The following is a 57671-nucleotide window of genomic DNA, read 5'->3' on the forward strand; positions in this document are numbered from 1 at the left end:
GAACCCGCGCCTGGGGACCTTCACCCCCGACTACCGCTTCGCCTACGTGTCCAACGCGGGCTCGAACACGGTGTCCGTGCTCGACGCCCGCCGCCGCGCCGTGGTGGCGACCATCCCGGTCGGCACGTTCCCCTACGGCGTGTCGTTCGACCGGCACGGCCGGTTCGCCTACGTCGCCAACCGCGACTCCGACGACGTGTCGGTCATCGACACCGAGGACCGGAAGGTGGTGAAGACCATCCCGGTGGGCGACGCGCCCCGGCTGTCCGCCACGTCACCGGACGGCCGCGAGATCTGGCTCAGCTCCACCGGCTCCAACGCCGTCACCGTGATCGGCACCCGGAGCCAGTCGGTGATCGCCACCATCCCGGTCGGCACCGCGCCGCGCGGCATCTCGTTCGCCGCCGGCGGCAGGCGGGCCTACGTCGCGAACTCCGACTCGGACACCGTCTCGGTGGTCGACACGGAGACCAGGAAGGTCACGGCGACCATCCCGGTCGGCGATGAGCCGCGCGGCATCCTGGTCACCCCGGACAACCGCACGGTCTACGTCACCAACACCATCGGCGGCACCGTCTCGGTCATCGACGCCCGCCGCAACGCGGTCACCGCGACCATCACCGTGGGGAAGAACCCGCGAGGGCTCGCGCTGCACGCCGGCGACCGGATCCTCTACGTGACGAACTCAGGCTCCGGCACGCTCAACACCGTCGACACCCGCACGAACAAGATCGTCGGCGAGGTGAAGCTGGGCGAGGACCCGCGCTACACCGCGTCGGGACCGGGCAAGCGCTACATCATGGTCGCCAACACCGGGTCGGCCAGCGTCTCGTTCGTCACCCTGGACTGCTGAACGGACAGAGGTGGGGCGCCCGCCGCGCCCCACCTCCACCAGACCGGTCCCACCCGCCGTCAGCCTCGCCGCCCGGGGTGGCCTCTCACCCGCCGGTCTTGGCCTCTTCCTCGACCTCGACCAGGTCCAGGCTGGACCGCAGCGTGATCGGGCGCAGCAGCAGGGCCGCGACCACGCCCACCACCCCGATGCCCGCCGAGATCAGGAAGATGTGCCCGGTCGAGTCGCCGTAGGCCGCGCGCACGATGTGCTGCACCCCTTCCGGCAGGGCGTCGACGTTCAGGCTGCCGCTGCCGCCGCCCGTGCTCGGGTAGCCGGCCGCCGCGAGCCCGCTGGAGATGCGGTCGCCCACGTCGCGGGCCAGCACCGCGCCCAGCACCGACACGCCGATGGTGCCGCCCAGCGAGCGGAAGAACGCGATGGTCGAGCTGGCCGCCCCGATGTCCCGCAGCGGCACGGTGTTCTGCACCGCCAGCACCAGGTTCTGCATGCTCATGCCCACGCCCGCGCCCACCAGCAGCATCGCGCCGCCGACCAGCACCAGCGGCGTCTCGTGGTCGATCGTCGCCAGCGCCGCGAAGCCCACCACCAGCGTGATCGCGCCCGCCACGATGTAGGGCTTGCCCTTCCCGGTGCGGGTGATCAGCCGGCCGCTGACGATCGACGTGCCCAGCACGCCGGCCATCATCGGGATGGTCAGCAACCCGGCCTCGGTCGGCGTGTAGCCGCGCCCGATCTGGAAGTACTGCCCCAGGAACACCGCGCCGCCGAACATCGCCATGCCGACCGCGAGGCTCGCGAGGATCGCCAGCGCCGTCGTCCGCCGCCGCACGATCTCCAGCGGCACCACCGGTTCCGCCGCCCGCGACTCCACGAACACGGCCGCCGCCAGCAGCGCCAGCGAGCCGCCGACCATCGCGCCGGTCTGCCACGACACCCAGGCGAACGAGTCGTCCACGAACGAGATCCAGATCAGCAGCACCGACACGCCGGCGGCGATCAGCCCGGCCCCGAGGTAGTCGATCCGCACACCGGGCCGCCGCACGCTCCGCACCTTCAGCGTCGCCTGCAACACGAACAGCGCGACCAGCGCCACCGGCACGCCGATGAAGAAGCACCACCGCCAGCCCAGCCACGAGGTGTCCACGATCAGCCCGCCGAGCAGCGGCCCGCCGACCGTCGCCACCGCCATCACCGCGCCCAGGTACCCGTTGTACCGGCCGCGCTCGCGCGGCGGGATCATCGCCGCGATCACCACCTGCACCAGTGCCTGGAGGCCGCCGACGCCGATGCCCTGGAACGCCCGCGCGGCGATGAGCTGGCCGGCGCTCTGCGCGAAGCCGCTGACCACCGAGCCGGCCGCGAAGATCACGATGGCGACCTGGACCATGGTCTTCTTGTCGAACAGGTCGGCCAGCTTGCCCCAGAGGGGCGTGGTCGCGGTGGCGGTGAGCAGGGTCGCCGTGACGACCCAGGTGTACTGCGTCTGCGAGCCCTCCAGCGCGCCGATGATCTGCGGCAGCGCCGTGGACACCACGGTGCTGCTGAGCATGGCCACGAACAGCACGAGCAGCAGTCCGCTGAGCGCTTCCAGGATCTGCCGGTGGCTCATCGGCGCGGGGCCGGCCGAGCCGGTGGCAGGTGGTGCGGCACTCATCGAGCGGCCTCCAGAGTGGAGCCCAGGGCTCCTTCGACATCGGTGTTCAGGCGGCCGAGCGCCGAGGTCAGCGCCTCGACCTCGGCCGGCGTCCAGTGCGCGAGCGCCCGGTCCATCAGGTCGTCGTACCAGCGCTGGGCCTCGGCGAGCGCGACGTGCCCGGCGTCGGTGACGGCCAGCACGCTGGCCCGCCCGTCGCGCGGGTCGGCCCGCCGCTCCACCAGGCCGTGCGCGACCAGCGCGGCCACCGCCCGGCTGACCGTGGACGGGTCGAGCCCGGTGCGCCGCGCCAGTTCCTTGGCGTGGCACCCGGACGCCTGGTCGATCAGCGTCAGCGTGCCGACCAGGCCGGTCGGCACCGACGGGTAGCCGGTGCGCTGGTGGCGGACCAGCCGCACGACCTTCAACAGCTCGCGCAGTCGCTCCACCAGTTCGCCGTGGTGTGGGCTGGTGTCCACGTCGACCCTCCCGAAAATGCTTGCTTACTACAAGCATCTATCAAACTTGCCCGTTGTGCAAGTTTTCCCGCTGGGCAATTCCAGTAACGTGGCTCTCGATGGACCCCGGACCGCGCGAGCGCAAGAAGTCGGCCACCCGCCTGGCCCTGCACGAGGCGGCGCTGCGGCTGGCGCTGGCGCACGGGCCCGACCGGGTCACCGTCGAGGCGATCGCGGACGCCGCCGGCGTGTCCCGCCGGACGTTCTCCAACTACTTCGCGGGCAAGGAAGAAGCGATCTTCTACGGCGACCTGCTGCGCCTGCGCCGCCTGCTCGACCTGGTCCGCGACCGCCCGGCGGACGAGCCGCCGCGCACCGCGCTCGCCGGGGCCGCCGCCGCGCTGCCGGCCGAGAGCGACCGCCTGGACCCGGCGTGGGTGGCGCAGCGGCGACTGCTGCGCGGGCACCCGAGCCTGGTCGCCCACCAGGTCGCCGCGTACGCCGCGGTCGAGCGCGACCTGGCCGCCGAGGTCGCCGTGCGCGGGGCGGGCGAACTGCGGTCCCGGGTGCTCGCCGCGACGTTCCTCGCCGCCCTCCGCGCCGCCACCCAACACTGGCTGGAGCACCCCGACCGGACGCTCGCCGAGTGGGTCACGGAAGCCCTCTCGTAAAAAAACCTGCACGTTGTGCAGCTTTTGGTACCGTGGGTTACCAACACTCTCAGCAGCGACTCGGTCACCCCGAGTCGGGAACAGGACGCACGGATGACCAGCCCCACCGCTTCCCGACCGGCCGCGCCCAGCCAGGACCGGCTCGGCTTACGGCTGCCGGCCGAGTACACCGAGCGCACGCCCGGCTGCCCGTTCGACCCGGCGGCGCACCAGACCGGACTGGCCCGACAGGGTCCGGTGCACCAGGTCACCATGGGCGACGGCGACCTCGCGTGGCTGATCACCGGCCACGACGAGGCCCGCGCCGTGCTCGCCGACGCCCGGTTCAGCTCCGACCGGTTCCGCAGCGAACGCGTGCTGAGCAAGCTCCCGCCGAGCCTGCGTGAGCGGGTGACCGACAAGGCCGCCCGCGCGGGCAGCTTCATCGCCATGGACCCGCCGGACCACACCCGGTACCGCAAGCTGCTCACCGGCCAGTTCACCGTGCGGCGGATGCGTCAGCTCGCGCCCCGCATCCAGGAGATCGTCGCCGAGCACCTGGACGCGATGACCGCCGCGGGCCGGACCGCGGACCTCGTGCAGGCGTTCGCGCTGCCGGTGCCGTCCCTGGTGATCTGCGAACTGCTCGGCGTCGCGTACGAGGACCGCGCCGAGTTCCAGCAGCGCTCGTCCACCCTGCTGCGGCTCAACGCCCCGACGGACGAGGTGGTGAAGGCCGCCGACGAGCTGCGGGCGTTCCTGCGCGGCCTGGTCCGGGACAAGCGGGCCCACCCGACCGACGACCTGCTGTCCGGCCTGATCGAGACGGCACCCGAGCTGACCGACGACGAGCTGGTCGGCATCTCCAGCCTGCTGCTCGTCGCGGGCCACGAGACGACCGCCAACATGCTCGCGCTGGGGACGTTCGCGCTGCTGGAGCACCCGGAGGAGCTGGCCAGGCTGCGCGCCGACCCGTCCCTCGTGGAGGGCGCGGTGGAGGAGCTGCTGCGGTACCTGTCGATCGTGCACCTGGGTCCGGTGCGGATGACGCTGGAGGACGTGGAGATCGCGGGCGTGGCGATCCCCGCGGAGTCGACGGTGCTCATCTCGGTGCCGGCCGCCAACCGCGACCCCGGCCACTACGGCGACCCCGACACCCTGGACGTGACCCGGCCGCGCGTCTCGCACCTGGCGTTCGGGCACGGCGTCCACCAGTGCCTGGGCCAGCAGCTCGCGCGGGTGGAGATGGCGGTGGGCTTCACCGAGCTGCTGCGCCGGCTGCCCGGCCTGCGGCTCGACCTGCCCGCCTCCGACGTGCCGCTGCGCAGCGACATGCTGGTGTACGGCGTGCACAGCCTGCCGGTGGCCTGGGACGCCTAGCGGGCGAACCCGGCGTCCAGCCGGTCGATCATGATCCCGATCAGGTCGGCCAGCGGACGCCGGTCCCCGGTGTCGAGCCACCACGTCACGACCGCTCGCAAGGTGGCCATCGCGGTCGCGGCGAACATGTGCGGGTAGACGTCCGTGTCGGGGTCGACGCCGACCCTCCGGGCGACCGCGACCGCCAGTGCCCGTTCCTGGGCGTGGAAGGCGGCCAACAGGTGCGGCAGCAACGATGGCGTCTGGCGCAGCACGCGGAGTTGCCCGAGCTTCGCGCGGTCGATGCGTTCGGGGACGATCTCCACCAACGCCCGGCGGAGGGCTTCGAGCACCGGCTCGTCGTCGGGGCGTCCGGCGAACTCTTGGACGAACGCCTCGGCCGTCGCCACGTCACCGGCGACCACGGCCTCTTCCTTGGACGAGAAGTAGTTGAAGAACGTCCGCAGCGACACGCCGGCGTCGTGCGCGACCTCTTCGACCGTGACGCCGTCGACGCCGCGCTCGACACAAAGTCGTAGCGCGGCGTCGGCCAGGGCCTTGCGAGTTGCCAGCTTCTTGCGTTCCCGCAGCCCGGCAGGTCGTTCCATGGCGGGATTGTCGCAGTGTTGGATTGCCTCGACTCCGTCGAGGCGGGCTCGGTCGCTCGAAAGTCGCGACCTCACGGGGGCGGGGTCAGTGACCGGCGGACATCTCGGCTGCCAGGCGCTCGTCACCGCTGAGCGTCTTGAGCGGCTTCTCCTTGATGAACAGCACGGCCACCAGGGCGAGCACCGCGATCGGCGCGCCGATCAGGAACAGCTCCGCGGTGGCGGTCGCGTAGATGTCCTGGATGATCCGCCGGGCCTCCGGGGGCAGCAGGGACAGGTCCGGCACGGTGCCCGCGTCGCCGCCGGGCGTCGGACCGAACTTCTCGGCCGCCAGACCGGTCACTCGGTTGGCCAGCACGGCGCCCAGCACGCTCACGCCGATCGCGCCGCCGAGCGAGCGGAAGAACGTCAGCGTCGACGTGGTCGCGCCCAGGTCCTTCGCCGGCACGTCGTTCTGCGCCACCAGCACCAGGTTCTGCATCAGCATGCCGACGCCGACGCCCAGCACGGCCATGTGCACCGACACCACGAACACGCTGGTGCCCGCGTCGATGGTGGCCAGCAGCACCATGCCGCCGACCATCACCGCGCCGCCCGCGACCAGGAACACCTTCCACCGGCCCCACTTGGTGATGAGCTGCCCCGCCACGGTGGACGACACGAGCAGGCCGAAGATCAGCGGCAGGCTCATCAGGCCGGCCTGCGTGGGCGTCTTGCCCAGGCCGATCTGGAAGTACTGGGACAGGAACACCGTGCCGCCGAACATCGCGACGCCGACCAGCGCGCTGGCCAGCGTGGTCAGCGAGACCGTGCGGTTGGTGAAGATCGACAGCGGCACGATCGGGTCCTCGGCCCGCGACTCGACCCAGACCGCCAGCGCCAGCAGCACGAGGCCGCCGACCACCATCAGCGCGGACCAGCCGGACAGCCACTCGAACTGGTTGCCGGCCAGCGTCGTCCACACCAGCAGCGTCGACACACCGGACACGATCAGCGCCGCGCCCAGGTAGTCGATCTTCACTTCCTTGCGCACCACCGGCAGCCGCAGGGTGCGCTGGAGCAGCAGGATCGCCGCCAGGGTGAACGGCACGCCGATGAAGAAGCACCAGCGCCAGCCCAGCCAGGACGTGTCCACGATGACGCCGCCGATCAGCGGCCCGGCGACGGTGCCGACACCGAACACGGCGCCGAACAGGCCGGCGTACTTGCCCATGTCGCGCGGCGGGATCATGGCCGCCATCACGATGGTGGCCAGCGCCGTCATGCCGCCCGCGCCCAGGCCCTGCACGACCCGGCTGGCGATGAGCACTTCCACGTTCGGGGAGAACCCGGCGATCAGCGAGCCGACCACGAACATGCCCAGGGATAGCTGGATGAGCAGCTTGCGGCTGTACAGGTCGGCGAGCTTGCCCCACAGCGGCACGGTCGCGGTCATCGCCAGCAGCTCGGTGGTGACCACCCAGGTGTAGACCGACTGGGAGCCCTCCAGGTCGGCGATGATGCGCGGCAGCGCGTTGGACACGATCGTGGAGGCCAGAATGGCCATGAACATGCCGAGCATCAGCCCGGACATGGCTTGCACGACGTCCCGGCGCGCGGTGCTCTCCGCGGTCGGCTCGGTCGTTTCGACGGACATCGTCCCCCCTCTGGTGGTGATTCGGTTTACGTCCTGGGTGGCTGCGCCAGACCTGCGGACAGCAGGTCCATGGCGTCGCCGAGCAGGGTTTCCAGCGGTCGCGGGTCATCCGGGTCGGACGACCGGGTGAACGCCACCCGGCACGCCGCGCCGGCGGCGGCGCCCAGCAGCATCGGGTAGAGGTCCGAGGCGGTGAGGCCGACGCGTTCGGCGATGCCCGCCACGAGGTGCCGTTCGGTTTCCTCGCCGCCGGCGAAGACGCGGGCGAGCAGCACGGGATGCTGCTGCACGACCCGCATCCGGAGCAACCACAATTCACGGTCCTCGGCCAGCACCTCGGCGATCTCGGCGATCATCGCGGCCTTCACCGCCTCCGCCGCGCACAGTCCGGCGGGCTGGTCCAGGACCCGTTGCCGGATTCGTGGCCCCGCCTCGGGATCGGGCGCGGCGACGGCTTCCTCCTTGCCCGTGAAGTAGTTGAAGAACGTGCGCGGGGAGACCCCGGCGGCGGTGCTGATGTCCTCCACGGTGACGTGGTCCAGACCGCGCTCGGCGGCCAGCACGAGAGCGGCCCGGCAGAGCGCGGCCCGCGTCTGCTGCTTCTTGCGGTCACGAAGACCGGGCGCGCCGTTCACTCGAACAGAGTACGAATAAAGCTGCACAGACTGCAAATTTACAACCTATGCAGTTTTGTGATCCCCCTCTCGCCCGGCACCGCAATTGGGGTGCGTCCCGTCCGGGGCCGCCGCTACCGTCGCGCGGGTGACCGAGGTGGACTGGCTGGGGCTCAACCGCGCGAACTGGGACGACCGCACCGCCGTCCACGCGGCCAGCGACTACTACGACCTGCCCGGCTTCCGCGCGGGCGGGTCGACGCTGCGCGCGTTCGAACTCGCCGAGGTCGGCGACGTGACCGGCAAGCGCTTGCTGCACCTGCAATGCCACATGGGTCAGGACACCCTGTCCTGGGCCAGGCTCGGCGCGGACGTCACCGGCCTGGACTTCTCCCCCGCCGCCGTCGAGACCGCCCGCGCCTTGGCGGCGGAGACCGGACAGCCCGGCAGGTTCGTGGTCTCGGACGTGTACGACGCGCGGGCGGCGTTGGGCGACGAGCGCTTCGACGTCGTGTACACCGGCTTCGGCGCGCTGGTCTGGCTGCCGGACGTGCGACGCTGGGCCGAGGTCGTGTCGTCGCTGCTGGTGGACGGCGGATTCCTGTACCTGGCCGAGTTCCACCCGATCGCGAACGCGCTCGGCGACGACGGCCGGACGCTGGCGCACGACTACTTCCGGGCCGACGGCGAGACGTACGACGACCCGCTCACCTACACGGACGGACCGCCGCTCACCAAGACCCGGTCCGTGCAGTGGCAGCACCCGCTCGGCGAGGTCGTGACGGCGTTGGTGCGGGCCGGCTTGCGCGTCGACTTCCTGCACGAACGGGACTTCTCGCTGTTCCAGGCCTACCCGGCCCTGCGCCGGGAGGCGAACGGCGAATACCGCTTCCCCGCCGGCCACCCCCGACTGCCGCTGCTGTACACGATCCGGGCGACGAAGGCCTGAGGCCGCACGGGGTCCGCGGCGCTGGAGGCTGCCGTGGGCTAATCTAACAGCACTGTTGTATCTCGGGAGTGGGGGACGCTGGGATGTATCCGGAGATCGAGCCGTACGACCGCGGGATGCTCGACGTCGGCGACGGGCACCACGTGTACTGGGAGGTGTGCGGCAACCCCGACGGGAAGCCGGCGGTGGTGCTGCACGGCGGCCCCGGCTCCGGGTCCACCGCCAGGGCCCGCCGCTACTTCGACCCGTCGGCGTACCGGGTGGTGCTGTTCGACCAGCGCGGTTGCGGGCGCAGCACACCGCACGCCGGAGCGCCGGTGGTCGACCTGTCCACGAACACCACCGACCACCTGATCGCCGACATCGAGCTGCTGCGCACCACGCTGGGCATCGAGCGGTGGCTGGTGTTCGGCGCGTCGTGGGGCTCGGTGCTGGGGCTGACCTACGCCGTGCGGCACCCGGAGCGGGTGTCCGAGATGGTGCACGCGGGCGTGGGGGTCGGGCTCCGCGAGGAGATCGACCTCCTGTCGCGCGGACTGGGGCCGATGTTCCCGGAGGCGTTCGCCCGGTTCACCTCCGTGGTGGCGAACCCGGACGGCCACCTGCCGACCGAGTACCTGAAGCTGCTGCTCGACCCGGACCCGGCGGTGCACCGGAAGGCGGCCGACGAGTGGTGCGCGTGGGAGGACGCGATGCTCCCGCTGACGCCCGGCGACCCGCGCTTCGACCCGCCGGAGTACCGGCTGGCGTTCGCCCGGATGGTCTGCCACTACTGGTCGCACAACTGCTGGCTGCCGGACGACTACGTGCCGGCCAACGCGTCCCGGCTGGCGGGCATCCCGGGCGTGGTGGTGCAGGGCGAACTGGACCTCGCGAACCTGGTCGGCTCGCCCTGGCGGCTGGTGCACGCCTGGCCGGACGCGGAACTCGTGATGATCCGCGACACGGCACACGGCGGCAGTGCGAGCATGACGGCAGCCAGGATCGCCGCGACCGACCGGTTCCGGTGACACCTGGCGGGGACTCGGCAGGAGGCTCCGCCGCATGTTCGAGAGGTTCACCGAACGCGCGCAGCACGTGACGGTGCTCGCGAAGAAGGAGGCGGAACTCCTCCGCCACCACCACATCGGCACCGAGCACCTGCTCATCGGCCTGCTCCTGGAGGGCTCCGGCAGCGCCGCCCGCGTCCTGATGTCCCTCGGCCTGTCGCCGCAGAACTGCGTGCGGCACACCGCGGCCATCCGCGGACGCGGGCGCGAGCTGTCCGCCGGCCGCTTACCCTTCACGCCGCGGGCGAAGCGGGCGTTGGAGATGGCGGTGCGGCAGGCGGAGGCGCTGGGCCACGGCCGGATCTCCACCGAGCACGTCCTGCTCGGCGTGCTGGACGAGGGCGACGGCGGGGCGGTCGCCGTGCTGGCCCGTGCCGGGGTGTCGCTGGACGACGTGCGCGAACGCCTGCTGGCCGTGATGTCCGGCTTCGAACTCCCCGCACCCCGGCCGTCGGCCCGGATCTACGTGAGCTACCAGCGTCCCGGCGACCGACACCTCGCCGGGCGCATCGCGGACTGGCTGCACTACCAGCTCGCGGTCCACGAGGTGGTGATGGACGCCGAGGACACCGTCGGGGACAGCGACGTGCTGGTGGTCGTCGTAAGTCCACAGTGGACACCCAAGGGGCCGGCGCTCCAGGAGGTCGAAGAGGCCTTGCTGAGCGGGATCGACGTGGTCCCGGTGCTGGTCGACGGGGCGGAACTCCCATCGGACAGGGAAATATCCGCAGATCTGCGGCTCGCGGACCCGGTGGTGCTGCGCCACCGGACCTTCCGCGACGACATGGCCGCCCTTGCCGAACGGTTGCGGTGACGGCGGATATCCTGGGCGGACGCCGGGCGCCGACGTCAGGATCGCGATGTACGAGAAGCTCACCGAACGCGCGCGTCGCGCGGTCGTGTGGTCGGAGAACCACGCACGCCGGCGCGGGCACGACTACGTCGACACCGAACACCTGCTGCTCGCGCTCCTCGATGACGAGACCAGCACGGCGTACCGGGTCCTGGTGTCACTCCGCTTCCCGGTCGTGCTGTGTCGGCGTCATCTCCTCAAGGTGACCGACCGGGGCGGTCAGGCGCACGAGCGACCCGTACCCCTCTCCGAGCGTGCGAAGGTGGTCCACCGCGTGGCCGGCGGCTGGGCGACGCAACACGACCACCGCCACATCGGCACCGAGCACCTGCTACTCGCCTTGACCCAGGAGAAGGATGGTGTGGTCGGCCGACTGTTCTCAAGCCTCGGACTGACCGGGAACCTGGTGGTCGAGAAGATCCTCGCCCTGCGCAAGCTGGAGACTCCCCAGCTCAAGGCGCTCGGGCCGAAGCCGCAGCCACCGGTCCCGCCCGCGCAGCCGACGCGGCGGGTCGCCAAGGTGTTCGTCAGCTACCGGCGCGTGCCCGACAGCCACGTGGCGGGACGGATCGCGGACTGGATCGACCGCCACGTCGACCACGCCGAGGTCTTCATGGACGTCGACTCGATCCAGCTCGGCGCGGACTTCACCAAGGCCATCAACGCCGCCGTGAGCGACTGCGACGTGCTGATAGCGGTAATAGGCCACAACTGGGCGACCGCCACCGACGCGCGCGGCAGGGTGCGGCTGGAGCAGCCGAACGACCTGGTGCGCCTGGAGATCGAGGCGGCCCTCCACCGCGACGTGCGAGTCGTGCCGGTGCTGGTGGACGGCGCGGAGATGCCCGCCTTCGACGAGCTGCCCGACAGCCTGCGCTCACTGGCGTTCCGACACGGGCTGAAGATCAGGCACGACAGCTTCCGCCAGGACATCGCACGCCTGGCGGAAGCCGTCATCCGCGCCTAGCGGCCCGCCCCCCGCCGGCCGAGCCGTTGCCATCCGGCCGTTCTCACCGGTAGCCGGGCAACCCCAGGGTGGCGCACGTGCCCTCGCCACCGGGGAACACACTCACCACCGTGGCCGGATCCGTGCCAGGCACCTGTTCCGTGAGCACACACGCGACCAACGACGGAACGGAGTACGTCGGGCTGCCATGAGCCTTCGACCCGGGCGTCCCGGACACCCAGCCGTAGCGGTCGGTCCGCCAGGTCAGCGAGCACACCTCGACCGGCCCCCGCTCCTCGTCGCCGACATCCCCCTCCGGGAGGCTCGGATCACCGGTCCCCACGGGTTCCGCCGCAGTCCGCACATCCGTCGACCGGAAGCACCACGCCCGTCCCCGCACCGTGGGGGCCGCCGACGCGGGCACCGCACCGGCGCCCTGCCATGCGCCCAGGAACGGCTGGGCGTACTTGTCAGCGACGAACACTCCCGGAAATCCGTCGACAGCGGCTCCCAGCCGCCCCTGGGCGGGTCGACCGTCACCCGCCGTCCCCGCACCGCACCGTCCGCGCTGGACCAGGACTGCGACCACTGCTCCCCGATCCCCGCCCGACGGTCCGTCCGCGCACGTCCATCGACGTGCGGCGTCGCCGTCCGCGTCCGGGCGGCCTGCACCGCGAGCGTCCCCCTCACCCATGGACCTCAGCCCTTCCCTCGTCCCGGCAACGTCCGCAGCCTGGCCAACCCCGCGAGGTCAGCGTCTTCACCGACCCCACCGAGCAGCCCAGCAACAGGGCGGCGTCTCGTTCGCTGAGATCCGTGCGCCCGGCGAGCCCGGATCGTCAGCACATCGGCACGCTGGCTTCCTCCCGAACCGGTCCGTCAGGCCCAGCCCGGCATCGGGTAGCCCGCCATCAGTTCCGCCACCTCGGCCGCAAGGCGGTCCAGCGCCGCCTCGTCCCCCGCCGCCTGCACGGCCGCGTCGATCCACGCCGCCAGTTGCGGCATCTGGTCGGGGCCGAGGCCGCGGGTGGTGATGGCGGCGGTGCCCAGGCGGAGGCCGGACGGGTCGAAGGGCTTGCGCGGGTCGTAGGGGACGGTGTTGTAGTTCGCCTCGATGCCTGCCCGGTCCAGGGCCTTCGCCGCCGGCTTGCCGCCGATGGCCTTGCCGGTCAGGTCGACCAGGACGAGGTGGTTGTCGGTGCCGCCGGACACCAGCTCGAAACCGCGCTGCGCCAAGGCCGCCGCCAGCGCCTGCGCGTTCGCGACCACGTTGTGCGCGTAGGTCCGGAACGAGGGCGCCGACGCCTCACCCAACGCCACCGCGATGGCCGCCGTGGTGTGGTTGTGCGGACCTCCTTGCAGGCCGGGAAAAACGGCCCGGTCCACGGCCTTGGCGTGAGCGGCGTCCGACAGGATCATCGCGCCACGCGGCCCGCGCAACGTCTTGTGCGTCGTAGTCGTGATCACCGGGGCGTGGCCGACCGGCGACGGATGCGCCCCGCCCGCGATCAACCCGGCGATGTGCGCGATATCGGCGACCAGCACCGCGCCCACCTCCCGCGCGATGGCGGCGAACGCCGGGAAGTCGATCGTGCGCGGAATCGCCGTGCCACCGCAGAAGATGACCTTCGGACGTTCGCGCAACGCCAAGTCCCGAGCCTCGTCCAGGTCCACGCGACCGGTGTCCTTGCGCACGCCGTACTGCACGCTGCGGAACCACTTGCCGGTCGCGGACACATTCCAGCCGTGGGTCAGGTGGCCGCCCATGGGCAGGGCCATGCCCATCACGGTGTCGCCGGGCTCCAAGAACGCCAGGTACACGGCCAGGTTCGCCGGCGAACCGGAGTACGGCTGCACGTTGGCGTGCTCGACACCGAACAGGCTCCTGGCACGGTCGACGGCCAACGTCTCGATCGGGTCGACCACCTGCTGGCCCTCGTAGTACCGACGACCGGAGTACCCCTCGGAGTACTTGTTGGTCAACACCGTGCCGGTGGCCTCCAGCACGGCCTGCGACACGTAGTTCTCCGACGCGATGAGCCGGATCTTCGCGAACTGGCGACCAGCCTCGGCCTCGACCAGCCGAGCGACCTCGGGATCGGCCACGGCCAACGCGGGAACAGGCGGTTGATGCACGACAGCCTCCAACGCGCCGTGGCACCCAGGCGCGCGGTGCAAGCCGGCTCGTCGCTCCCCGGTGGTCACTCCCACCCTCGGCACGCCAGTCGCGAACGACCCATCCTAACCGGCGCGCCGGCCGCGCACACCTCCGGGTGGCCCACCGGTCCGGCGGGAACGCTCGACCGGGATCAGTTGCTGCCGGCGGCTTCGCGCTCGTGTGAACGTGCGATCCGAGCGCGGATCCGGTCGACGTCGGGGTGGTCGACCTCCTCCATCACGGCCAGCGCCTGCCGCCACGTCCGAATGGCGGCTACCCGGTCGCCGACCGCGAGATAGGTGTCACCCAAGTGGCCGAGGGTTTCGATCGTCCCGTTGCAATCACCGAGTTCTTCGTAGAGCACGAGGGCCTGTCGGTAGCAGTCCTCCGCCTGGACGTGGTTGCCCAGATGGTGGTGCGCGTAGCCGATGCTGTCCAAAGTGGACGCTTCACCGTCCTTGCTGCCCAGATCGCGATGCAGGGCAAGGGCGTGTTCGCACGTCTCCAGCGCACGGGCATGGTCACCGAGCAGCGAGTGGTACCACCCGACCGCGTTCACGGCCCGTGCTTCGCCGCTGCGGTGGCCTGCGGACTTGAACAGTTCCAGCGCACGCGTGGCGTGGTGGATCGCTTCGGGGTAGCGCTCGCGCTGTCCCAGCAGCCAGCAGATCGCCCGGTGCGTGCGAGCCAGGCCGATCGGGTCGTCGATCTCGGCGTACAGGCCGAGCGCTTCCCGGAGGTGTGCCCGCGCTTCGTCGTCGCGGCCGAGTCGGCTGAGGGCGTTGCCGAGCAGTCGGTGGGTCCTGGCCTGGCCGTCGCGGTCGCGGCGGCGGCGCGCCGCGTCGAGCGCTGTCCGCTGGGTGGCGACGTAGTCCGGCCACAGGCCGCTGCGGTCGAGGAAGGTGACCAGGGTCCACGGCAGCCGCCAGGCGTGCTCGTCCATCCGGTGCTGTGCGGCCAGCCCGACGGCGCTGACCAGGACGGGTAACTCGGTCTGGAACCAGTCCAGTGCCTGGCGGTGGTCGGTGACCCGGGCCAGGACGGTTCCCGGTACCGCGTCGGTCAGGGCCAGCGGGTCGCGGTGCGGCTCCAGGAGGCGGTCCGCCGCGTGTGCGGTGTGCAGGTAGTGGTCGAGCAGGCGGTGCACCGCACCGCGCTGGTCGGCTTCGGGGTCGTGGCGGTCCGCCAGTTCGATCGCATACGCCCGCAGCAGGTCGTGGAAGGCGTATCGACCGGGCCGGTTCTCGGTGAGCAGGTGCGCCCGGCGGACTTCGGCCAGCAGCGGGCGCACCGCGCCGATCGGCGTGCCCGCCAGGCTCGCGGCGGCCGGACCACTCAGCTCGGGCCCGGGGTGCAGGCTCAGGAGTCGGAACAGCCGCGCCGCGGCCGAGCTGAGCGTGCGGTACGACCAGGAGAACACCGCCCGTACGTTCAGGTCCTCGCCGGTGTCCAACGCGTCCAACCGGGTCGAGTGGTCGCCGAGTTCGTCGGCCAGCTCGGCGAGCGGGATGTCCGGGTGGGTGGCGACTCTCGCCGTGACGATGCCCAGCGCCAGCGGAAGTCCGGCGCAGTGCCGCAGCAGACCCTCCACGGCCCGCGGCTCGGCGGCCAGCCGTTCGCCGCCGAGGTGGCCGCTGAGCAGTTCGTGCGCCTCGTCGTGGCTGAACATGTCCAGCGGCAACGGCTGCGCTCCGTGCGTGGTGACCAGGCTCGTGAGCGTGCTGCGGCTGGTGATCAGCACGGTGCAGGTCGGGCTGCCGGGCAGGAGCGGGATGACCTGGCCGGTGTCGGCCGCGTTGTCCAGCACGACCAGGATCCTCTTGCCGGCGACCACGGTGCGGTAGAGCGCGGCCTGCGCGTCCGGATCCGCGGGGATGCCGGTGGAGGCGACGCCGAGGGCGTCGAGGAACCCCCGGATCGCCACCTCGGGGGACACCGGTCGCGCGCGGGGGTCGAACCCGCGGAGGTTGAGGTACAACTGGCCGTCGGGGAAGCGGTCGAGGTGCCGGTACGCCCAGTGCAGCGCGAGCCACGTCTTGCCGATCCCGCCGGGACCGCCGATCGTGGCGATCATCAGACCGGTGCCCGGATCCGCCGTCCCGGCCGGTCCAGCGGTGAGGGCGCGCAGTTGCCGGGTGCGGCCGGTGAACAGCCTCGGTGGCGCGGGAAGCTGCCGGGGCGGCGTGGTTGCCGCGGGCCTGGTTGCCTCGGGCCCGGTCGCCGTCGGCCCGGTCGCCGCGGGCCCGGTCGCCGCGGGCCCGGTCGCCGCGGGCCCGGTCGCCGCGGGCCCGGTCGCCGCGGGCCCGGTCGCCGCGGCGTGCAACGCCGGGTCGGTGTTCAGGATCTGGTGGTGCAGCCTCCGGAGCGGCGGGCCGGGGTCGGTGCCGAGTTCGTCCGCCAGGCGGGAGCGGATGCGCTGGTAGGTGTCGAGGGCGTCCGCCTGTCGACCGCTGCGGTACAGCGTGAGCATGAGCTGTCCGGCCAGCCGCTCGTCCAGCGGCCTCTCGGCGGTCCGGGCGACGAGGCCCGACAGCAGCTCGCGGTGGCGGCCATGACGGAGGACGAGATCGGTGCGGTCCGACTCGGCCTCGATCCGCTCGGCCTCCAACTCCGTGCGCATCGCGCTGATCCAGTCGGTGTCCAGCCCGGCGAACGGCTCGCCCCGCCACAGCGCCAATGCCCTGCCGAACAGGTTGACGGCCGTCGAGTCGTCGTCGGCCGTTCGAGCCTCGGCGAGCAACTGCCGGAACCGGTGCACGTCCACGACCGCAGGATCCAGCGTGAGCACGTACCCGCCCCCGCGCCGGCCGATCCGCACCTCGTCCGCGGCGGCGAGCACCCGGCGCAGGCGCGTGAGATAGGTGCGCAACGTGTTCCGCGCCCCTTGCGGCGCACGATCCGCCCACACCCGCTCCACCAGCCGATCCGCCGTGATCGGCTGGTTGGGCTCGATCAACAACGCCGCCAGCACGCACCGTAATCGGGCCGGGCCGACATCGACCGCGCTGCCGTCCACCCAGGTCTCGACGCTGCCCAGGACCCGGAATTCCACCACCACCCTGACCCCCCACCACCGACATCCCCGGTGCCTGTGTAGTCCCGGCCGTCAAGGGACTCAACGATTTCGCAACCTTTTGCCCACGACCGGCGGCGCAGGATAGGCCGTACGGCGGTCCTTCGGGGGGCAGGACGAATGCGGGGGGTCCGCCGGATTTCACGGCAAGCAATCACCGAAGGGGGAACACTGTGGGAATCTCGTCGCTGTTCAGAACCGCCGGTGTGACCGCCGTCGCCCTCGCGGGCGCGGCAGTCATGATGGTCTCGCCCGCCTCCGCGGCTGTCTCACCGGCGCCGTCGGCGGAACCGCCGGTGGCAACCGAGTACACGCTCACGCCCGTGAGCGTTTCGGCACCCGCCGCAGCCGCCGCACCGTGCCCCATCGAGCGGTTCACCTACTGGGGCACAGCGCTCTGCGATACACACGTCCTGGACGTCGACTGGGGCAACGGCCGCCTCGAAAGTTTCGTGGTCGGCACGAATCGCCAGGTGTGGCACGCGTGGCCGGGCAGCGGCGGCTGGAAGTCCATGGGCGGCTGGGCCTACGACATGGTGAAGGTCTGGAAGGACGGGAAGGCCCGTATCGTCGCGCACAAGGGCAAGGACAACCGCAGGTGGTGCCACAAGGATCCCGGCAACGGCAAGTGGTCCGGCACGTACTTCTGCGGGTGACGCCGGCAGTCGCCTGCTACGCCACGTGATGCCACACGTGGTTCGGACGTGACAGCGGCCCTTGGTCCGGCCTCCCTCGCAACCGTCGAGGGGTCGGACCAAGGGCCGCGGCGCATCCGACGCCGGCTGAGGCGCCACCGTTCAGGGAGCCGGGTAGTAGCCGGACGACGCGAAGAACCCGATGTAGGTGTCCACCAGGTCCCCGGTGATCGGCGGGCACGTGATCCCGGTGCCCGCCAACGCCTCCTCCGTCCGCGACACGTCCACCAGCGGGTAGAACGCCGCGCTGTCGGTGGTCATCAGCTCGAACGCGTCGAGCAGCGGGATGAGCGCGTTGTCGCGGTCCGCCAGGACGGTCCGCCGCCACTCCGCCCAGTCCCGTTCCGCCAGCGGGTAGCCGTGCGCCCGCAGCCGATCCACGATCTCCGGCCAGCTCACCTGACCGGGGTTGTAGAGGTGGTAGGTGCCACCGGAATCCTTGGACAGCGCCACGACGGCCGCCGCGGCGTAGTCGACCGGGACCATGGGGACGGCCCCGGACAGGTCCGTCGGCACGACGCCCGCCTGCACCAGGCCCTTGGTGCTCAACCAGACGAAGTCCCTGGTCTGGCAGGCTCCGTTGACCTGGTCGCCGGACACCAGGTCCACCCGGTACACCTGCACCGGCAGCCCGCGCTCCCGCGCCTGGCCGATGAGCTGCTCGGCCACCCACTTGCTGCGCAGGTAGCCGCTGGGCAGGTCGGCGGGCGGGCCGGTCGGGTCGTCCACGGTCAGCGGCACGCCCGGCTCGCGGGCCCCGGCGAAGACGCCGGTGGTGGACAGGTGGTGCACCGGGACGGTGCGGTGCCGGGCCGCCAGGCGCAGGATCTCCTGGGTGCCCTGGACGTTGGGCGCGCGCAGGTCCGCGTACGGGCGCAGCCAGTTCACCGTCGCGCCCGCGTGGTAGACCGCGTCCGCCTTGCGGGACAACGAGTCGAACGCCTCTTCGGTCAACCCGAGCCGGGGCTGGGCCAGGTCGCCGACGACCACCCGCAGGCGGTGCGGGTCGACCTCGTCCCACAGCCGGTACCAGCGGAGGTTGGCCTCGATCTTGCGCAGCCCTTCGGCTTCGTCCTCCTCGCGCACCAGGCAGTGCACGGTCGCGGCCGACGCGGTCAGCAGTTCCCGCAACAGGAACGCGCCGAGGAAGCCGGTCGCCCCGGTCAGCAGCACGTGGTCCGGCGAGTCGACGGTGCGCACGACCTCCGCCGCCGGTCGGATCTCCTCCGGCAGCGCGGCGGTGTAGTCCACGTCCTCGACCCCGGCCGCACCCGCCAGGAACGCCGCCAGCGCGCTCGGCGTGGGGTGGTCGAACACGACGGTCGCGGGCAGGGTCAGGTCGGTGGCGGCGGCGATCCGGTTGCGCAGCTCGACCGACAGCAGGGAGTCGAAACCCAGGTCCGGGAACGGCTTGTCGGCCACCTCGCCGGACAGTCCCAGCACGGCCGCGATCTCGTCGTGGACCAGGTCGGCGATCGCGGCGCGCCGTTCCGCCTCGGGCAGGTCCGCCAGGTTCGGGGCGGGCGCGCCGTTCCGGGCGGTCGGCCGCACGGTGGGCAGCAGCGTCCGCAGCAGCGGCGGCACCTGGTCCGGGCGTGACCGCAGCGCGGCCAGGTCCAGCGGGGCTCCCACCAGGGCCGGGGTTCCGGACGCCACCGCCGTGTCGAGCATCGCCAGCCCGCGGGCCGATTCGACGGGCCGGAAACCGGCCCTGGCGATGCGCTGCCGGTCCGCGTCGGCCAGACCGCTGGTGATGCCGCTGGTCTCCGCCCACAGGCCCCACGCGACGGATGTGGTGGCCAGGCCTCGGGCGGCGCGGTAGGCCGCGAGGCCGTCCAGGTAGGCGTTGGCGGCGGCGTAGTTGCCCTGCCCGGCCCCGCCGATCACGCCCGCGAGGGACGAGAACAGGACGAGCGGCGCGTCGCCCGCCAGCTCGTGCAGGTGCCACGCCGCGTCGGCCTTGGGGCGCAACACGGTCGACAGCCGCTCCGGTGTCAGGTCGCCGACCAGGCCGTCATCGATCACACCCGCCGTGTGCACGACAACGGCCAGCCGGCTGTCTTCGACCGCCGCGCGCAGTGACTCCCGGTCCGCCACGTCGCACGCCGTGATCCGGACGCTCGCCCCGAGCGCGGCCAGTTCGTCGTGGAGTTCTCGCGCACCGGGCGAATCGAGGCCGCGCCGGCTGGTGAGCAGGAGGTCCCGCACGCCGTGCGCCTCGACCAGGTGCCGGGCGACCAGCGCGCCGAGCGTGCCGGTGCCGCCCGTGACCAGCACGGTTCCGTCGGTGCGCCAACGGTTCCGGCCCGGCTCGACTCCCGTCAACCGGGGCAGGTGCACAATTCCCTTCCGCACCACGGCTTGCGGCGCGCCGGAGCCCACGACCGCCGGGATGGCGGCCTCCGAAGCCGGGTCGTCGTCGAGGTCCACCAGCACGATCCGGCCCGGCTGCTCGGACTGCGCCGACCGCGCCAGCCCCCACAGCGCCGCGCCGTCCACGTCCGTCACGTCGTGGACCGCACCCGAGGTGACGGCGACGAACGTCTCCGCAGTCTGGAGATCGGCCAGCGCCGACGCCGCCCGGGTGTGCAGGTCCTCACCGGGAAGCCATTTCACCACACGGGGTTCGATGTCGGACGGCGGCAGCCCGACCGGTTCCCACACGACCCGGAGTAGGGCGTCGTTGGGCCGCAACAGAGCCTCCGCCACCGACTCGGCGGGAGTCGGAGCCAATCGCACCGATCCGATGGTGGCGACCGGCCCGCCGCTCGGGTCGGCCAGCCAGACCTTGTCACCGGCAACGTGCACGCGCAGGTCGGACGCTCCGGTCGCGTGCAGCTCGACGTCCCGCCACGCCACGGCGTCCCTGCCCCTGTCCCGGCCCCCGTCCCCGTCGCCGTCCCTGTCCCTGTCCCCGTCGCCGTCCCTGTCCCCGTCCCTGTCGCCGAGCAGGCGCAGCGCCGAGTCGAGCAGTGTGGGGTGCAGGCGGAAGCCGTCCGCCGGAACAGTCGGCAGGTCGGTCCACTCCCCCGCCCCCGGCCACGTGCCGACAGCACTCGGCGCGAGGGTGCCGGTGGCGTGCGGCGTCCACTCTCCGTCGAGCCGCGTGTGCACGGTCAGCTCGCTCCCGCGCACCCGGACCTGGAGTTGCACCCCGCCCCGGTCCGGCACCACGACCGGCGCGGTCACGTCGAGCGCGGCCAGCCGGGGCAGGCCGACCTCGTCACCGGCCCGGATCGCCAGTTCCACCAGCGCCGAGGACGGCAGCACGACCGAGCCGTGCACGCGGTGCCGGGCCAGCCACGGCTGCGAGCGCACCGAAAGCTTGCTGGTGAACAGGATCTCGTCGGCGCCCGCCACCGGGACGGCCGCGCCGAGCAACGGGTGTTCGGCGTCGGCCAAGCCCAGCTCGTCCGGGTCGACCGCCTCCGCCTGCGACACCCAGAACCGCTGCCGCTGGAACGGGTACGTCGGCAGATCGACCCGCCGTGCCCCCGTGTCGGCGAAGAACGCCCGCCAGTCGACCGCGATCCCGTTGCCGTGCAACGCCCCGAGCGCGCCGACCAGTCCACGGCCGGCACGTTGCAGGGCGACCGCGGGAGCATCGACCGTGTCCCGCACCATCGGGGCCAGTGCCGCGTCCGGGCCGACCTCCACGAACGTCGTCACACCTTCCTTCACCAAGGCCCGCACGCAGTCCGCGAACCGGACCGCCGACCGCACGTGCCGCACCCAGTAGTCCGGCGACCGCAACAGCTCGCTGCCCGCCGGCGCACCGGTCACGTTCGACACGACCGGGATTTCCGGCGCGTGGTAGGTGATCCCGGCGGCGACCGCGCGGAACGGCTCCAGTGCAGGGTCCATCCGCGGCGAGTGGAACGCGTGGCTCACGGTGAGCCGCTTGGTCTTGCGCCCTCGCTCGCGCAGCACGGCGGCGACGGCCAGCACCGCTTCCTCGTCACCGGACAGCACCACGGCGGCCGGCCCGTTCACCGCCGCCACCCCGACCTCCGGCGTCAGCAGCGGCTCGACCTCCGCCACCGGCGCGGCCACCGCGACCATCGCCCCGCCGGCCGGCAGGTCGCCGATCAGCCGGGCCCGCGCTGCGACCAGCGCGCACGCGTCCTCCAGCGAGAACACCCCGGCCACGTGCGCGGCGGTCAGCTCGCCGAGCGAGTGGCCGGCCACGTAGTCGGGCCGCACGCCCCACGACTCCAGCAGCCGGCACAGCGCCACCTCGAACGCGAACAGCGCGGGCTGGGTGTAGCGGGTCTGGTGCAGCAGCCCAGAATCAAGCAGCCCGGAATCATCGCCGAACACCACGTCCCGCAGCGGCGTGGGGAGATGCGGGTCGAGCAGCACGCACACCTCGTCGAACGCCTCCGCGAACACCGGAAAACGCTCGTGCAGGTCGCGCCCCATCCGAGCACGCTGCGCCCCCTGCCCCGTGAACAGGAACGCCACCCGACCGCCGGCCGGAACCGGTGCGCCGCCGTCGAAATCCTGAAGGCCGGCCAACAGTTCTTCGCGGTCTTCGGCGACCACGACGCCCCGGTGCTCCAGCGCCGTGCGGCCCGTGGCGAGGGTGTAGGCGACGTCCAGCGGCGAGATCTCCGGCCGCGCGTCCAGGAACTCGTGGAGCCGAGAGACCTGCGCGGCCAGAGCTTCCGGGTTTCGCGCGGACAGCAGGAACGGCAGCTCGCCCGTCACGACACCGGCCTCGGCCGACTCTTCGGGCACCTCCTCCAGGATCACGTGCGCGTTGGTGCCGCTGACCCCGAACGACGACACCGCTGCCCGCCGCGCCCGGTCCACCGAAGGCCACGGGCGTTCTTCGCGCAGCAACTCGACCGCGCCGGACGACCAGTCCACGACCGGCGTCGGCTCGTCCACGTGCAGGGTGCGCGGCGCGACGCCGTGCCGCATCGCCTGCACCACTTTGATCACCCCGCCGACGCCGGCCGCGGCGACGCTGTGACCGATGTTGGACTTCAGCGATCCCAACAACAACGGCGTCGCACGCCCCTGACCGTAGGTGGCCAGCAACGCCTGCGCTTCGATCGGGTCACCGAGCCGAGTGCCGGTGCCGTGCGCCTCCACGACGTCAACATCCGAAGTGGACAGTCGCGCGTCGGCCAAGGCGGCGCGGATGACACGTTCCTGGGCCGGGCCGTTCGGCGCGGTGAGCCCGTTGGACGCGCCGTCCTGGTTGACCGCCGTCCCGCGGACCACCGCGAGCACCGGGTGGCCGTTGCGCCGCGCGTCGGACAGCTTCTCCAGCAGCAGCAGGCCGACTCCCTCCGACCAGCCGGTGCCGTCGGCCGCGCCGGCGAACGACTTGCACCGCCCGTCCGGCGCGAGCCCGCGCTGGCGGGAGAAGTCGACGTAGCCGGTGGGCGAGCCGTAGACCGTGCTGCCGCCCGCGACGGCCAGCGTCGACTCCCCGTCCCGCAGCGAGCGCACCGCCAGGTGCAGCGCCACCAACGACGACGAGCACGCCGTGTCGACGGTGACGGCCGGTCCTTCCAAGCCGAACGTGTAGGCGATCCGGCCGGACGCCACGCTGCCCAGCTTGCCGGTCATGAGGAAGCCCTCCAGCTCCTCCGGCCCGGCCAACCCCAGGTAGCTCTGCTCCCCCACGCCCGCGAACACACCGGTCCGGCTGCCGCGCACCGCGTCCAAGTCGATCCCGGCCCGTTCGAACAGCTCCCACGCGGTCTCCAGCAAGACCCGCTGCTGGGGGTCCATGCCCAGCGCCTCGCGGGGCGAGATGCCGAAGAACGCGGCGTCGAACTCCGTGGCGTGGTCGAGGAAACCGCCTTCGCGGGTGTAGGACCGGCCCGGCAGACCGGGTTCCGGGTCGTAGAGCCGGTCCACGTCCCAGCCCCGGTCGGCGGGCCACGGCGTGATGCCGTCCCGGCCGTCCGCGACCAGCCGCCACAGCTCCTCCGGCGACCCGACGCCGCCGGGGTAGCGGCACGCCATGGCGACGATCGCCACCGGTTCGGGCGTCTCCAACTCGGCGATGCGCCGCCTCGCCTGCTGGAGGTCGGCGGTGACCCACTTCAGGTAGTCGACCAGCCGTTCCTCGTTCGACACGGGAGTCCTCCTCGATAGTCGTGGGCGGTCAGCTCGCGGCGCGGCCAAGTTGGTTGTCGATGAAGTCGAACAGCTCGGCGGTGGACGCGGCCTCGAAGTCGGGCCGGTCGCCGGTCGTCCCGCCGAACCGGGACAGCATCGTGCGCAGCCGCTCGGTGGCCGTGGCGCGGTGGTCGTCGTCCGCCTCGGTGAGCGCGGCTTCGAGCCGGTCCAGCTCCGCCAGCACCGGCGGGGTGTCGTCGGGTGCGAGCCGGTCGAGCAGCAGCCCGGTCAGCGCGGCCGGCGTCGGGTGGTCGAACACCAGCGTCGCCTCCAGCGCGACACCGGACGCGGCGGCCAGCCGGTTGCGCAGGTCCACCGCGGTCAGCGAGTCGAACCCGAGGTCGCCGAACGGCCGTTCCAGGTCGACCCGCCGCGGGTCGCCGTGGCCGAGCACCGCCGCGACCTGGCTCCGCACCGCCTCCTCCACCAGTCGGCGGCGGTCCCCGTTCACCGCGCCCGTCAGCCGCTCGGCCAACGACACCCGCGGCGTTGCCGGCACCAGATCGCGCAGCAGAGCGGTGCGCGGCAACGCCGACAGCGGAGCCGCCACCACGGCGGGCCGGTCCACGGCCATCAGGGTCACCTGGTCCGCCAGCGTGACGGCCAGCCCGCCCCGTTGCCGGGCCAACGCCTCCATGAACGCCACGCCCGCCGCGTAGTGCGCGTATCCCGTCGCTCCCAGTCCCTCCACAGTGGACACGAACACCAACCGGCCTTCGGTCTCCCGGTGCAGCTCCCAAGCGCGATCGACGGTGTCCCGCAACGTGTCGGCCAGCATCTCGTCGGTGAGACCCGCGAGCACCGCGCTGTCCGGCACGGCCGGCCGGTGCACCACCGCGCCGTCGACCGGCCGGGGGTCGGCCGTGACCTGCACCAGCCGTGGCGCGAGCGCCCGACCGTCCCGGAACACGACCTGCGGCTCATCGGCCGCCACGACCCTCGCGAGACCGCCGGGCTCGCCCCCGACCAGCACGATCCGGTCCGGCGCTTCGACCTGCGCCGCGCGCACCAGACCCCACACCGCCGCCACGCCGGGGTCGGCGGGATCGGGCGTCAGCACCACCACCCGACTGCCGTCGGTGGCCCGCTCGCGCAGTTCCGCCAGCACGTGCCGGGTGGCGGAGTGCGCGGTCGCCACCGGGTCCGGCCCGGCCGTCACGCGGATCACCTCGGGCTCCGGGCCGTCGACGTCCGGCAGCTCCACCGGCACCCAGTCCACCTCGTACAGCGGAATCCGGTTCAGCGCACGGAACTCCACCTCGGCACGGGCGACCTCGCCACCCCGCTCGTCCAGGAACGCCGTCCCGTCGAACCGCACGGCCGTCCCCGGCGCGGTGGCCCGCAGACCACGCCACACGGCGGGCTCCAGGTCGTCGGCGACCAGGCTCAGGTCGACGCGGGCGGCCACCACCGGGCCGGCGGTCAGCGTGCCCCGGGCCTGCTCGACCCAGCCGTCCTGCCACGCGTGCACCGTCACCGGACGCGTGTCGCCGTCCGGCTCGCCGACCTTGACCTGGAGCCGCCCGGCCTCGGGCAGCGCCACGATGTCCAGGTCCACCACCGGGAACCCGACCTCGCGGCCCGCGTGCCAGACCAGCTCGGCCAGCTCCGCGCCGGTCGACGGCTTCTCGGTCACGCCGCTGAACAACACCTCGTCCCGCCCCGCGATCGGCACGGCCGCGTCCAGCACCGGGTGCCCGCTCGCGGTGCGCCGCCGAGGGCTGAGCCAGTACCGCTCCCGCTGGAACGGGTAGGTCGGCAGCACGGTCCGCCGACCGGGGAACGCCGACCAGTCGACCGCGACCGACCGCGCGTGCAGGTGGCCGAACAGCTCCACCGCCGTGTGCTGCTCGGGCCGGTCCCGCCGCAGCACCGGCAGCGCCGCCGAGCCGGCCGGCAGGACCGCTCCGAGCAGGCCGGTCAGCACCGCGTCCGGACCCAGCTCGACGAACGTCGTGACACCCGCGTCGACCAGGTTCCGGGCGGCGTCGGCGAACCGCACCGGCTCGCGCACGTGCCGCACCCAGTACTCGGAGTCGGTCCAGTCCGCCACGCCGCCGGTCACCGTGGACACGGCCGGGATGGTCGGCTCGCGGTAGGTCAACCCATGGGCCACCGCACGGAAATCAGCCAGGATCGGGTCCATCAGCGGCGAGTGGAACGCATGGCTCACGGCGAGCCGGGTGTGCCGGAACCCGGCCGCGTACGCCGACACGGCGTCCTCGTCCCCGGAGAGCACCACCGAACGCGGACCGTTGACCGCCGCGATCGCCACGCCCTCCGGCAGGTCCAGCTCGTCCTCGGCCGCCTGCACCGCGACCATCGCCCCACCCGGCGGCAGCGCCTGCATCAGCGAACCCCGTGCGGCGACCAGCTTCGCCGCGTCCGCCAGCGACAGCACACCGGACACGTGCGCCGCCGCGATCTCGCCGATCGAGTGCCCCGCCACGAAGTCCGGCCGCACGCCCCACGATTCCAGCAGCCGGAACAGCGCCACTTCGACCGCGAACAACGCGGGCTGCGCGGTCCCCGTGTCGTCGATGCTTTCTCCGGACTCGATCGCCGCCCGCACCGGCAGCAGCGCGCAGACTTCCTCGAAAGCCTTTGCGAACACCGGGAACGCTTGCGCGAGCGCCAGCCCCATGCCGACCCGCTGCGACCCTTGGCCGGTGAACATGAACGCCACCCGCCCGTCACGGGCCTGAGGCAGGGTTTCGACGTTCTTCAAGTCCTCGTGCTCCGACGCGACGACCACCGCCCGGCGTTCCAGCAACGCCCGACCCGTGCCCAGCGTGTACGCGAGGTCGGCCAACGGCACGTCCGTCAAGGCCAACCGCTTCACCAGCTCCGCCAACGCCTCCTCCGTGCGCGCGGACACGACCACCGGCACCGGCCCGGAGGCTGCCTCGGCTTCGGCCGCCGCCGGCGCCTGCTCCAGGACCACGTGCGCGTTGGTGCCGCTGACCCCGAACGACGACACCGCCGCGCGGCGCGGCCCTTCGGTCGACCATTCCCTTTGCTCAGTCAGGAGTTCCACTGCGCCCGACGACCAGTCGACGTGCGGTGTCGGCGCGTCGACGTGCAGCGTGCGCGGCAGGATGCCGTGCCGCATCGCCTGCACCATCTTGATGATCCCGCCGACCCCGGCAGCCGCTTGCGTGTGACCGAGATTGGACTTCAGCGAACCCAACGCCAACGGCCGGGCCCGCTCACCGCCGTAGACCGCGAGCAGGGCCTCGGCTTCGATCGGGTCGCCCAGCGTCGTGCCGGTGCCGTGTGCCTCCACCGCGTCCACATCGGACGGTGTTAGGCCGGCAGCCGTCAGCGCGGCCCGGATGACCCGCTGCTGCGCCGGGCCGTTCGGCGCGGTGAGCCCGTTGGACGCGCCGTCCTGGTTGACCGCCGTCCCACGGACCACCGCCAGGACCTGGTGCCCGTTGCGCTCGGCGTCCGAAAGCCGTTCCACCAACAGCACACCGGCACCCTCGGACCACCCGGTCCCGTCGGCCGCCGCCGCGAACGGCTTGCACCGGCCGTCCGGCGCGAGCCCACGCTGCCGGGAGAACTCCACGAACGCCGTCGGCGTCGCCATCACCGTCGCGCCGCCGGCCAGCGCCAGATCGCATTCACCGCTCCGCAGGGCGTTGACCGCCAGGTGCAGCGCCACCAGCGACGACGAGCACGCCGTGTCGACCGTGATCGCCGGTCCTTCCAGACCGAGCGCGTAGGCGACCCGGCCGGACGCGACACTGCCGGACGTTCCACCGACCAGGTAGCCCTCCAGCTCGGGCGGCAACGCGCCGCCGGTTCCGTAGTCGTGGTACATCAGACCGGTGAACACGCCGGTCCGGCTGCCCCGCACCGCGCCGGGGTCGACGCCCGCGCGTTCCAAGGCCTCCCAGGCGGTTTCCAGCAGCAGCCGCTGCTGCGGGTCGGTGGCCAGCGCCTCCCGGGGCGACATGCCGAAGAACTCCGGGTCGAACATGTCCGCGTCGTACAGGAACCCGCCGGACCTCGTGTAGGTGGTGCCGGACCGCTCGGGGTCCGGATCGTAAGGCACGTCCCAGCCCCGGTTGGCCGGGAAGTCGCCGATCGCGTCCACCCCGTCGGCCACCAGCCGCCACAGGTCTTCCGGCGACCGCACCCCTCCCGGGTAGCGGCACGCCATGCCCACGATCGCGATCGGCTCGTCCGCCACGGCGGTCCGCCCGGTCTCGGCGGGCGCGATCGTGCCCGCCAGGTGGGCCGCGAGCGCGGCCGGTGTCGGGTGGTCGAACACCAGCGTCGTGGCCAGCCGCTGCCCGGTGGCCTTGGCCAGCCGGTTGCGCAACTCGACCGCGGTCAACGAGTCGAACCCCAGCTCGGTGAACGCCCGCTGCGCGTCGATGCCGGCCGGGTCCGCGTGCCCGAGCACCGCCGCGACCTGCGACCGCACCAGCTCGGTCAACGCCCGCACGTCGGTCACGGCCTCGGTCCGCCGCGCCTTGCGCCGCTTCGGGGCCAGCTCCCGCAACGCCGGGTGCGGATCGTCCCGCAACGCCGCCCGGTCCAGCCCGGTGACCGCGAGCACCGGCTCGCCGGTCGCCACCGCCGCGTCGAACGCCGCCAGCGCCTCGTCCACCGCGATCGGCTTGAGCCCCAGCCGCCCGATCCGCTTTCGGTCCACTTCGGACAGTCGGCCGGACATCGCGCTGTCGGTGTCCCACAGCCCCCACGCCAGCGAGGTCGCAGGCAGACCGTGGGCGTGCCGATACGTGGCCAGCGCGTCCAGGAAGGTGTTGCCCGCCGCGTAGTTCGCCTGACCAGCCGTGCCCAAAACGCCTGCGAGCGACGAGTACAGCACGAACGCCTCTACGTCCCCCACCAGCTCGTGCAGGTTCCAGGCCGCGTCCACCTTGGGGCGCAACACCTTGTCCACCTGTTCGGGCGTCAGGGACTCGATCACGCCGTCGTCCAGCACCCCGGCCGTGTGGACGACCGCCGTCACCGGGTGCTCGGCCAGCACGGCGGCCAGCGCGTCCCGGTCCGCGACGTCGCAGGCCACCGAAACGATCTCCGCGCCACTCAGCTCCGGCGTCCGGCCACTGCGGCTGAGCAGGACGAGCTTGCGCGCGCCGTGCCGGGTGATCAGGTGCCGGGCGACGGCTTCGCCGAGTGCGCCGCTCGCACCTGTGACCAGGACCGTGTCCCAGGTCGGGCCGTCGTCCTGCGGCGGCGCGGCGGGGGTGAGGACCGGTTCGACCGCTTCCCCGTCGCGCAGCAGGACGAACCGGCCGGGGTGCTCCGCTGCGGCACTCCGGACCAGGCCGGGGATCGTTGCGTGGGTGAGGTCGTCGGTGATCTCGATGCCGACGACCTCGGCATCGGTTTCACGAAGCGCTTTCAGCACCTCATGGGTGACCTGACGGGCCTGGGAAGGCACCGACCCTTCGGGAACGAGCGGCCGGACGATGTGGTCGACCGTGGCGCGCGTGGCCCGCCACGTCGGCGTGAACAGCAGGTTCGCGCCGGTCACAGGGCCGGTGAGGGGGCGGAGGGTGAGGTCGGCGACGGACACGACCGGCGTGCCGGCGCTGTCGGCGACCAGGATCGCGACCGTCTCCGGGCCCGTGGGGGTGATCCGGACGCGGGCCGAGGCGCCCGCCGTGCCGTGGAACCGGACGCCGGACCACGCGAACGGCAGGCGGGCGGGTCGGTCCTCCACCATCCCCGGCAGGAGCGCGTGCAGTGCGGCGTCGAACAGTGCCGGGTGGATCGCGAATCCGGCGGTCGGCAGGTCTTCCGGGAGTTCGATCTCGGCGAAGACCTCGGCGTCGCTCCGCCATACCTTGCGGAGGCCTCGGAAGGCCGGGCCGTAGCCGTAGCCGTGCTGGTCGAGGCGTTCGTAGGAGATTTCGGCCTCGGGTCCGGCGGGCGGCCACACCGCCAGGCTGTCCGGCTCGGTGTCAGGTGTCCCGCGGGTGCCGGTCGCGTGTCGGGTCCACGGTTCGTCGTCGCGGCGGGAGTGGATCTCGACGGTCGAGTCGGTGCGCACGATCTGCACGGTCACCGCGCCGTGGTCGGGCACGACCAGCGGGGCGGTGACGGTCAACTCGGCGACGTCGCCCGCCATTTCCACCAATGCCGTGCCGGGTACGACGATCGTGCCGTGGACGCGGTGGTCGGCCAGCCACGGGTGGCCGGCGGTGGACAGCTTGCCGGTGAGGATGGTCGAACCGTCCGACAGTTCGACCATCGAGCCCAGCAAGGGATGTCCGGCGGGGCTTGATCCGGCCGCCGCCCCGTCCCCGGCGACCGGGGAGAGCCAGAACCTCTTGCGCTGGAAGGCGTACGTGGGCAGGGAGACGTGGTGGGCGGCCGGGAAGACGGCGGTCCAGTCCGGGTCGACGCCCTGCATGTGCAGGTCGGCCAGCGCGTCGGCCACCGTCAGCGGTTCGGCGTGGTCGGCGCGCAGCATCGGCACGGGCTTGATGTCGTCGTATGCGGCGGCGGTGAGGCCGGAGAGGACGGCGTCGGGGCCGAGTTCCACGAGGGTGCGGACGCCTTCGTCGTGGAGCGTGGTGAGTGCGTCGTGGAACCGGACCGTGGCACGGACCTGGTTCACCCAGTACTCGGGGTCCGTCCAGTCCGCGTGACGCGTGACCGTCGACACCACCGGGATCTCCGGCTGCCGGTAGTCCAGAGTCGTTGCCACGGCGCGGAAGTCGGCCAGCATGGGGTCCATCGCGGGGGAGTGGAACGCGTGGCTGACCGTGAGTCGCTTGCTCTTCAGGCCTTCGGCGGCCGTCAGGACCGCGTCCTCCGGCCCGGACAGGACGACCGACCGGGGGCCGTTGACCGCCGCGATCGCCACGCCGTCCGGGAGGTCGATCTCGTCCTCGGCGGCCTGCACGGCGACCATCGCGCCGCCGGTCGGCAGGGCCTGCATGAGCCGGCCGCGGGCGGCGACGAGCTTCGCCGCGTCGGGCAGGGACAGGACGCCTGCGACGTGGGCGGCGGCGAGTTCGCCGATGGAGTGGCCGACCAGGAGGTCCGGGCGGATGCTCCAGGACTCCAGGAGCCGGAACAGCGCGACTTCGACGGCGAACAGGGCGGGCTGCGCGTTGCCGGTGAGGTCGAGGCCGTCGCCGGACTCGATCACGGCACGCACCGGCAGGTGCTCGCAGACCTCGGCGAAGGCCTGGGCGAACACCCGGTGGTGCTCGGCGAGTGCGAGGCCCATGCGGACGCGTTGCGCGCCTTGGCCGGTGAAGGCGAACGCGAGCTTGCCGCGCTTCGGGATGACCGCTTCGGGGAAGTCCGCCAAGTTGGTCGACGCCGCGCGGTACGGCATCGGGGTGCGGGTGGCCAGGGTGAACGCGGCATCCGCGCCGACCGCGCCGTGCTCGGCGAGCCGACGTGCCTGCGCCGCGACCGCTTCCGGACTCCGGCCGGACAACACGATCGGCACCGGTCCCTCGCGCATCGGGTCTTCGTGCGCCGAGTCGTCGCGGTCCAATCCCTCGGGCGATGCTTCTTCGATCACGACGTGCGCGTTGGTGCCGCCGAAACCGAACGACGACACCGCACCGCGCCGGGGCCGGTCGGCACGGGGCCACTCGCGAGCCTCCGTCAGCAGTTCCACCGCGCCAGACGACCAGTCGACGTGCGTGGACGGCTCCTCGGCGTGCAAAGTACGCGGCAGGACGCCGTGCCGCATCGCCTGCACGACCTTGATGACACCGCCGACACCGGCTGCGGCCTGGGCGTGCCCGATGTTGGACTTCAACGACCCCAGCCACACCGGATCGGCGCGGTCCTGGCCGTAGGTCGCGAGCACCGCCCGTGCTTCGATCGGGTCGCCCAGAGTCGTGCCGGTGCCGTGCGCCTCCACCAGATCCACGTCCGAAATGGACAGTTGTGCGGCGGCCAGGGCGGCGCGGATCACGCGTTCCTGGGCTGGGCCGTTGGGCGCGGTGAGGCCGTTGGACGCGCCGTCGGAGTTCACCGCGGACCCGCGCACGACGGCGAGCACCCGGTGGCCGTTGCGGCGCGCGTCGGACAGCTTCTCCAGCAGCAGGACGCCGACGCCCTCCGCCCAGCCGGTGCCGTCCGCGTGCTCGGAGAAGGACTTGCAGCGGCCGTCCGCCGCGAGGCCGCGCAGGCGGGAGAACTCGATGAACGCGGTCGGCGTGGACATCACCGTCGCGCCACCGGCCAGCGCCAGCGTGCATTCGCCTCGCCGCAGGGCGTTCGCGGCCAGGTGGAGCGCAACCAGGGACGACGAGCACGCCGTGTCGACGGTGACGGTCGGGCCTTCCAGCCCGAACGTGTACGCCAGGCGACCGGACGCGATGCTGCCCGCGCTGCCGCTGAACAGGTAGCCCTCCGCCTCGTCGGGCGGGAGGTTGGGACGGGAGCCGTAGTCGTTGTACATCACGCCGACGAACACGCCGGTGCGGCTGCCGCGCAGCGACTCCGGGTCGACGCCGGCGCTTTCCACGGTCTCCCAGGTGGTTTCCAGCAGCAGTCGCTGTTGCGGGTCCACGGCCAGCGCCTCGCGGGGCGACATGCCGAAGAACTCCGCGTCGAAGCGGTCCGCGTCGTGCAGGAAGCCGCCGTGGTCGGTGGTGGACCGGCCGACCTGGTCCGGGTCCGGGTCGTGCAGGTCGGCGGGCCAGCCCCGGTTCGCCGGGAACGGGGTGACGGCGTCGCCGCCGTCCGCCACCAGCCGCCACAGGTCGTCCGGCGACCGCACGTCGCCGGGGTAGCGGCAGGCCATGCCGACGATCGCGACCGGTTCCTGCTCGCGGTCCTCCGCCTCCTTGAGCCGCCGGCGCGCGTCGCGGGCGTCCGCGATGGCCCGCTTGAGGTAGTCGCGGAGCTTGTCTTCGTCAGCCACGTCGTCTCCTAGTCCAGCTCGTCGACCAGTGCGAACAGCGCCTCGTCGTCGGCCGCGTCGAGGTCGGAGTCTTGTGCCGGGCGAACGCCCAGCAAGGTGCGCAGGCGGTCCAGCTCGGTGTCCTCCAGGCCGCCCGACCGGATCAGCTCCGCCAGGCGGTCGACCACCGGGTCGGGTTCGCCGGTCCCGACCAGCGAGCCGAGGTGGTCCGCCAGCGCCTCCGGGCTCGGGTGGTCGAACACGACCGTGGTGGGCAGCGTCAGGCCGGTCGCCGCGCCGAGCTGGTTGCGCAGCTCGACAGCGGTCAGCGAGTCGAAGCCCAGTTCGGTGAACGCCCGCCGGGTGTCGATGGCCGACGCGTCGTCGTGGCCGAGCACCGCGGCGACGTGCGCGCGGACCAGGCTCGGCAGGTCGGTGATGTCAGGAGCCTTGGGTGCCGCGGCCTTCCGTGTCCGCACCAGGTCCCGCAGCACGGCGGGCAGGTCGTCACGGCCCCGCAGTGCGGCCAGGTCGAGCCTGGTCACCGCGAGCACGGGCGCTCCGTGGGCCAACGCGGCGTCGAAGAGTTCCATGCCCTCGTCGGTGGCCAGCGGCTTCAGGCCCGCACGGGCGATCCGCCGAAGGTCCACTTCGGACAGTCCGCCGGACAGGTCACTTTCGGTCTCCCACAGTCCCCACGCCAGCGAGGTCGCGGGCAGGCCGAGTGCGTGCCGATGCACGGCCAGCGCGTCCAGGAACGTGTTGCCCGCCGCGTAGTTCGCCTGACCGGCCGTGCCGAGCAGGCCCGCGACCGACGAGTACAGCACGAACGCCTCAACCTCCCCGGCCAGCTCGTGCAGGTTCCACGCCGCGTCCACCTTGGGGCGCAACACCTTGTCGACCTGCTCGGCGGTCAGCCCGGCCAGCGTGCCGTCGTCCACCACACCTGCCGTGTGCACGATCGCGGTCGGCCGGTGTCGCGCCAGCACATCGGCCAGCGCATCACGGTCGGCGGCGTCGCAGGCCACGAGGTGCGCGGTGGCACCAAGTCCGTCGAGTTCCGCCTGCAACTCGGCAGCGCCGGGCGCGTCGGGGCCTCGGCGACTGAGCAGCGCCAGTTCCCGCACTCCGTGCCCGGTCACGAGGTGCCGTGCCAGCACCTTGCCCAGCGCACCCGTCGCGCCGGTGATCAGCACCGGGCCGCTCCCCCAGCTCACGTCCGCGTCCGCCGAAGGCGTCTTGGTCAAGCGTGGCACCAGGATCTCGCCACCGCGCACGGCGACCTCGGGCTCATCCAAGCCCAACGCGGTATCCAGGAGTGCGTCGTCGTCGACCTCCGCCAGGACGAACCGGCCCGGCTGCTCGGCCTGCGCACTGCGCACCAGGCCACGCACCACCGCGTGCTCCACGCAGTCCCGGATGACGACCGCGAGCCGGCCATCGGCTTCGCGCAACGCCTTCAGCACGTCGTGCACGGCCTCCCGCGCATCGCCGGCCGCCGGAACCCGGTACACCGCCAGGGAATGCGGTCGGTCTGTCACGGTCACCGGACGCCAGGTGAGCGTGTGCAGCCCGTCACGCGGCGCGCCACGGCCCAGCGGGCGCAACGCCAACTCGTCCACGGTGAGCACCGGTGTGCCGGCGGCGTCGGCGACCACCAGCGACACCGAGGAGCCGCGCCTGGTCAGCCGTGCCCGCGCGGCAGTTGCGGTCGAGTGCACGGTGACCCCGCTCCACGAGAACGGCAGCACCGGCTCGGCGTCGTCGTCCGCCACACCCGGCAGCAACGCGTGCAGGGCGGCGTCGAGCACGGCCGGGTGCACCAGGAATCCCTTGTCCTCAGGCCCCGACAGCTCGGCATAGAGGTCATCACCCCGCCGCCACAACGCTTTCAATCCCTGGAACGCCGGCCCGTACCGGTAGCCGTGGTCCGCCAGCCGGTCGTAGACGCCGTCCAGGTCGATCGGCTCGGCGTCCGGCCAGTCGAGCGGCGGAGCGGGCACGGAGTCCTCGGTCAGCGTGCCGGACGCGTGCAGTTCCCATGGCGTCAAGTCGTCGGGGCGCGCGTGGATGGTCACCGGGCGGCGGCCGGAGTCCGGCGCGCCGACCGTGACCTGGAGTTGGGCGGTGCCCAGCACCAGCGGCGCGGCCAAGGTCAGCTCGGCCAGGTGCGGGCAGCTTGCGTGCGCGCCCGCCGTGAGCGCGAGTTCGGCGAACGCCGTGCCGGGGAACAGGATCTCGTCGCGCACCCGGTGGTCGGCGAGCCAGGAGGCCGCCGACACGCGTCCGGTGAGCACCACCGTGTCGCCGCCGGCCAGTTCGACCACCGCGCCGAGCAACGGGTGCCGGGTGTCGCCGAGCCCCAGGGCGTCCGCCGACCGGGCCGTGCGGGGCGCGTCGAGCCAGAACCGGCGGCCCTGGAACCGGTAGGTGGGCAGCGACACCGGCCGGGCGTCACCGAAGTCCCAGTGCACGTCCACGCCACGGGTGTGCAGGACGCCGAGGGCGGACAGCGCGGTCTCCAGTTCCGGACGGCCGGCGCGCAGGACGGGGACGGCCGAGCCGGGGTCGGCGGTGAGGCACTGGCGGGCCAGCGCGGTCAGCACGCCGTCCGGGCCGAGTTCCACGAACTCGGTGGCGCCCAGGCGTTCCAGGGTGCGCACGCCGTCCAGGAAGCGCACGGCCTCGCGGATGTGCCGCACCCAGTAGTCCGGCGAACGCAATTGCTCGACGGTCGCGGGCTCGCCGGTCACGTCCGAGACCACCGCGATGGCCGGCTCGCGGAACGCCACCCCGGACAGGTCGGCCCGGAACGCGGCCAGCACGTCGTCCATGTGCGGCGAGTGGAACGCGTGGCTCACCGGCAGCCGCCGGGTGCGCCGGCCGCTCGCCGACCACTCGGCGATCGCTGCCGCCACCGCGTTCTCGTCACCCGACACGACGGTCGAGCGCGGGGCGTTCACCGCCGCGATGGCCAGCACGCCGCGCAGCGACGCCCGCACTTCGTCCTCCGTGGCCTCGATCGCGGCCATCGCGCCGTCGTCGCGGGCCGACTGCATGGCCCGGCCGCGTGCGGCGACCAGGGTGCAGGCGTCGGCCAGGTCGAACACGCCCGCGATGTGCGCGGCGGCGACCTCGCCCACCGAGTGGCCGAACACGTAGTCCGGCCGCACGCCGTGGTGCTCCACGAACCGGTACAGCGCGACCTCGACGGCGAACAGCGCCGCCTGGGTGAACGCCGTCTGGTCCAGCAGCGCCGAGTCCGCGCTGTGCTCCTCGGCGAACATGACGGTCCTCAATGGACGGTCGAGCACCGGATCGAGGTGTGCGCAGACCTCGTCCAACGCCTGCCGGAAGACCGGCGACCGGTCATAGAGGTCGCGGCCCATGCCGACCCGCTGGCTGCCCTGGCCGGTGAACAGGAAGGCGGTCTTGCCGCGTCCCGCGCCGTCACCGGTCGCCAGGTCTCCCAACAATTCGTCATGCCCGAAGACCACGGCACGGCGGTCGAGCAGGGCCCGTCGGGACAAGGTGAGGCCGACGTCGGCCGGGTCCGTTTCCGGGTGCGCGGCGAGGTGCGTGTGCAGGGCGGCGGCTTGGGCGCGCAGTGCCTCGTCGTCCCGGGCGGACAGGACCCACGGCACGACCTCGGGTGTCACGCGGTCGGTGGGAGCGGGCTCGGTGGGAGCGGGCTCGGGGACCTGTTCGATGATGACGTGCGCGTTGGTCCCGCTGATGCCGAACGACGACACCGCCGCCCGGCGCGGACGCCCGTCCACCGGCCACTCGCGGGGCTCGGTGAGCAGTTCCACCGCTCCCGAGGACCAGTCGACGTGCGGCGAGGCCTCCTCGGCGTGCAAGGTGGGCGGCATGACGCCGTGCCGCATCGCCTGCACCACCTTGATGATGCCGCCGACACCGGCCGCCGCTTGGGCGTGCCCGATGTTGGACTTGAGCGATCCCAGCCAGAGCGGTCGCGTGCGCTTTTGGCCGTAGGTGGCCAGCAGGGCCTGGGCTTCGATCGGGTCGCCCAGCCGCGTGCCGGTGCCGTGCGCCTCCACCAGGTCCACGTCGTCCGTCGTCAGCCGGGCCGCGCCGAGCGCCGAGCGGATCACCCGTTCCTGCGACGGCCCGTTGGGCGCGGTGAGGCCGTTGGACGCGCCGTCGGAGTTGACCGCCGACCCGCGCAGCACGGCCAGCACCCGGTGGCCGCGCCTGCGGGCGTCGGAGAGCCGTTCCACCAGCAGGAGACCGACTCCTTCGGACCAGCCGGTGCCGTCTGCGTCGGCGGAGAACGACTTGCAGCGGCCGTCGGCGGACAGCCCGCGCTGCCGGGAGAACTCGACGAACGTGCTCGGGCCCGCCATCACGGTCACGCCGCCGGCCAGCGCGAGGTCGCATTCCCCCTGCCGCAACGCGTTCGCCGCGAGGTGCAGGGCGACCAGCGACGACGAGCACGCCGTGTCGACGGTCATCGCGGGGCCTTCGAGGCCGTAGGTGTAGGCGAGGCGACCGGAGATGACGCTGGAGGTGTTGCCCGCCAACAGGAAGCCTTCGACCTCGGCCGGCGTCTCGGGCAGCCGGGAGGCGTAGTCGTCGTACATCACGCCGGTGAACACGCCGGTCCGGCTGCCGCGCACGTCGCCGGGGTCGACGCCCGCGTCCTCGAACGCCTCCCACGCCGTCTCCAGCAGCAGCCGCTGCTGCGGGTCGGTGGCCAGCGCCTCGCGCGGCGACATGCCGAAGAACTCCGCGTCGAACAGGTCGGCGTCGTGCAGGAACCCGCCGGACTTCGTGTAGGTGGCCCCCAGCTTGTCCGGGTCCGGGTCGTAGAGGGCGTCGATGTCCCAGCCCCGGTTGGTCGGGAAGCCGGTGATGGCGTCCGTGCCTTCCGACACCAGCCGCCACAGGTCTTCCGGCGAGCGCACGTCGCCGGGATAGCGGCAGGCCATGCCGACGATGGCGATCGGCTCGTCGGCCCGCACCGTCGTCGTCCACTCGGTCTTCCGGTTGCCCTCCGCCAGGTACGCGGCGAGCGCGGTCGGCGTCGGGTGGTCGAAGACGAGGGTGGTGGGCAGCTTCCGGCCGGTGGCCGCGATCAGCCGGTTCCGCAGGTCCACGCCCGCCAGCGAGTCGAAGCCCTGGTCGCGGAACGCCTTCGCCGGGTCGACTGCCGTGCCGTTCGCGTGACCGAGCGCGGCGGCGGCCAGTGAGCGCACCAGGTCGAGCGCGGTCGCTTCGGTCAGCGACGACACGGCCTTCGTGACGCGCCGCTTCACCAGTCCGCGCAACGGTCCGGGCACGAGGTCACCGTCCACTCGGGACGGATCGAGTGCGGCCGGCACGAGCAGCGCCGCGTCACCGGACAGCGCGCGGTCGAGCAGCGCCAAGCCGCGCGCCGGGTCCAGCGGGGCGACCCCGGACCTGGCCCAGCGCGCGAGGTCGGCCTCGCTCAGGGTCTCCCCCATGCCCGCGTCCCACAGGCCCCAGGCCAGCGAGGTGGCCGGGAGGCCCTGCGCCCGGCGGTGCGCGGCGAGGGCGTCCAGGTAGGTGTTGGCGGCGGCGTAGTTGGCCTGGCCGGCCGTGCCGAGGATGCCGGAGACCGACGAGAACAGGACGAACGCCCGCACGTCGCCGGCCAGTTCGTGCAGGTGGCGGGCGGCGAGGGCCTTGGGCGCGAGCACCCGGTCGACCTGCTCGTCGGTCAACGCGGTGGTGGTCGCGTCGTCCAGCACGCCGGCGGTGTGGATGACGGCGGTGAGCCGTTCGCCGTCGAGCAGTGCGGCGAGGGCCGTGCGGTCGGACACGTCGACGGCGGCGACGCGGGCTCCCAATTCGTCGGCGAGTTCGCGCGCGCCGGGTGCGTCCAGGCCGCGCCTGCTCACCAACAGGAGGTCCCGCACTCCGTGGTGCTCGTGCAGGTGCCGGGCGACCAGGGCACCGAGTCCGCCGGTGCCGCCGGTGACCAGCACGGTGCCGTCGAGCGTCGCCGGCTCCCCGAGTTCGGTCCGGGTCAGGCGGGGCACGAGGAAACCGTTGTCGCGCACGGCGACCTGCGGTTCGCCGGTGGCCACCGCGGCGGCGACGGAGTCCGGGTCGTCCGCGTCGACCACGACCACGCGGTCGGGGTGCTCGGACTGCACGACCCGCACCAGGCCCCACACGGCGGCGTTGGCCAGGTCGTCCACCGGGTCTCCGGGGCGCGTCGCGACCGCGCGGCGGGTGTGGAAGACCAGCCGGTCGCCGCCGTCGTGCTCCTCGGCCAGCCAGTCCTTGATCAGGCTCAACGCCCGGCGCACGGCCACACCGGGGTCGTCGCCGCCGACGGGTGGCACGACCACCAGGTCGCCGACCGGTTCCTCACCGGCGACCTCGGTCCAGGTCACGGTGAACGTCGAGCTGCCGGCGAGGCCGTTCTTGGCGACCGCGCGGAGCGTGATGCCCTCGATCGTGCCGACCGGGAGGCCGTCGCCGCTCGCGAGGTCGATGGTGAAGGTGTCCTCACCGGCGGGCGTGATGCGCACGCGCAGTTCCATGACGCCGGGCGCGGTCAGCTCGACGCCGCTCCACGCGAACGGCAGCCGGATCCGGTCGGGCGCGGCCGGTTCGAGCACCAGCGGGTGCAGGACCGCGTCCAGCAGGGCCGGGTGGATCGCGAAACCCGTTGCGGGGACGTCGATCGCGACCTCGGCGTAGCGGGTGTCGCCATCCCTCCACATCCGGCGCAAGCCCTGGAACGGGCCGCTGTAGTCGTAGCCTAGGGCTGCCAGGCGGTCGTAGGCGTCCTCGACCGGCTCCTCCGTCGCTTCCGGCGGCCACGGGAAGGGTTCGGCGGTGGACACCGCCTCGGTGAGCGTGCCGGAGGCGTGGCGCTGCCAGGTGTCGAGCCGGGAGTGCACGGTGAACCGGCCGTCCCGGACCGTCACCTGGACCTGGACCGACCCGTCCTCCGGGACGACCAGCGGGGCTTCCAGGGTCAGGTCGTCCACGCGGGCGAGGCCGACCCGCTCGCCCGCCGCGAGCGCGAGTTCCAGGAACGCCGTGGCGGGCACGAGCACCGAGCCGTTCACGACGTGACCGCTCAGCCACGGCTGGGCGGTGAGCGACACTTCGCCGCTGAGCACGACCTCGTCCCGTTCGGCGAGGTCCACCACACTGGTCACCAGGCCGGTGGCGCGGGTTCCCGGCGTCAGCCAGTACAGGTCGCGGCGGAACGGGTAGGTCGGCACGTCGGCACGTTCGGCGTCGGGCACGAACGACCCGACGTCGAGCGGCGCGCCGTGGGCGTGCGCGTGGGCCAGGCCCTGCACGGCGGTGAGCGCTTCGGGACGTCCCGCGCGCCCCAGCGACACGGCCGTGACGCCGGCGGCCTGCGCCAGCGGTGCGAGGACAGCGTCCGGGCCGAACTCCACGAACACCGTCGCGCCGTGGTTTTCCAGGCCGCGCACGGCATCCAGGAACCGGACCGTGGCGCGGATCTGGCGGGTCCAGTGCTCGGCGTCCGGGGTCAGCGGTTCGCCCGTCACCGTGGAGATCACCTGGATCTGCGGGGCGTGGTAGGTGATCGTGTCCGCGATCTTGCGGAACTCGTCCAGCACCTCGTCCATGTGCGGCGAGTGGAATGCGTGGCTCACCTGGAGTCGGCGGGTGCGGGCGAAGCGCTCGGCGACGGCCGTGACGGCGTCCTCGTCGCCCGCGAGCACCACGGAGTCCGGGCTGTTGACGGCCGCGAGCGAGACACCCTCGGGCAGGTCACCGAGGTCGGTTTCGGTCGCCTGCACGGCGATCATCACGCCACCGGCGCGGGCAGCCTGCATGAGCCGGCCGCGTGCGGCGACCAGCTTCGCCGCGTCGTCCAGGGTGAGCACGCCGGCGAGGTGGGCGGCGGTCAGCTCGCCGATGGAGTGGCCCGCGAGCAGGTCGGGCTTCAGGCCGTGGTGCTCGGCGAGGCGGTAGAGCGCGGTTTCGTAGGCGAACAGCGCGGGCTGCGTGTAGCGGGTCTCGTGCAGCTCCGGGCAGTCGCTGAACATCAGGTCCTTGAGCGGCACGTCCAGGTGCGGTTCGAACGCAGTCAGCGCGGCGTCCAACGCTTGCGCGAACACCGGGAACGCCGCGTACAGCTCCCGCCCCATGCCCGCGTGTTGCGCGCCTTGGCCGGTGAACAGCACGGCGGTGCGGCCGTTGGGAGGCGCGTGGCCGGTCAGGGGCGGCCCTTGGAAGTCTTCGGGTGTGGTGCCGACCAGCACGGCGCGGTGGTCGAACCTGGTGCGTCCGGCGAGCGTCCTCGCCACCTCGGCGATGTCCGTGCGCCCGCGCACTCGTTCGGCGTGCCTCAGGGCGGTTTCGGCGTCGTGGCCGCTGAACACCCACGGGACGGGCGTGGTGACCTCGGTGTGCGTGGGCTCGTGGAGGTCGCCCTGCTCCAGCACGAGGTGCGCGTTGGTGCCGCTGATGCCGAACGACGAGATGCCCGCCCGGCGGGGACGGCCGGTGTCCGGCCAACTCCGCTGCCCGGTCAGGAGTTCGACCTTGCCCGAGGTCCAGTCGACCTTCGGCGTAGGCTCGGCCACGTGCAGGGTGCGCGGCAACTGACCGTGCCGCATCGCCTCCACCAGCTTGATCACGCCGCCGACACCGGCCGCCGCCTGCGCGTGCCCGAGGTTGGACTTCAGCGAGCCCAGCCACAGCGGTTCGGCGCGGTCCTGGCCGTAGGTGGCGAGGATCGCCTCGGCTTCGATCGGGTCGCCGAGCGAGGTCCCGGTGCCGTGGGCCTCCACCGCGTCGACGTCCGAAGTGGACAGTCCGGCGTCGGCGAGCGCCTGGCGGATCACGTGTTGCTGGGACCGGCCGTTCGGGGCGGTGAGGCCGTTGGACGCGCCGTCGGAGTTGATCGCGCTGCCCCGGATGGTCGCGAGCACCCGGTGGTTGTTGCGACGGGCCTCGGACAGCTTCTCCAGGACGAGCAGGCCGACGCCTTCGGCCCACGCCGTGCCGTCCGCGTCGGCCGCGAACGACTTGCAGCGCGCGTCGGCGGCCAGGCCGTGCTGGCGGGAGAACTCCAGGAACATGCCGGGCGTGGCCATGACCGCGACGCCACCCGCGATGGCCGTGCTCGACTCGCCGCTGCGCAGTGACCGCACGGCCAGGTGCAGGGCGACCAGCGACGAGGAGCAGGCCGTGTCGACGGTCAGCGCGGGGCCGACCGTGCCGAGCTGGTAGGCGATGCGGCCGGACATGACACTCGGCGTCGCACCGGTCAGCACGTGCCCCTCGGCCTGGTCGGTCGCCTCGTGCATCCGGGGGCCGTAGTCGCCGGTCGTGCCGCCGACGAACACGCCGGTCCGGCTGCCGCGCAACGACTCGGGGTCGATCCCGGCCCGTTCCACGGCTTCCCACGCGGTCTGGAGGAGCAGGCGTTGCTGCGGGTCCATCACCAGGGCTTCGCGGGGCGAGATGCCGAAGAACGCCGGGTCGAACTCGGCCGCGCCGGCGAGGAAACCGCCCTCGCGCACGTAACTGGCGCCGGACCGGTCCGGATCGGGGTGGTACAGGTCGGACGCCCAGCCCCGGTCGGCGGGGAACGGGCCCACCGCGTCCCGGCCTTCGGCGACCAGCCGCCAGAGGTCTTCGGGTGAGGTGACGCCGCCGGGGAAGCGGCAGGCCATGCCGACGATCGCGATCGGCTCGTCACTTGCCGAGTCCACTGTGGACTCTTCGGTCTGGTCGTCGCTGCGCAGGTAGTCGATGACGGCGTTCGGGGTGGGGTGCTCGAACAGCAGGCCGGTGGGGAGGGCGCGATGGGTCGCCGTGGCCAGGTTCTCGCGCAGCTCCACGCCCATCAGGGAGTCGAAGCCCAGGTCGCGGAACGGGCGGCGCAGGTCCACCTTGCCGGGGTCCGCGCCGAGCACGGCTGCGACATGGGCGGTGACCAACTGGGCGATGTCCTGGGATTGCTCGACCTTGTCGGGCGCGGTGTGCTCGTCCAGCCAGTGACGTTCCCGCTGGAACGGGTAGGTGGGCAGCTTGACCCGCCGGGCGCGGAACGCCGTCCAGTCGACCTCGATGCCTCGGGTGTGGGCGGCGGCGAGCGCGGTCAGGGCGGTGGTCGGCTCGTCGTTGTCCTTGCGCATCAACGGGAACGCTCGAACCCCCGCGTCGGCCGCCATCGCCGAGCACACGCCGTCCGGGCCGGTCTCGATGAGCGTCGTGACGTCGAGTGCCTGCACGGCCTGGAGGAAGCGGACCGGTTCGCGGACCTGCCGGACCCAGTACTCCGGGTCGGTCAGGTCGGCGTCGGCGGAAACCGTCGAGACGATCGGGATCTGCGGCTCGTTGAAGGTGAGCTTTCGGACGACCTCGCGGAACCCGTCCAGCATCGGGTCCATCAGCGGCGAGTGGAAAGCATGGCTCACGGCGAGGCGTTTCGACCTGGCGGGCAACGTCCCGACGTAGTCCAGGACCGCTTGCCCCAGGCCGGACAGGACGACCGCGCGGGGGCCGTTGACGGCGGCCAGCGCGACGTCGTCCGGGAGGTCGAGGTCGTCTTCGGTCGCTTCCACGGCGACCATCGCGCCGCCGGGCGGCAGGGCCTGCATGAGGTCACCGCGCGCGGTGACCAGGGCGCAGGCGTCGGGCAGGGACAGGATGCCGGCGACGTGCGCGGCGGCCACCTCGCCGATCGAGTGGCCCAGCAGGACTCGCGGTTCGAGGCCCCAGGACTCGGCGAGCCGGTAGGCAGCCACCTCCACCGCGAACAGGGCGGGCTGGGTCCAGCCCGTGTCGTCCAGGCCTTCGCCGGACGTGATGACGCGGCGGAGGTCCGGGTCCAGGTGGGCGCAGACCTCGTCGAAAGCCTGGGCGAACACCGGGAACGCCTGGTGGAGCTGGAGTCCCATGCCCGCGCGCTGCGCGCCTTGTCCGGTGAAGACCATGCCGAGGGAGCCATCGGTCGCGGTGCCGGTGATCACGCCGGGAGCCGGGGCGCCGGTGGCGATCGCGGTCAGGCCCTCGTCCAGGGCCGCACGGTCGGCCGCGATCACCACGGCTCGGTGTTCGAAAGCCGTGCGCGTGGTGGCCAGCGACCAGCCGAGGTCACGCGGCTCTCCCGGCGTGTCACGCAGCAGGGCGGCATGGGCACGCAACGCTTCACCGCTCCGCCCCGACAACGGCACCACCGCAACACCGACATCGGCCGCCGCCCCGCTGCCGTCCTTCACCGGCGCGGGCGGTTCGGACACGACGAGGTGGCAGTTCGTGCCGCCCATGCCGAACGAACTCACCCCCGCCACCAGCGGCCGGCCGGCGTGCGGCCAGCCCGAGTGTCCGGTGTGGACGGTCAGGCCGTGCTCGTCCAGCGGGATGCGCGGGTTCGGCGTGGCGAAGTTCAGGCTGCCGGGCAGCTCGCGATGGCGGATCGACAGGATCGCCTTGAGCAGTCCGGCGATACCCGCCGCGCCCTCCAGGTGCCCGATGTTGGTCTTGACCGACCCCACCGCCAGCGGAGCGGGCCGACCGGCGAACACCGCGCCCAGCCCCGCCGCCTCGACCGGGTCGCCGACGGGCGTGCCGGTGCCGTGCAGTTCGACGTACTGGACGGCCTCCGCGTCGACGCCCGCCCGCCGCTGCGCCGCACGCACCACGGCCGCCTGCGTCTCGGGTCCGGGCACGGTCAGACCGGGTGTGGCCCCGTCGTTGTTGACCGCGCTCCCCCGGATCACGGCATACACGTCGTCGCCGTCCGCCAGAGCGGCGCGGAGCGGCTTGAGCACGACGACCGCCGCACCCTCACCGCGGACGTAGCCGTTGGCACGGGCGTCGAACGTGAAGCACCGGCCGTCCGGCGACAGACCGCCGAACTTGTCCGCGCCCAGCGCCCCCTCGCCGAGGATGTTCAGGTTCACGCCCGCCGCGACGGCCAGCGGCGATTCGCCGGCGCGCACGCTCTCCGCCGCGAGGTGCACGGCGACCAGGGACGACGACTGGGCGGTGTCCACGACGACGCTCGGACCGCGCAGGTCCAGCGCGTACGACACGCGGTTGGCGATGATGCCGCGGTGGGTGCCGGTGTTGGTGTGCTGGGTGATCTTGCCACGCCCCAGCGCGAGGCTGGTGTAGTCGTCGCGCAGCGAGCCCACGAACACGGACGCGGCAGTGCCGGCCAGCGACGCCGGGACGATGCCCGCGTCCTCCAGCGCCTCCCAGGCCAGCTCCAGCACCAGCCGCTGCTGAGGGTCGGTGGCGGCGGCCTCGCGGGGCGAGATGCCGAAGAACCCGGCGTCGAAGTCGCCCACGGAATCCAGGAACGCGCCGAACCGCGCACCGCGCACCGCCCGCGCGTCCGGTGACAACGCCTCCCAGCGGTGCCGGGGCAGCTCCGTCACGGCGTCGCGCCCGTCGCGCAGCAGCCGCCAGAACGAGGTGGGGTCGGCCGCGCCGGGCAGCCGGCAGGACACACCGACCACCGCGACCGTGTCGTCCAGGTTCGTCATCGACAAGTCCTCCGCTGCTGGATGCTTCCGATATCCGTTCCTACCGGGAAATTGCCCGGAGCCAGTCATGAAACGGTCGTCGCCCGTTCTGTCGATTGGCGGATTACCGGTCCGTGACCGCCACCCGGTTAACGTCGGAACCGTAATTCGCCGACCCCCGCAGAAAAGGATCCGGCCATGACCACGAACTTCGCGCTGCCCGAGGAAGCGACCGACATGACCGCGCTGTACGTCCGCGCGATGAACGCGGGCGACGTCTCGGCGGTGCTGTCCCTCTACACCGAGGACGCGGTGTCGATCTGGGATCCGGAGAAGCCCATCAGCGGCGAGGAGCACGTGCGGGCCGTCCGCGACTTCATGGCCCAGCGGCCGGTGATGCGCGCCGAGGTCAAGGAGTCCTATGTGACCGGCGACACGGCGCTGCTGGTGGTGGACTGGTCGTTCGACGTCAAGGGCGCCGAGCCGCTGTCCGGCACCGGGCTGGACGTGCTCCGCCGCGGCGCGGACGGCAGGTGGCGCTACGCCATCGACAACCCGTTCGGGGACAACTGACATGGCGCCCGAACTGGCCGAGGCGCACCTGCGCGGTCTGCTGTCCCAGCTCGGGCTGGACGCGGAGTACGTGCGCGGCTCGGGCGACACGCTGTGGTGGCGCAAGGCGTCCGGCGAGGAGGTGCCGGTGGTCGACTTCGTCGGCGGCTACGGCTCGCTGGTGCTGGGCCACAACCACCCCGAGATCGTGGCGCACGCCCGTGACCTGCTGGATCGCCAGGTGCCGGTGCACGCGCAGTTCTCCTACCACCCGTACGCGAACGACCTGGCGCTGGCACTGAACCGGGTGCTGTGGCGGGAGTTCGGGGTGGACGAGCCGTACTCGGCGATCTTCGCCAACACGGGCGCGGAGGCCGTCGAGGTGGCGTTGAAGCACGCCGAGATGGACCGGGGCGCGCGGGTCGCGGCGCTGCGGGAGTCGGTCGAGGAGCACTTGGCGACGGCTCCGGCGGAACTGGTCGAGCAGGTCAGGGCGCACAACGAGGGCCGCTTCGACGTGCCCCCGGTGTTCCTGACCTTGGCGGGCTCGTTCCACGGCAAGCTGGCGGGCAGCGTGCAGCTAACCCACCACGGCGGCTACCGGCTGCCGTTCCGGGGGTTGGCCGCGCAGGCGCGGTTCGTGTCCGACGGCGAGGTCGCGAAGGCCGTGGAGGCGTCCCGCGTGACCGTGCTGGACGTCGTGGACGGGCAACTGGTCGAACGCGACCTGCCGGTGGTGGCGGCGTTCTTCGTCGAGCCGATCCAGGGCGAGGGCGGCATCCACGTGCTGGACGAGGGCGTGGCGGCGGACATCCGCGCGGCGGCCGACACGTTCGGCTTCCCGGTGGTGGTGGACGAGGTCCAGAGCGGCGTGGGCCGGACCGGCGCGTTCTACGCCGCGTCGCACATCGGGCTGCTGGGCGACTACATCGTGCTGGCCAAGGCGCTGGGCGGCGGGCTGGCGAAGTCGTCCGTGCTGCTGGTGCGGCAGTCGCGCTACCTGCCGGACTTCGAACTGCTGCACAGCTCGACGTTCGCGAAAGACGCGCTCTCCTGCCACCTCGGGTCACGGGTGGTCGAGCTGCTGGAGGCGTCGGACGGGGCGGCTTACCGGCAGGCTGCTGCGCGTGGGGCTGCTTTGGAGGAGGCTCTGCGGTCCGTTCGGGCGTCGTTCCCGTCGGTCGTGTCCGACGTGCGCGGGCGGGGTCTGATGCTGGGGCTGGAGTTCGCCGACCAGTCCGGCGGGCCGGGGCGGCTGGGCGAGTTCGCCCGGATGGGCCTGCTCGGCTACGTGCTGGCCGGCTACCTGCTCAACGCCCACCACGTGCGCGTCTTCCCCACCGCGAGCGCTTCGCACACGCTGCGGTTCGAGCCTTCGATCGCGATCACCGACTCGCAGATCGAGCAGTTGGTCGCGGGCTTGCGTTCGGCGTGCGCGGCACTGCGCGACCAGGACGAGTCCCTCCTCCTGCCCGGCTGACCACCCCCAGGGTCCGCCGGCGGCACGCAGCGGCCCACCGACGCGAGGTCGGTGGGCCGTTGTGTTGTGGCTAGCCCTTGACGGAGTCCAGGAAGGCCTGGAACCGGTCGCCGTCGAAGCTCAGCGTTCCCGATGCCCGACTCTTGGTATCCCGCACAGCCGCCGACTCAACCGAGCGCGCGACCTCCACGCAACCTTGCGCCCCGCCACTCCGGGACGACTTCCGCCAGCGCGCGTGCTCGAAGTTCGAGGCGATCATGGTGAACCCTCCTACGTCAGCTCGCGGATACGTCGATTGATCTTCTCAACCGTCCGCTGCTCACTCAAGGTGGTTCCGCTCAGATTCTCGAACGCCAGGTCATATACCCGGACATGTTCCCTGCCAAGGTAATCCGCCGCGGTGAGCCCTTCGACGTAGACGACACCGGGGCGGTCGGCGACCAGGGTGACGATCGTGAAGACAACGCCGTGCGAGGTGTGCGCCCCTGCCTCGAACGGCACGATCCGCACCGACACGTGCGGGAGCTTCGCCAGGTCTCGGACCTCCTCCAGTTGGGCGCGAAGCACGGCACGGCCGCCGATCATCCGGTACAGCGCTTCTTCGCCCACCACCAGCCACAGGCGGGGCGCGCCAGGGGACTTCATCCGCTTCAGCCGCATCGCCCGGTCCTCCGCCATCCTCGCCACTTCGGCGGGTGAGGCGATCACCGAGCGTTCGAGCATCGCGCGGGCGTAGTCGGCGGTCTGGACGACGCCGGGGAAGAAGTCGCCGCTGAACATCTTGAGCGCGATGGCGGCGCGTTCGAGGTTGACGTACTTGACCGAGTGCTCGGGAACGCGAGCCGGTGGGAGTTTGCGCCGTGCTTCGGTCGCGAGCCGCCGGAGCGCGGGCACGTCGCCTTCCGGGATCCCGTACGCCCGGACGAGCTTCGCGAGGTCCTTGTCGCTGACCTTCATATCGCCCTGCTCGACCTTGGACAGCTTGCCGGTGTACCACCCGAGAGCCTTGCTGGCGTCGGCGTTGGACAACCGGGCCGCCTCGCGGGCGTCGCGCAGGTCCGCCCCGAGCAGGATCCGCTGTATGACGGGGCCGGGGCTGGGTTCGGATGAGGTCACCCGATCAGTCTGCCGGTACCTCGACAAGTCTCGGAAAGAATTCACACCATCGAGTACAGAAACCCTGCAACGTGGTTCGTACTAGAAATTCTAGTACTACCGTCGCGACATGACCGACACCGTGCTGGACTTCGAAGAGTTCGTATCCGAGATGGTCGCCGACGACGCACCCCGCCTGTTCGCCGTGGTGCAGGTGTACGGCGAACAGGAAGACGGCGACGTCGCCGCCTGGGGCCTGGCGTTCGAGGACCACGCCGAAGTCCTGCGCGTCGGCGGCGGCACGAGGATGCGGTTGCGGTCACCGGACCGGGCGGTCCGCCTGCTCAGCCGGGCGCCTGACGTCAGCGCCCGCCTGGTGTGGGTCGATCAGGTCAGCAAAGCACGCGCGTAGTTGCCCAGAGAACGCTGGTACCGCGGCAAGTGCGGTGCCAGAGCGCCCAAAGCCAGCGCCACAGCCTCCCGCTCCCGCCCCACATCCACCAGAGCCAGCGCCAGAAAAGCCCGCACCGCGTCATCCAGGTGATCCGACGCAACATCCTGCTCGGCCGCCAGCAGCTCCACCGCGATCTCCGGCTGCCCGAGGTTCCGCAAAGAACTAGCCATCTGGATCACGGCACGACGGCGGCGCTCGCCGGTCAAACCCAAATCCAAAGCCTCCCGGTACAGCGGCACGGCCTGGTCGGGGTGCCCGGTCGAGTCGAACGCCGCCGCCCGCTCGAACGCGCCGACCGCCTCCGGCGCCCCGGACACCGCCGACGAGACCAGGGCGCGGAACTCCTCTGGGGACAGCTCGTCCAGTCGCGCCCACGCCTCGGCAACACGCTGCTCCCAATCCATACAAAGCAGCAAATCACAGCGGCACGTTGCCGTGTTTACGGGCCGGGGTGCGGCGGCGTTTGTCGCGGAGCATCGCCAGCCCGCGGGACACTGCCGAACGGGTCTCCGCCGGGTCGATCACGTCGTCCACCAGGCCGCGTTCGGCCGCGTAGTACGGGTGCATCAGCTCGTCGGCGTACCGGGCGGTGAGGATGGCGCGTAGTTCCGTCGGGTCGGTGGCGGCGGCCAGTTCCTTGCGGTGCACGACGTTGACCGCCGCCTCCGCGCCCATGACCGCGATCTCGTTCGTCGGCCACGCCAGGGACAGGTCGCAGCCGATCGAGCGCGAGTCCATCACGATGTACGCGCCGCCGTACGCCTTGCGCAGGATGACCTGGATGCGGGGCACCGACGCCTCGCAGTACGCGTACAGCAGCTTCGCGCCGTGCCGGATCGCCCCTCCGTGCTCCTGTTCCGTGCCGGGCAGGAAGCCGGGCACGTCGACCAGCGTCACCAGCGGGATGTTGAACGCGTCGCAGAAGCGCACGAACCGGGCCGCCTTCTGGGACGCGGACGTGTCCAGGACGCCGGCCAGCACCAGCGGCTGGTTGCCGACGATGCCCACGACGTCGCCGTTGATGCGCGCCAGGGCGCAGACCACGTTGCCCGCCCAGTCCTCGTGGACCTCCAGGAACTCCTCGTCGTCCACCAGTTCCGCGATCACGGCCCGCATGTCGTAGGGCTGGTTCGGCTCCACGGGCACGATGTCGGCCAACGCGGGCCGCAGGTCGTCGCCCGGACCGCACTCGCACGGCGGCGGGGGCTCCAGGTTGTTGCCCGGCAGCAGGGACAGCAGGTAGCGCACGTCGGCCAGGCACGTCTCCTCGTCGTCGTGCACGAACGACGCCACGCCCGACCGCCCGCCGTGCACGTCCGCTCCGCCCAGCTCGTCGTGGGTGACCCGTTCGCCGGAGACCGCCCGCACCACGTCCGGGCCGGTCAGGTACATCTGCGCGGTGTCGCGGACCATGAACGTGAAGTCCGCCAGCGCCGGGGAGTAGGCGGCGCCGCCCGCGCACGGGCCCAGCACCACCGAGATCTGCGGGACGATGCCGGACGCCTCCACCTGGCGGCGGAAGATGCCGCCGTAGCCGTCCAGCGCCATCACGCCTTCCTGGATGCGCGCGCCGCCGCTGTCGTTGAGCGCCACGATCGGCGACCCGGTGGCGACGGCCATGTCCATCACCTTGTGGATCTTGGCCGCGTGCGCCGCCCCGAGCGAGCCGCCCGAGATCGTGAAGTCCTGCGCGTAGACGAACACCCGCCGGCCGTCCACCGTGCCCGACCCGGCCACCACGCCGTCCGTGGACGCGCCGGTCGAGCCCTTCCGGTACATGTCCACCTCGACGAACGTGCCCTCGTCCAGCAGCAGCTCCAGGCGTTCGCGCGCGGTGCGCTTGCCCAGGCGGTGCTGGCGTTCGACGGCCGTCCGGTTGCCCAGCGCGATGCGGCTGGTCAGCTCGTCGCGGCGGTCGCGCAGCCCGCGCATGGTCCGCCGCGGTGGCCGCGGCGGGTCGGGTCGGACCGCGGGACGGAGGTCCATCTCGGAAATGCTCATCGTCGCCCTTCGCTCGTGTCGACCTGCCCGTACGCGCCGTCGAAGAACAGCAGCCCGGCCGCGCCCGTGCCCCGGCCTGAGCCCAGCACCCGGCCGATGAACACCGAGTGGTCGCCCGCCTCGTGCACGCCGTCCAGCGCGCACTCCACCCACGCCAGGGAGTCGGTGAAGACCGGCGCGCCGGTGTGGGGGCCGGGCGCCCAGTCGACGGTGTCGAACTGGGCGCGGCCCGCCGGCCGGGCGCGGCTGGCGAAGTGCCGGGCCCGCGGCTCCTGGTCGGCGCGCAGCACCGAGGTGGCGAAGTGGCCGGCGGCGGTGATCGCCCGGTGCATGGTGGCGGTTCGCGCCACGCAGCACAGCACCAGCGGCGGGTCCAGCGACACCGAGCTGAACGCGTTCGCCGTCATCCCGTGGATGTGCTCGCCGCCGACGGTCAGCACGACGACCCCGGTGGCGAACCGCGCGAGGGTGGAGCGCATCTCGGTCGGGGACACCCCGGTCCGCTGGGTGGCCAGTTCCATCGCACACGTCCTTCCCGCAATAGGGGCGCGGACCGCGCATGGGGCACGCGGTCCGCGCGGGCGGTTCAGCCCTGGAGGTCTTCCACCGAGTCGGCGACCGGCCGGTCGACCGCCATCACCCACTTGCCGTGCTCGCCGCGCACCAGCACGTCGGTGCACTTGCCGCGGATGCGCTGCCGGCGGCCGTCCTCCAGGTCGATCACCAGGTCGTACTCGACGATGATCAACGAGGTGTCGCCGGCGGTGTAGTACGACTTCACCTTCGACTTCAGCCGCGGGCCGGTGGCCAGCAGCGCGGTGATCGCCTCGGTGCGCGCCTTCCCGGTCAGCGGGCTCCCGGACAGGTTGGAAATGGAGTCGTCCCGGTAAAGGCTGTCGAAGATGGCTCCCCGGCCCGAGTTGAAGGCCTTCAGGAACACGTCGTTCTGCGTTTCCGGGTCGTCGGTGAGATCCAGGTTCTGCCAGTCGATCTGGGCGGTCATGGACGAGACCTCGCTTCCGGTGCGGATTCGGCATTGCCCGCGTTCCACGCTAGCCGGCCGACCCTTCCCACCTCTCATCGCGGAATAACCGGACGCTCATTGTCGGCTCCGGTCCTATTTTTCTTCCATGCGCGCCGGATGAGGTCCGCCCCGCGTTCGCCGATCATCACGGCGTGCGCGTGGGTGTGGCCGCGGGGGGCCTCGGGGATGACGGACGCGTCCACCACGCGCAGTCCGGGTACGCCGCGCACCCGGAGGTGCTCGTCCACCACCGCGCCGATCCGGCAGCTACCGACCGGGTGGAAAACGGTCTGCGCGCGGGCGCGGATGTAGTCGGCCACCGCGTCTCCGGCGGGCCACGGCGCGACCGGGCCGCGGTGCAGCGGGCGCAGGGCGGCCGAGTCGAGGATCCGCTCGGCGAACCGCACACCTGCCGTGTACGTGCGCACGTCGGCTTCGGCGGTCAGGTAGCCGGGGTCGATGCGGGGCGCGGTGGCGGGGTCGGTGTCGGCCAGGGTGAGCCGGCCCCGGCTTTCCGGACGCAGCAGCACGACGCCCACCGTGTAGCCCGGCAGCGGCGTGCCGTCGTCGCCGAAGGCCATCGGCGACCAGATCAGCTCCAGGTCCGGCGGGCCCGCGCCGCCGTCCGCGCGCAGGAACGCCACCGCCTCGCCGATGTTGGACGTCAACGGCCCCATCCGGTACCGCTCGTAGCGGTCGCGGGCGTCTTCGAGGAACCTGGTGGCGGCCGGCGCGTGCACCGCGAGGTCCAGGATCAGGTGGTCGTGCAGGCCACGGCCGACCTCGGGCAGGTCCACCCGCGGAGCGACGCCGGCCGCGCGCAGCTCGTCGGGGTCGCCGATGCCGGACAGCAGCAGCAGGTGCGGCGAGCCGACCGCGCCCGCGCTCAGCACCACTTCCCGGCGGGCGGTGAGGATCCGGTCGGCCAGCCGCACGCCGGTCGCGCGCCCGTCGGAGAGCAGGACGCGGTGCACCGGCCCTCCGGTGAGGACGGTCAGGTTGGGCCGGGCCGCCGCCGGCCGCAGGTAGCCGTCGGCGCAGCTCCAGCGCGCGCCCGCGGACTGGGTGACCGGCGTGGGCGCGCAGCCGGAGTTGTCCGGGCCGCCGAGGCCGCCGGCGACCGGTTTCAGCCCGGCCGCCACGCAGGCGTCCAGGAACCGGGCGGTGCTGGGGTCGGGGTCGCGCTGCGGCGCGATCCACAGTGGACCGTCCCGGCCGAACGCGCCGCCGTCCGCCGGTTCGCCCGCCCAGCGCTCGGCCTTGCGGAAGTACGGCCGGACGTGGTCCCACGACCAGGACGGGTGCCAGGACGCGAAGTCCTCGGCGTGGCCGGGCACCCACATCTGGAAGTTGGTGGACGACGAGCCGCCCAGCACCCGGCCGCGCGGCCAGCGCACCTCGCGCCCGCCCAGGCCCGGCTGGGCGAGCGTCGGGAAGTCCCAGTCGACGGCCGACCCGAACAGCTCCAGCGCGCCCAGCGGCACGGCGATGTCCGGGTGGTCGTCCGGACCGCCCGCCTCCACCAGGGCCACCGTGACACCCGGGTCCTCGGACAGCCGCGCGGCGACCGCGCAGCCCGCCGATCCCGCGCCGACCACCACGTAGTCGAACTCCACCGCTTCCGTCATCACCGCTCCCACGGGTCGCGGTCCGGCGGCCCGCAGCTTGGGCCGCCGGACCGGTGCGATCACCTCAGCGCGTGCCGCGCCACCTGCTCGGCCGCGCGCAGACCGGACTCCATCGCCCCGTCCACGTAGCCGCTCCACCCGCTCGCGATATCGCTGGTGGCGAAGCAGATCCGGCCCTGGGGCCGCTGGATCTCGGCCAGCAGCCCGGTGAGCTGGCCCGGCCTGCGGAACGACCAGCCGCCCAGCGCGTACGGGTCCGCGCCCCAGTTCTGCCCCTTCACCGCGAGCACCTGCGCGTCCGGCACCACGAGCCGCACCGCCTCCTGCACCTGCGCGGTGTTGCCCACGTCGAGCCGTTCGTCGGTGCTGAACCCGATCATGAGCTGCCCGTCGGACAACTGCTTGTAGGGCACCAGCGTGTCGACCGGGAAGCCCTCGGGCGTGTAGACGAAGGTGTTGCCGATGGACGTGCGCATGTGCAGCCACAGCTTCTTGGCGTGCGGCACACCGAACGTCTCCCGCGAGGCACGCGTCCGCTCCGGCGACAGGCCGGGGCTGAACTCGATGGTGCGCCACAGGTTCACCGGCACCGCCACCACGACCGACGCCGCGGTGAACACCGCGCCCGCCCGCGTCCGGACGGTGACCTGCTTCCCGTCGTCGGCGATGGACTTCACCTGCGTGTTGAGCTTCACCTCCGGCGCGGCCTCGGCGAGGATGGCCTGCGCCAGCCCGGACATGCCGGAGGCCGGCTTGTAGGTGTTGATGCCGTACCACTGCTCGGCGTTGTAGTCGCACAACGCCCACCAGTGCAGGAACTCCGTGTACGCGCCGCGGGTGGACGAGCCGCCCAGGCCGCCGATCGCGCCGCTGAGCCACTTGTCGTCGAGTGCCGACAGCCGCATGGCGTCGAGGTGCTGCCGGATGGTGAGCTGGTCCGGCTCGCGCAGCAGGTCGGCGCGGACCAGCGGATCGTCCGCCCGCGGGAACAGCTCGCGGGCCCGTGCGGAGAACCGGGCGAGCAGCTCGCCCTGCCTGCCGAACGCCTCCTCGGGCGTGAAGAACCCGAACCCCTTCTCGGTGGGGAACAGCGTCCGCTCGGGCGCCGGGTCGGCCACCAGGCCGATGCGTTGATCCTCGATCTCCTTCCACACCAACGTCTGCCGCGGGTCGACCCAGTTGCCGCCCAGCTCCACCCGTTCACCCTGGAACGTGGTGGTCCACGCGCGTCCGCCGACCCGGTCCCGCGCCTCCAGCACCAGGACCCGCAGGCCCCGGCGGCGCAACGACCTGGCGGCGGTCGCGCCCGCGAAGCCGGCGCCCACGACGATCACGTCGTAGGCGGACCGGCCGCCGGTCGCCGCCGCCAGGCCGGGTGACAGGGCGCCGCCCGCGACGGCGGTCGCGGCTAACGCCTTGAGCACGTGGCGCCGGCTGGGGCCGGCGGTCGTGCTCGACCTCGCATTCCGCATATTCGGTATCCCCCAGTGGGTCTCGGTTACAGGAACGGTGTGTCCGGGTCCAGGCCTACCAGGACCCGGCCGTGCACTTCCAGGCTCATGTCGGGCGACATCAGCCCGTGCGTGGTCAGGCCGAGCAGGTCCCGGTGGAACCGCTGGAACGCCGCGTGCTTGCCCAGCGCGGACGCGCCGGCGATGGTCTGGAGGTCCTGCACGGCTTCCTTGACGAGCTGGATGGCCGTGCCGGCCTGCCCGCGCACGGCCGCCTTCTCCTCCCACGTGGGCGGTTCGCCCGCGTCGGCCCGCCGCTGCAACAGGTCCACGTAGGCGGCGGAGAGCGTCTCGGCGGCGGTGATCTTGTTGGCGGCCAGCGCGACCCGGTGCTGGGTCAGCGGGTGCTGCCGCTGGTCGGTCCACGACGTGTAGGCCAGGCCGCGGCCGGGCAGCCGCTCCAGGAACAGCTCCAGCGACGCCTTCGCCATCCCGATGTAGGCCGCGACGGATTCGGCCACCACGTAGCTGATGAGGCTGTAGCCGCGGCCCGACACGGTGGGCGTGCGGCCCGGCGCCCCGTCCAGCAGCGCCTCCTCGCCGGTCACCACCCGGTGCGCGGGCACGAACACGCCCTTGGCCGTGGTGGTGGAGCTGCCGGTGCCCGAAGCGCCGGTGACGTGCCAGTCGTCCGCGATGGACAGCTCCGACATCGGCACCATCGCGAACACCTCCTCCTCCGTGCCGTCGGGGCGCTCGACGATCGCGGCCAGCAGGTCCCAGTGCGCGCCCCGGCAGCCGGTGTTGAACCGCCACGAGCCGTCCAGCAGGTAGCCCCCGTCGGTCGGGGTGGCCTTCGCGGTGGGGGTGAAGCCGCCGGAGATCCGCACCGAGCCGCCCGCGAAGATCTCCTCCTGGGCCTGGTCGGGGTAGAGGGTGGCCATCCACGCGCTGGACACCCACGCCACGGCGGTCCACCCGGTCGAGCCGCAGCCGCGGGCGACCTCGGTCAGCACCGCGATCTGCTCGGCCAGCGGCACGTCGGTGCCGCCGAAGCGGCGCGGCACGGCCATGCCGAAGACACCGGCCTTGTCCAGCAGGTCGACGTTCTCGTCGGGGATCCAGCGCCGCTCCTCGGCCTCCAGGCCGTTCTCCCGCAACCTGGGCACGATGTCCCGGACGGCGTCCAGCACTTCACTCATCGGGTTTCCTCTCCGCTTCGGGTGAGCAGCACGGGCAAGGTCAGGTGACCGTTGGAGATGAACGACCCCAGCGGTCGGAGGCGGTCCGCCGGCGCGGCGAGCCGCAGGTCCGGGAACCGGGAGAACAGGGCGGGCAGGCCGATCGCGGCCTCCAGCCGGGCCAGCGGCGCGCCCAGGCAGTGGTGCACGCCGTGGCCGAACGCCAGGTGCTCGCGTCGGGTCGGCCGGGTCGGGTCGAACCCGGCGGCCGTGTCGCCGTGCACCTTCGGGTCGCGGCCGGCCGCGCCGAACGCGATGACCATCGGGTCGCCCTCGGCGATGAACGCGTCGCCGAGGTCGATGTCCTCCACCGCGTAGCGCAGCGGCAGGTTCGGGAACGGGGCCTCCAGGCGCAGCGCCTCCTCGACCACGTCCTCCCACGGCAGCGCGCCCGCCCGCACCGCCGCCAGCGTGTCCGGGTGGGTCAGCAGCAGCGTGATGGTCTGGTCGAGCAGGTTCACCGTGGTCTCGTGGCCGGCGGTGAACATCAGCAGCACGGTGTCGACCAGCTCGCGCTCGCTCAGGCCGTCGCCGTCGTCGTCGTGCGCCTGGATGAGACCGGTGGTCACGTCGTCGCCGGGGCGCTCGCGCTTGATCGCCACCAGCTCGTGCAGCAGCCGGTACAGGGTCAGCTCGTTGGCCTTGACCCGGTCCGGCGGCGCGGAGGTGTCCATGATCTCGTGCACCGAGCGGAGCAGGTCGCCGCGGATCTCGTCCGGGATGCCGAGCAGCGCGGAGATCACCTCCACCGGCAGCGGGTAGGCGAACCGCTCGCGGAGGTCCACCGCCTCGCCCGCCGGGAGCCGTGCCAGCTCCGCCACCAGGCGCTCGGTGACCGCCTCGATCCGGGGCCGCATCGCCTGGGTGCGCCGCGCGGTGAACGCCTTGGCCACCAGCTTGCGCAGCCGGGTGTGCTCGGCCCCGTACGCGGTGATCATGTTGCGGTCGGCCACCCACATCGCCAGCGACCAGGTGCGGGCCAGCTCGCTCTCGCCGCCGCCCCACGCGGGCCAGTGCCGGTAGGTGTCGCGGGACACCCGCGGGTCGGTGAGCAGTTCCTTGATGAGCGCGTAGTCGGTCACCCACCACGCGATCACCTCGCCGGGCAGCTCGACCCGCACCGCGCGCCCCAGTGCCCGCAGGCGCTCGGACTCGCCGTGGACGTCCAGCCCGGCCGTGTCGATCACCGGGTGGTTCAGCGGCTTGGTCATGCGAACCGCCCCGCGTCCTGGTCGCGCAGGATCTGGCAGACGTCCCGGAACGCCGCGTCCACCCGCGCGATCTCGTCGTCGGACAGGAAGATCGACGGTTCGAACCGCATCGTCTCCACGTTGCTGGCGGTGGAGAAGATCCGGATGCGGTGCTTGCGCAGCAGGTGGCCGCCGATGACGAAGGCGAGCGCTTCGTGCTCGACCGCCTCGCGGATCTCCGCCGACGCCGACCCGCGCTGTTCGTGCAGCTCGAAGCCGAGCATCAGGCCGGCGCCCCGCACGTCCTTGACCACGTCCGGGTAATCGGCCTTGATCGCCTCCATCATCGCCTTGGCCCGCGCGCCCCGTTCGGCGGCGAGCCGGTAGGCCCGGCCGCCGTCCGCCTCCAGCATCTCCAGGAACTTCACCGCGAGCCTGCTGGAGAAGCCGTCCCGGCCGTAGGTGGAGGTGTGCATCAGCTCGAACTCCTTGCGGTACCGGTGCTCGTTGACCAGCACCACGCCGAGCTTCGCGATGCCCGCGCCCAACG

At 72.4% G+C, this 57671-nt stretch carries 33 protein-coding genes, 1 pseudogene and 1 riboswitch (2 of these 35 only partly in view); of the genes and pseudogenes, 11 read left to right on the plus strand and 23 right to left on the minus strand.

Annotated elements, in window-relative coordinates:
* A protein-coding gene (locus ACQPZF_RS28370) for a beta-propeller fold lactonase family protein (protein ID WP_433262018.1) crosses the window boundary here: on the plus strand, positions 1–853 show its 3' portion. It extends 110 nt beyond the left edge of the window; the window shows 853 of its 963 coding nt (coding positions 111–963); its start codon lies beyond the left edge, outside the window; the stop codon is at positions 851–853.
* Positions 854–938: 85 nt separating this feature from the next.
* Here the strand turns inward: ACQPZF_RS28370 and ACQPZF_RS28375 are convergent, their stop codons facing one another.
* The gene (locus tag ACQPZF_RS28375) at positions 939–2510 is read right to left on the minus strand and encodes an MDR family MFS transporter (protein ID WP_433262020.1); all 1572 of its coding nucleotides are present in this window, start codon (positions 2508–2510) and stop codon (positions 939–941) included.
* Positions 2507–2968 carry a MarR family winged helix-turn-helix transcriptional regulator gene (locus ACQPZF_RS28380; RefSeq protein ID WP_433262022.1) on the minus strand — a complete coding sequence of 154 codons (462 nt, stop codon included), beginning with the start codon at positions 2966–2968 and terminating at the stop codon, positions 2507–2509. Before ACQPZF_RS28380 ends, ACQPZF_RS28375 begins: the two co-directional genes overlap by 4 nt.
* Before the next feature lie 98 nt (positions 2969–3066).
* Here ACQPZF_RS28380 and ACQPZF_RS28385 point away from each other — a divergent pair, with 98 nt between their 5' ends.
* Positions 3067–3618 (plus strand): TetR/AcrR family transcriptional regulator, encoded by a 552-nt coding sequence (locus tag ACQPZF_RS28385; protein ID WP_433262024.1) that lies wholly within the window; start codon positions 3067–3069, stop codon positions 3616–3618.
* 93 nt (positions 3619–3711) lie between these two features.
* Positions 3712–4977 (plus strand): cytochrome P450, encoded by a 1266-nt coding sequence (locus ACQPZF_RS28390; RefSeq protein WP_433262026.1) that lies wholly within the window; start codon positions 3712–3714, stop codon positions 4975–4977.
* Here the strand turns inward: ACQPZF_RS28390 and ACQPZF_RS28395 are convergent.
* The 3 genes from ACQPZF_RS28395 to ACQPZF_RS28405 form a co-directional block, all read right to left on the minus strand.
* The gene (locus tag ACQPZF_RS28395) at positions 4974–5564 is read right to left on the minus strand and encodes a TetR/AcrR family transcriptional regulator (protein ID WP_433262028.1); all 591 of its coding nucleotides are present in this window, start codon (positions 5562–5564) and stop codon (positions 4974–4976) included. The genes ACQPZF_RS28390 and ACQPZF_RS28395 overlap by 4 nt on opposite strands.
* An 85-nt stretch (positions 5565–5649) precedes the next feature.
* Entirely contained in the window at positions 5650–7200 is a 1551-nt protein-coding gene (locus ACQPZF_RS28400) for an MDR family MFS transporter (protein WP_433262030.1), read from the minus strand.
* A gap of 26 nt (positions 7201–7226) precedes the next feature.
* Positions 7227–7835, minus strand: a complete 609-nt coding sequence (locus tag ACQPZF_RS28405) for a TetR/AcrR family transcriptional regulator (protein WP_433262032.1) — start codon at positions 7833–7835, stop codon at positions 7227–7229.
* Between the two features lie 127 nt (positions 7836–7962).
* Here ACQPZF_RS28405 and ACQPZF_RS28410 point away from each other — a divergent pair, with 127 nt between their 5' ends.
* From ACQPZF_RS28410 to ACQPZF_RS28425, 4 genes are all read left to right on the plus strand, one after another.
* Positions 7963–8763: a class I SAM-dependent methyltransferase gene (locus tag ACQPZF_RS28410; RefSeq protein WP_433262034.1), complete on the plus strand. Its 801-nt coding sequence runs from the start codon at positions 7963–7965 to the stop codon at positions 8761–8763.
* An 83-nt stretch (positions 8764–8846) separates the two neighbouring features.
* Positions 8847–9773, plus strand: coding sequence for a prolyl aminopeptidase (pip, locus tag ACQPZF_RS28415; protein ID WP_433262036.1), 927 nt, complete (start codon positions 8847–8849; stop codon positions 9771–9773).
* Positions 9774–9807: 34 nt separating this feature from the next.
* Positions 9808–10626: a Clp protease N-terminal domain-containing protein gene (locus ACQPZF_RS28420; protein ID WP_433262038.1), complete on the plus strand. Its 819-nt coding sequence runs from the start codon at positions 9808–9810 to the stop codon at positions 10624–10626.
* 46 nt (positions 10627–10672) lie between these two features.
* Positions 10673–11632, plus strand: coding sequence for a Clp protease N-terminal domain-containing protein (locus ACQPZF_RS28425; protein ID WP_433262040.1), 960 nt, complete (start codon positions 10673–10675; stop codon positions 11630–11632).
* 43 nt (positions 11633–11675) lie between these two features.
* Here ACQPZF_RS28425 and ACQPZF_RS28430 read toward each other — a convergent pair whose 3' ends face one another.
* The 4 genes from ACQPZF_RS28430 to ACQPZF_RS28445 form a co-directional block, all read right to left on the minus strand.
* Positions 11676–12095 carry a hypothetical protein gene (locus tag ACQPZF_RS28430; protein ID WP_433262043.1) on the minus strand — a complete coding sequence of 140 codons (420 nt, stop codon included), beginning with the start codon at positions 12093–12095 and terminating at the stop codon, positions 11676–11678.
* A gap of 395 nt (positions 12096–12490) precedes the next feature.
* Positions 12491–13747 carry a serine hydroxymethyltransferase gene (gene glyA, locus ACQPZF_RS28435; protein WP_433262045.1) on the minus strand — a complete coding sequence of 419 codons (1257 nt, stop codon included), beginning with the start codon at positions 13745–13747 and terminating at the stop codon, positions 12491–12493.
* A 16-nt stretch (positions 13748–13763) separates the two neighbouring features.
* Positions 13764–13850: riboswitch (ZMP/ZTP riboswitch) on the minus strand.
* A gap of 70 nt (positions 13851–13920) precedes the next feature.
* A complete protein-coding gene (locus tag ACQPZF_RS28440) occupies positions 13921–16821 on the minus strand; it encodes an AfsR/SARP family transcriptional regulator (RefSeq protein ID WP_433262047.1) in 2901 nt (966 codons plus the stop codon).
* A gap of 175 nt (positions 16822–16996) precedes the next feature.
* Positions 16997–17161 (minus strand): hypothetical protein, encoded by a 165-nt coding sequence (locus ACQPZF_RS28445; RefSeq protein WP_433262049.1) that lies wholly within the window; start codon positions 17159–17161, stop codon positions 16997–16999.
* 4 nt (positions 17162–17165) lie between these two features.
* On the opposite strand from ACQPZF_RS28445, the gene ACQPZF_RS28450 reads away from it, so the two are divergent.
* Complete coding sequence (locus ACQPZF_RS28450; protein WP_433262051.1) at positions 17166–17498, plus strand: hypothetical protein; 333 nt, start codon at positions 17166–17168, stop codon at positions 17496–17498.
* A gap of 141 nt (positions 17499–17639) precedes the next feature.
* Here the strand turns inward: ACQPZF_RS28450 and ACQPZF_RS28455 are convergent.
* From ACQPZF_RS28455 to ACQPZF_RS28465, 3 genes and pseudogenes are all read right to left on the minus strand, one after another.
* A pseudogene (locus ACQPZF_RS28455) lies at positions 17640–23636 on the minus strand (thioester reductase domain-containing protein); the annotation flags it as partial.
* Positions 23637–23664: 28 nt separating this feature from the next.
* Positions 23665–32559 carry an SDR family NAD(P)-dependent oxidoreductase gene (locus ACQPZF_RS28460; protein WP_433262053.1) on the minus strand — a complete coding sequence of 2965 codons (8895 nt, stop codon included), beginning with the start codon at positions 32557–32559 and terminating at the stop codon, positions 23665–23667.
* An 8-nt stretch (positions 32560–32567) separates the two neighbouring features.
* The gene (locus ACQPZF_RS28465) at positions 32568–45026 is read right to left on the minus strand and encodes an SDR family NAD(P)-dependent oxidoreductase (protein WP_433262056.1); all 12459 of its coding nucleotides are present in this window, start codon (positions 45024–45026) and stop codon (positions 32568–32570) included.
* Between the two features lie 177 nt (positions 45027–45203).
* Between ACQPZF_RS28465 and ACQPZF_RS28470 the strand changes: the two genes are divergently transcribed.
* Together ACQPZF_RS28470 and ACQPZF_RS28475 are read left to right on the plus strand one after the other, a co-directional pair.
* Positions 45204–45578: a YybH family protein gene (locus tag ACQPZF_RS28470; RefSeq protein WP_433262058.1), complete on the plus strand. Its 375-nt coding sequence runs from the start codon at positions 45204–45206 to the stop codon at positions 45576–45578.
* Position 45579: 1 nt separating this feature from the next.
* Positions 45580–47037, plus strand: coding sequence for an aspartate aminotransferase family protein (locus ACQPZF_RS28475; RefSeq protein ID WP_433262060.1), 1458 nt, complete (start codon positions 45580–45582; stop codon positions 47035–47037).
* Positions 47038–47107: 70 nt separating this feature from the next.
* On the opposite strand, the gene ACQPZF_RS28480 is transcribed toward ACQPZF_RS28475, so the two are convergent.
* Positions 47108–47296: a DUF397 domain-containing protein gene (locus ACQPZF_RS28480; protein WP_433262062.1), complete on the minus strand. Its 189-nt coding sequence runs from the start codon at positions 47294–47296 to the stop codon at positions 47108–47110.
* A gap of 11 nt (positions 47297–47307) precedes the next feature.
* On the minus strand, positions 47308–48153 hold the full coding sequence (locus tag ACQPZF_RS28485) for a helix-turn-helix domain-containing protein (protein WP_433262064.1): 846 nt from the start codon (positions 48151–48153) through the stop codon (positions 47308–47310).
* Between the two features lie 109 nt (positions 48154–48262).
* On the opposite strand from ACQPZF_RS28485, the gene ACQPZF_RS28490 reads away from it, so the two are divergent.
* Complete coding sequence (locus ACQPZF_RS28490) at positions 48263–48544, plus strand: hypothetical protein (RefSeq protein WP_433262066.1); 282 nt, start codon at positions 48263–48265, stop codon at positions 48542–48544.
* On the opposite strand, the gene ACQPZF_RS28495 is transcribed toward ACQPZF_RS28490, so the two are convergent.
* The 9 genes from ACQPZF_RS28495 to ACQPZF_RS28535 form a co-directional block, all read right to left on the minus strand.
* Positions 48520–48990, minus strand: a complete 471-nt coding sequence (locus ACQPZF_RS28495) for a tetratricopeptide repeat protein (RefSeq protein ID WP_433262068.1) — start codon at positions 48988–48990, stop codon at positions 48520–48522. The two genes, ACQPZF_RS28490 and ACQPZF_RS28495, sit on opposite strands and share 25 nt — an antisense overlap.
* Positions 48991–49003: 13 nt before the next feature.
* Positions 49004–50587, minus strand: a complete 1584-nt coding sequence (locus ACQPZF_RS28500) for an acyl-CoA carboxylase subunit beta (RefSeq protein ID WP_433262070.1) — start codon at positions 50585–50587, stop codon at positions 49004–49006.
* Positions 50584–51108 carry a flavin reductase family protein gene (locus ACQPZF_RS28505; RefSeq protein ID WP_433262073.1) on the minus strand — a complete coding sequence of 175 codons (525 nt, stop codon included), beginning with the start codon at positions 51106–51108 and terminating at the stop codon, positions 50584–50586. The genes ACQPZF_RS28500 and ACQPZF_RS28505 overlap by 4 nt, the downstream gene beginning before the upstream one ends.
* 65 nt (positions 51109–51173) lie before the next feature.
* On the minus strand, positions 51174–51590 hold the full coding sequence (locus ACQPZF_RS28510) for a YybH family protein (protein WP_433262076.1): 417 nt from the start codon (positions 51588–51590) through the stop codon (positions 51174–51176).
* A gap of 74 nt (positions 51591–51664) precedes the next feature.
* The gene (locus tag ACQPZF_RS28515) at positions 51665–53239 is read right to left on the minus strand and encodes a GMC family oxidoreductase (protein WP_433262078.1); all 1575 of its coding nucleotides are present in this window, start codon (positions 53237–53239) and stop codon (positions 51665–51667) included.
* 59 nt (positions 53240–53298) lie between these two features.
* The gene (locus ACQPZF_RS28520) at positions 53299–54711 is read right to left on the minus strand and encodes a flavin monoamine oxidase family protein (RefSeq protein ID WP_433262081.1); all 1413 of its coding nucleotides are present in this window, start codon (positions 54709–54711) and stop codon (positions 53299–53301) included.
* 26 nt (positions 54712–54737) lie between these two features.
* The gene (locus ACQPZF_RS28525; protein WP_433262083.1) at positions 54738–55892 is read right to left on the minus strand and encodes an acyl-CoA dehydrogenase family protein; all 1155 of its coding nucleotides are present in this window, start codon (positions 55890–55892) and stop codon (positions 54738–54740) included.
* Entirely contained in the window at positions 55889–57142 is a 1254-nt protein-coding gene (locus ACQPZF_RS28530) for a cytochrome P450 family protein (protein WP_433262085.1), read from the minus strand. Before ACQPZF_RS28530 ends, ACQPZF_RS28525 begins: the two co-directional genes overlap by 4 nt.
* A protein-coding gene (locus ACQPZF_RS28535; protein ID WP_433262087.1) for an aspartate aminotransferase family protein crosses the window boundary here: on the minus strand, positions 57139–57671 show its 3' portion. 1027 nt of this gene lie beyond the right edge of the window; the window shows 533 of its 1560 coding nt (coding positions 1028–1560); its start codon lies beyond the right edge, outside the window; it ends in the stop codon at positions 57139–57141. The genes ACQPZF_RS28530 and ACQPZF_RS28535 overlap by 4 nt, the downstream gene beginning before the upstream one ends.

The sequence above is a fragment of the Actinosynnema sp. CS-041913 genome, from assembly GCF_050942485.1.
Classification (GTDB): domain Bacteria; phylum Actinomycetota; class Actinomycetes; order Mycobacteriales; family Pseudonocardiaceae; genus Actinosynnema.

What these genes read in the sequence shown, in the direction of transcription:
- ACQPZF_RS28375 (WP_433262020.1), bottom strand. Translation starts at nt 2,510, where the DNA reads ATGAGTGCCGCACCACCTGCCACCGGCTCGGCCGGCCCCGCGCCGATG.
- ACQPZF_RS28385 (WP_433262024.1), top strand. Translation starts at nt 3,067, where the DNA reads ATGGACCCCGGACCGCGCGAGCGCAAGAAGTCGGCCACCCGCCTGGCC.
- ACQPZF_RS28390 (WP_433262026.1), top strand. Translation starts at nt 3,712, where the DNA reads ATGACCAGCCCCACCGCTTCCCGACCGGCCGCGCCCAGCCAGGACCGG.
- ACQPZF_RS28395 (WP_433262028.1), bottom strand. Translation starts at nt 5,564, where the DNA reads ATGGAACGACCTGCCGGGCTGCGGGAACGCAAGAAGCTGGCAACTCGC.
- ACQPZF_RS28400 (WP_433262030.1), bottom strand. Translation starts at nt 7,200, where the DNA reads ATGTCCGTCGAAACGACCGAGCCGACCGCGGAGAGCACCGCGCGCCGG.
- pip (WP_433262036.1), top strand. Translation starts at nt 8,847, where the DNA reads ATGTATCCGGAGATCGAGCCGTACGACCGCGGGATGCTCGACGTCGGC.
- ACQPZF_RS28420 (WP_433262038.1), top strand. Translation starts at nt 9,808, where the DNA reads ATGTTCGAGAGGTTCACCGAACGCGCGCAGCACGTGACGGTGCTCGCG.
- ACQPZF_RS28425 (WP_433262040.1), top strand. Translation starts at nt 10,673, where the DNA reads ATGTACGAGAAGCTCACCGAACGCGCGCGTCGCGCGGTCGTGTGGTCG.
- ACQPZF_RS28465 (WP_433262056.1), bottom strand. Translation starts at nt 45,026, where the DNA reads ATGACGAACCTGGACGACACGGTCGCGGTGGTCGGTGTGTCCTGCCGG.
- ACQPZF_RS28470 (WP_433262058.1), top strand. Translation starts at nt 45,204, where the DNA reads ATGACCACGAACTTCGCGCTGCCCGAGGAAGCGACCGACATGACCGCG.
- ACQPZF_RS28475 (WP_433262060.1), top strand. Translation starts at nt 45,580, where the DNA reads ATGGCGCCCGAACTGGCCGAGGCGCACCTGCGCGGTCTGCTGTCCCAG.
- ACQPZF_RS28480 (WP_433262062.1), bottom strand. Translation starts at nt 47,296, where the DNA reads ATGATCGCCTCGAACTTCGAGCACGCGCGCTGGCGGAAGTCGTCCCGG.
- ACQPZF_RS28490 (WP_433262066.1), top strand. Translation starts at nt 48,263, where the DNA reads ATGACCGACACCGTGCTGGACTTCGAAGAGTTCGTATCCGAGATGGTC.
- ACQPZF_RS28495 (WP_433262068.1), bottom strand. Translation starts at nt 48,990, where the DNA reads ATGGATTGGGAGCAGCGTGTTGCCGAGGCGTGGGCGCGACTGGACGAG.
- ACQPZF_RS28500 (WP_433262070.1), bottom strand. Translation starts at nt 50,587, where the DNA reads ATGAGCATTTCCGAGATGGACCTCCGTCCCGCGGTCCGACCCGACCCG.
- ACQPZF_RS28505 (WP_433262073.1), bottom strand. Translation starts at nt 51,108, where the DNA reads ATGGAACTGGCCACCCAGCGGACCGGGGTGTCCCCGACCGAGATGCGC.
- ACQPZF_RS28510 (WP_433262076.1), bottom strand. Translation starts at nt 51,590, where the DNA reads ATGACCGCCCAGATCGACTGGCAGAACCTGGATCTCACCGACGACCCG.
- ACQPZF_RS28515 (WP_433262078.1), bottom strand. Translation starts at nt 53,239, where the DNA reads ATGACGGAAGCGGTGGAGTTCGACTACGTGGTGGTCGGCGCGGGATCG.
- ACQPZF_RS28520 (WP_433262081.1), bottom strand. Translation starts at nt 54,711, where the DNA reads ATGCGGAATGCGAGGTCGAGCACGACCGCCGGCCCCAGCCGGCGCCAC.
- ACQPZF_RS28525 (WP_433262083.1), bottom strand. Translation starts at nt 55,892, where the DNA reads ATGAGTGAAGTGCTGGACGCCGTCCGGGACATCGTGCCCAGGTTGCGG.
- ACQPZF_RS28530 (WP_433262085.1), bottom strand. Translation starts at nt 57,142, where the DNA reads ATGACCAAGCCGCTGAACCACCCGGTGATCGACACGGCCGGGCTGGAC.